The sequence below is a fragment of the Pseudarthrobacter enclensis genome, assembly GCF_001457025.1.
Taxonomy (GTDB): Bacteria; Actinomycetota; Actinomycetes; order Actinomycetales; family Micrococcaceae; genus Arthrobacter; species Arthrobacter enclensis.
The window spans coordinates 509,496-565,184 of sequence record NZ_KQ758599.1 but is presented as its reverse complement, the minus strand read 5'-3'; the positions used below and the strand labels follow the sequence as shown (position 1 = coordinate 565,184).

Here is a 55,689-nt window from a genome sequence, read left to right as displayed (position 1 = left end):
CCCCAGTTGTGGGTGCCGTTGAACCCGTTGACCGGCAGCAGCTCGATGAAATCGACGCCGAGGTCAACCAGGTAGTCCAGTTTGGTGGCTGCCGCGTCCAGTGTCCCTTCGGGGGTGAAGGTTCCCACGTGGAGTTCGTAGATGACCGCGCCTTGGAGTTCCTTGCCCTTCCAGCCGGAGTCCTGCCAGCTGTGGGCTGCGGGGTCGAAGGTGCGGGACAGTTCATGGACCCCGGACGGGAGCCGCCGGGAACGGGGGTCCGGCAGCGGGTGGCTGTCGCCGTCGAGCAGGTAGCCGTAGTCCACCTCCCCGCTGGCCGGCGCACCGGGGGCCGTCCACCAGCCCTCGCTCCCCGGGGCGGTCTCCTTTTGCTCCATCGGGTACTGGCGGCCGTCCGCCACCAGGATCACCGAGGAAGCTTCAGGCGCCCACACATCGAAGCGTTCGGGTCCGTTGTTGACCAGGGTCATGAGTTTCCTCCATCCGCCGGGACGAGCAGGGCCACCGGGTAGGTACCCAGGAGGTCGGACACCAAAACGCTGCCGGGCCCGTGGGCGGCGCCGGTGAGTTCGTCGCGCATGGCGGCGGGAAGGACGACGGCGGTATCGCGCCAGCCGCCGTCGGCTTCCAGTCCGGCGGGGAGCCGGGTGGCCAGGGTGAGGGCTCCCGGGGTGCCGTCGGCGACGCCGCGGGAGAAGGCAAGCAGGTGCCCTGCCGCCGCACCAGTGGCGGTGACCGGGATGTAGCCCCGGAACAGCTCAGGGCGGTCCCGGCGCAACCGCAGGGCGCGGGACGCGGCAAGGAGCTTGCTGGCCTCGGTGCCCGCGGCGGGCAACGTCCCGGCGTCGATCTTTGCCAGCTCCGCCTCCCGGGCCGCGAAGTCCACGGGACGACGGTTGTCCGGATCCGTCAGGGACCGTTCCCAGAATTCGCTGCCCTGGTACACGTCGGGCACGCCGGGCATGGTCAGCTGGACGAGCTTGGCGGACAGGGAGTTGGACGCCGCGAACGCATCGATCCGGGCCACGAAGTCTTCCACTACCCGCGCGACGCCGGCGTCGTCGAACACGGCATCCACGGCGGCCTTGACCTTGGACTCGAAGTCCTCGTCCGGGTCCGTCCACTTGGTGGAGTTCCCGGCTTCCCGCGCCGCCTTTTCCGCATAGCCCTGCAGCCGTTCCCGGCTGGCCGGCCAGGCGCCGATGATGGCCTGCCAGAGCAGGTTCTCGTAGGGGCCGTCCGGGATGGGGGCCAGCTTCCGGAGGGTGTCCAGGGTGGCGGCCCACTCCCCCGGCACTTCGGCTATCACGGAGATGCGTGCCCGGGCGTCCTCGCTGCGCTTGGTGTCGTGGGTGGACATGGTGGTCATGGACAGCGGCAGTTCATCCTGGCGCCGGCGCATCCGCCGGTGGAACTCCTCCGGGGACACGGCGAACTCGGTGGGTTCGGCGCCTACCTCCGTCAGCGTGCCCAGCCGGGTGTACCGGTAGAACGCGGTGTCCTCCACACCCTTGGCCATGACCATGCCGGAGGTCTGCTGGAACCGGACTGCAATCGGGTTGGCGGGATCCAGCAGCAGGGGCAGCAGCGTGCCCACGGCTACGGCCAGGTCCGGCCGGTGTTCGGCGGCGGACTCGCAGGCCTCCTTGAGGACATCGGCACCGGTGGGCAGGTAGGTCCGGTAGACGGGGAAGGACGCGATGATTTCGGCAACAGCATCGGCCGCCTGTTCCAGCTCCAGCCCGTGGGACTCCGGCACCAGGCGGGCCAGGCGAAGGACCTCCGAGCGCAGGATGCCGTCCGCAATCATGCGTTTGGTCCCGCGGATCATCTCCGCGTAATCAGCCGGCTGGGGCGTCCCGCGCAGGTCGGCGTCCAGCGCATCCAGGCCCGCCTGGCCGGCGGGGTCCACGAACGCCCGGTCCACGTCCGCGAGCGCGTCGTATCCGGTGGTGCCTTCGCAGGCGAAGTCGCCGGGGAGCACCTCCCCTGGTTCCAGGATTTTTTCCACCAGGACGTAGGCGCCGCCCGTGAGGTCCTTGAGCCAGCGCAGGTAGCCGGCGGGGTCTGCCAGACCGTCCGGATGGTCCACGCGCAGGCCGTCCACCAGGCCGTCGGTGAACCAGCGGCCAACCTCGGCGTGCGCCTCTTCGAAGACCTGGGGATCTTCCACCCGGATGCCGGCCAGGGTGGTCACCGCGAAGAAACGCCGGTAGTTCAGTTCGGCGTCAGCCCGCCGCCAGTCCATCAACTGGTAGTGCTGGCGGCTGTGGACCTCCTGCGGTGAATCGCCGTCGGACCAGGTGCCGTCGGCCACCGGGAAGCGGTGGTCGTAGTAGCGGAGTTCGCCGTCCTTGAGTTCCAGTTTGTCCAGGTCGGCGTCGGAGCCGAGCATCGGGAGCCGGACCTTGCCGCCGCCCAGGTCCCAGTCGACGTCGAACGCGTCAGCGTACGGGGACTGGCGGCCTTCCTTGAGCAGGGACCACCACCACGGGTTCTGCACCGGGGTGGCGACGCCCACGTGGTTGGGGACAATGTCCACCAGCACACCCATGCCATGGTCGCGGGCCGCCTTGGACAGGGCGAGCAGCCCTTCGGGTCCGCCACGTTCGGGGTCGACGGCAGAGGGGTCGGTCACGTCGTAGCCGTGGTCCGAGCCCTGCTCAGCGGTCAGGATGGGCGAGAGGTAAACCCAGTCGACGCCCAGGGACTTCAGGTACGGGACTGTGTCCGCGGCGTCGAACAGGGTGAAACCCTTGCGGATCTGCAGGCGGTACGTGGAGGCCGGGGTCCTCATTCCGCGGCGTCCTTCCCGGCGGGCTCCTTGCCGGCGGACGTTCCGTCGGCGGATTCCTTGTCGGCGCCGGTTGCTTTCGCCTCGCTCTCGGCAGCCGCCTGGGTCTGGGCTTCCACCATCTCCTCCTGGGCTTCTTCATGCTCCGCCATGGACGCCAATGACGCCGCTGCGGAGAGGTCCACCTCGGTCTCGGGGCCGGAGTAAGCGCGCAGGACCACCATGGACTTGGCCTCGAGGGTCAGGGTGGCGCCTGCCTTCAGCGGCTCGTAAGCGTCTGCCTGGGCGGCGGTGTCGATCAGGACTTCCCAGTACTGGGAGTATTCGTCGGTGGGCAGCAGGAAGTCCACGTCGTCGTCGTGGGCGTTGAAGGCCATCAGGAAGCTGTCGTCGGTGATCCGGCGGCCGCGCGAGTCCTGTTCCTGGATACCGTCGCCGTTGTAGAAGACGCCGATGGTCCGGCCGAAGCCGCTTCCCCAGTCCTCGGGCAGCATTTCGGTGCCGTCGGTCTTGAGCCAGACGATGTCCGGCAGCTTTTCGCCCTCGCCGCGGCGCACCGGGCGGCCGTCGAAGAAGCGGCTACGGCGGAAGGTGGGGTGGTCGTGCCGGAGCTTGCTGACGAAGGCGGTGAATTCGATCAGCGGCTGGTCCATGGCTTCCCAGTGGATCCAGCTGAGCTCGGAGTCCTGGCAGTAGGTGTTGTTGTTGCCCTGCTGGGTGCGGCCCAGTTCGTCGCCGTGCAGCACCATGGGCACGCCCTGGGACAGGAGCAGCGTGGCGAGGAAGTTCCGCTGCTGGCGGGCACGCAGCACCAGTACCTTTTCGTCGTCGGTATCACCTTCGACCCCGCAGTTCCAGGACCGGTTGTGGGATTCGCCGTCGTTGTTGCCTTCGCCGTTGGCCTCGTTGTGCTTCTCGTTGTAGGACACCAGGTCCCGCATGGTGAAGCCATCGTGGGCGGTGACGAAGTTGATCGATGCCACCGGGCGGCGCGCCGAGCTTTCGTAGAGGTCCGCGGAACCGGTCAGGCGCGAGGCGAACTCGCCCAGGGTGGAGGGCTCGCCCCGCCAGAAGTCACGGACGGTGTCGCGGTACTTGCCGTTCCATTCGGTCCACTGCGGCGGGAAGTTGCCCACCTGGTAGCCGCCGGGGCCAACGTCCCAGGGTTCGGCGATCAGCTTCACCTGGGACACGATCGGGTCCTGCTGGATGAGTTCGAAGAAGGTGGAGAGCTTGTCCACATCGTAGAACTCGCGGGCCAGGGTGGAGGCGAGGTCGAAGCGGAAACCGTCCACGTGCATCTCGGTGACCCAGTAGCGCAGGGAGTCCATCAGCAGCTGCAGGGAGTGCGGGTGGCGGACGTTCAGCGAGTTGCCGGTGCCGGTGTAGTCCATGTAGTGCTTCAGGTCGCCGTCCACCAGCCGGTAGTAGGCCTGGTTGTCGATGCCCTTGAAGGACAGGGTGGGCCCCAGGTGGTTGCCTTCGGCGGTGTGGTTGTAGACGACATCGAGGATGACCTCGATGCCTGCCCGGTGCAGGTCCCGGACCATCGCCTTGAACTCCTGGACCTGCTGGCCCGTCTCGCCGGTGGAGCTGTAGGTGTTCTGCGGGGCGAAGAACCCGATGGTGTTGTAGCCCCAGTAGTTGTTGAGGCCCTTCTCCTGCAGGGTTCCGTCATTGACGAACTGGTGGACCGGCATGAGCTCGATGGCGGTGACGCCGAGCTTCTTGAGGTGCTCGATGACGGCGGGGTGGGCCACGCCGGCGTAGGTGCCGCGCTGCTCTTCGGGGATTTCCGGGTGCAGCTCGGTCAGGCCCTTGACGTGGGCTTCGTAGATGACCGACTGGTGGTACGGGATCCGGAGTTGGCGGTCGCCGTCCCATTCGAAGAACGGGTTGATGACCACGCCGTGCATGGTGTGGGCGGCGGAATCGGCGTCGTTGCGGGACTCGGGGTCGCCGAACTCGTAGGAGAAGAGCGCGGGGTCCCAGTCGATTTCACCCTGGATCGCCTTGGCGTAGGGGTCCATCAGGAGTTTGTTGGCGTTGAAGCGGCTGCCGTTGTTCGGCTCGTAAGGGCCGTGGACGCGGTAGCCGTACTTCTGGCCGGGCTGGATCTGCGGCAGGTAGCAGTGCCAGACGTAGCCGTCCACTTCGGTGAGTTCGATCCGTGTTTCTGTCAGGTCGTCAGCCAGGAGGCAGAGTTCGACCCGTTCGGCCTGTTCGCTGAACAGTGCGAAATTGGTGCCGGTGCCGTCAAAGGTAGCTCCCAGCGGGTAGGCAGTTCCAGGCCAGACTTCCATCGTGCTCCTCATTGTTGGTCAGCAGCAGAGGGCATCGGAACGCCCCTACTGCCGGTGCGAACTAATGCCTACCGTAATGGTTGGCTGTGACTATTACGTTTCGACGCTCCAGAGTTACTAAGCATGCTGACTTTACCCCAGGTTTGCGGTATGGCGTCGGCAATGGCGCCCGCGGTGACAGGGCCGCCGGACCGCGCGTCCGAGGCAGCCGTGCCGGCGAGGCCGTGCAGCGAGGCTCCCAGCGCGGCCAGCACAGTCCAGTGCCCGCCGCCGCTGATCCCAAGGGAGCGGGAAAGCCAGACGCCGGGACCCGCCTGGGCGAGCAGCGCACCGATGACGCCGGCCAGCACGTCGCCGCTGCCGGCAGTGGCGAGCCAGGGGGTGCCGTCCGCCTGGCTGAAGACCGTGCCTTCGGGTGCGGCCACCAGCGTTGCGGGTCCCTTGAGCAGGACCGTTGCCCCGGTCAGGGTGGCGGCTTTGCGGGCAGCGTCAAGGGTGGCGGCTTCCACGGCATCACGGTCTCCAAAGCGTGCGTCGTCCCGCCCTTCCAGGCGTGTGAGCAGGGCGGCGAGTTCGCCGGCGTGCGGTGTGAGCACCACGTGGGGGTCGAGACGGGAGGGCAATGCGGGCAGCGCACCGGCGTCGGCCACCACCGGGAGTCCCGAGGCGATGGCGTCGGCGGCCCGGGCCAGTTGTTCGTGGTCCCCGGGACCCATGCCGGAGCCGACGAGCCATGCCTGGACGCGGTTGTCAGCCACGGTTCCGTCGCTGCAGACCACCTCGGGGCAGGCCTGGCGCACCAGGTCAGCGACGGCCGGCGGGCCAAGGTACCGGACCATGCCGACGCCGGCGGCCAGGGCGCCGCGGCAGGCAAGCACGGCAGCGCCCGGGTATTGCGTGGAACCCGCGACGATGCCCAGTACGCCGCGTGAATACTTGTGTGCCCGCCGTGCCGGGTGCGGCAGGATTCGGCCAAGGTCTGTTGGTTCCAGCCGCCGCAGGGCAGGGCCGGGAAGGTGCTCTTCGATGCCGATGGGAACCACGGCGACTCGGCCGGCGTAGTCGGCGCCGGGGTCAGCCAGCAGGCCCGCCTTGGCGGCGCCGAACGTCACCGTCAGATCGGCGCGCAGCACCGGTTCGGCAGCCTCGCCGGTATCGGCGTTGACGCCGCTGGGCAGGTCGCAGGCCACCACGAATCCGCCCCGGTCAGCGCCCGCCAGGTCCCGGCTTACAGCCTCCACGAGCCCTGCGGCGTCCCCCCTCAGCCCGCCGGTGGCGCCAGTGCCCAGGATGGCGTCGATGACGACGTCGGCGCGCGCGGCTTCCGCGGCCAGCCCGTCCTGCGCCGCCCCGTCAAGTTTCTCGGCCCGGCCGCCCGCCCGCCGGAAAGCAGCCAGTGCCGCCGGGTGCGCCGCGCCGCCGGTGAGTACCGCCGTCGTCCGCATCCCGCGGGCGGCGAGGAACGCCCCGGCGTACAGGCCGTCCCCGCCGTTGTTGCCCTTGCCGGCCAGCACGACCACGCGGCTGCCGTACAGGCGGTGGCCGCGGGCCCGCAGTTCAGTGATGACGGCGTTGGCCAGGCCGTGGGCGGCGCGCTGCATCAGGACGTCACCCAGCCCGGCAGCGAGGAGCGGCTGTTCCGCTTCCCGTACCTGGGTTCCGGTGTAGGCGCTGATCATGGGTGTCGGGTCCCTGGGCGGCGGGCCGGGTCAGCCCTCGGCCAGGACCGTTGCGGTGGCGATCCCGCCGTCGTGGCTGATGGAGAGGTGCCAGCGCTTGACGCCCTTGGCCTCTGCCACGGCCAGGACGGTGCCTTTGACCTGGACGGTGGGTCCGTTCTGGTCCAGGCCGATCCAGCAGTCCTGCCAGTTCATGCCGGCCGGTGCGCCGAGCACCTTGGCCACGGCTTCCTTGGCCGCGAACCGGGCGGCCAGGGACCGCGTGTTCAGCTCCCGCTCGGCCGGTACGAACAGCCTGTCCCGAAGGCCCGGCGTCCGTTCCAGCTGGCGGCCAAACCGTTCGATGTCTACTACGTCTACCCCAATGCCAACGATCATGGCACTACTCTACGGTGACGCCTATCGTGCGGAGGACGTTGCAGGCCGGTCATGAGTGTTATCCGCCATCAGCGCAAAGTCTGGACTTAAAGCGGAAACCCCGGGCCGTTGGGCCCGGGGTTTCCGCTGTCAGGGACGCTATTCGACGGTGACGCTCTTGGCGAGGTTGCGGGGCTGGTCCACGTCGTAGCCCTTCGCGGCGGCGAGTTCGGCGGCGAAGATCTGCAGCGGGACGGTGGTCAGCAGCGGCATGAGCAGGGTGGGGGTTTCCGGGACGTAGAAGACGTGTTCGGCGTAGGCCTGGACGGCTTCGTCGCCTTCTTCGGCGATGACCAGGGTCCGGGCGCCGCGGGCACGGATTTCCTGGATGTTGGAGACCACCTTGGCGTGCAGCGAGTCGCGGCCGCGCGGGGACGGGACCACCACGAACACCGGCTGGCCCTCATCGATCAGCGCGATCGGGCCGTGCTTGAGCTCGCCGGCGGCGAAGCCCTCGGCGTGGATGTACGCGATCTCCTTGAGCTTCAGCGCACCCTCGAGTGCCACCGGGTAGCCCACGTGCCGGCCCAGGAACAGCACGGACTTCTCGTCCGCCATGGACCGTGCCAGTTCACGCAGCGGCCCGGCGTTATCCAGGATGGCCTGGATCTTCGCCGGGATCTTGTTCAGGTCCGCCAGGACGTCCGCGATCTGGCCGGAGAAGATGTTCCCGCGCAGCTGCGCCAGGTACAGGCCCAGCAGGTACGCGGCGGTGATCTGGGCCAGGAACGCCTTCGTGGAGGCGACGGCGATTTCCGGGCCGGCATGCGTGTACAGCACGGCGTCGGACTCACGCGGGATGGTCGATCCGTTGGTGTTGCAGATCGAGATGGTCTTCGCGCCCTGTTCCCGGGCGTACCGGACAGCCATCAGGGTGTCCATGGTCTCGCCGGACTGGGAGATGGATACCACCAGGGTGTTCTCGTCCAGGATCGGGTCCCGGTAGCGGAACTCGTGCGCGAGCTCCACCTCGGTGGGGATCCGGCACCAGTTCTCAATCGCGTACTTCGCCACCGTGCCCGCGTACGCGGCGGTGCCGCAGGCCAGGACGATGATCTTGTTGACCTTCTTAAGCAGCTCCGGATCAATCCGCAGCTCACTGAGCGTCAGCTTGCCCTCGAGGTCGGAGCGGCCCAGCAGGGTCTGCGCCACGGCGTCGGGCTGGTCATGGATTTCCTTCTCCATGAACGAGGAGAAGCCGCCCTTCTTCGCCGAGGCCGGGTCCCAGTCCACGTGGTATTCCTTGCCGGCGGCCGGGTTCCCAAAGAAGTCGGTGATCTCCACCGTGTCCGCGGTGATGGTGACGATCTGGTCCTGGCCCAGCTCCACCGCCCGGCGGGTGTAATCAATGAACCCCGACACGTCAGAGCCCAGGAAGTTCTCCCCCTCGCCCAGGCCCACCACCAGCGGTGAGTTGCGGCGGGCAGCGACGACGACGTCGGGCTGGTCCGCGTGGACGGCCAGCAGCGTGAACGCACCCTCGAGGCGCTGGCAGGCCAGCTCCATGGCGCGGGTCAGGCCGCCGTTGGAGACGTCCCCGCCGAGCTGGTTCCGGAAGATGTCCGCCAGCAGCGCGGCAGCAACCTCGGTGTCCGTCTCGGACAGGAACTTCACGCCCTTGTCGATCAGTTCAAGCTTGAGCTCGGCAAAGTTCTCGATAATGCCGTTGTGGATCACCGCGAGCCTGCCCTCATCGGCCAGGTGCGGGTGCGCGTTGCGGTCCGTGGGGCCGCCGTGCGTGGCCCACCGCGTGTGGCCGATGCCCGTCAGGGTTTCCGGCAGCGGACGCTCCTCCAGCTCAGCCAGCAGGTTGCTCAGCTTCCCGGACTTCTTCCGCGCCTCAATGGCGCCCTCGGACACCACGGCAACACCGGCAGAGTCATAACCGCGGTACTCCAGCCGGCGCAAACCCTCAAGGACAACGTCCAAGGCGCTGTGACCATCAACCGCACCGTTCACAGAACGGCCTACATAACCCACGATTCCACACATAGAGTCAAGGGTATCGGGTGCAGGCTGGTTGCTAGAAACCCGGAATCCGATTCTTGAGCCGTTCTTGCAGGTGGCGCCGCGCCCCGGCCCTGCTCCATTTCGCTATGCGCGGAGCGCGGGGCAGAATCTCTAACGTGACTTTGCAACGCAACGAGGCGAATGGAGAGGGTGCCTCTCCGTTCGTGGAGCTGGACCGGCAGACCTGGTCCAGGCTGGCCGCCCAGATGGAACAACCCCTGAACGAAGAGGACATTGTCCGTCTGCGTGGCCTTGGCGATCCCCTGGACATGAAGGAAATCCGCGAGGTGTACCTTCCGCTGTCCCGGCTTCTGCACCTGTACGTTGAGGCGGCCGGGCAGCTGCATGCCGCAACCACCACCTTCCTGGGCGAGCAGACCCAGCGGACGCCGTTCGTGATCGGCGTGGCCGGCTCGGTGGCGGTGGGCAAGTCCACCATTGCGCGCGTGCTGCGCGAGATGCTGCGCCGCTGGCCCGGCACCCCCAACGTGGAGCTGATCACCACGGACGGCTTCCTCTACCCGCTGGCCGAGTTGAAGCGCCGGCAGCTGCTGGACCGCAAAGGCTTCCCGGAGTCCTATGACCGGCGGGCGCTGCTGCGGTTCGTCAGCGAGATCAAGGGTGGGGCCGAGGAAGTCCGCGCGCCTTGGTATTCGCACGTCACGTACGACATCGTTCCGGACAAGGAAGTGGTGGTGCGGCGCCCTGACGTCCTGATCGTCGAGGGCCTGAACGTGCTGGCCCCGGCACGCCCGCGGCATGACGGCCGGCAGGGGCTGGCACTGAGCGACTTCTTCGACTTCTCCATTTACGTGGACGCCAAGACCTCCTACATCGAGGAGTGGTACGTGGACCGGTTCCGGAAGCTGCGGAGCACCGCGTTCGCGCAGCCGGAGTCCTACTTCCACCGGTACGCGAGCCTGTCCGATGACGAGGCTGAAAGCACGGCCAGGGACATCTGGAAGCGGATCAACGAGCCCAACCTGGAGGAGAACGTGCTGCCCACCCGCGGCCGGGCGCAGCTGGTGCTCACCAAAGAGGCGGACCACACTATCCGCCGCATGCTCCTGAGGAAGGTCTAGCACAGGTGTGCTACGACTGTGATGCGGCTTCCGGAACGGCGGGCACCACGCGGCGCAGCTTTGCCCGCTTCCTCGCCGTGGGGGCCGGACTGACTGTCCTGACCGCTTGCACGCCGGAGGCACCCCAGGCCGTCCCGTCGTCGTCCGCGCCTGTGCCTGCTTCCCCTGTACCTTCGCCGACGCCGGTCCCCTCCACCGCGGCACCCGCTCCGGAGGCCGCCACCGTGGGTGAAACACCTCCGTCAGCCACCGCTGCACCGTCACCCTCGGCAGCGCTCCCCCGCCAGTTCTCGCTGACGGATCCGGCAAGCCCGTGGGTGGTAGTCAACAAGCATCGCCCGCTGGTACCGGCGGCGTATGCGCCGGCGGACTTGGCGGGGCCCGCCGTCAGGACGTCCGCAACCGGCGAGTCCGCACTGCTGAACAGCACGACGGCGGCAGCGGCCGAGGCGATGTTCGCAGCGGCGGCGCGGGACGGCGTCGTCATGGTCCTGGCGAGCGGGTACCGCTCCTACGCGACCCAGGTGACCACCTATAACGGTTACGTGGCGTCCCGCGGCCAGGCGGATGCGGATACGGCGAGCGCCCGGCCAGGCTATTCCGAGCACCAGACGGGGTGGTCGTTCGACATTGCGGACGGCGGCGGTGCGTGCGCCTTCCAGCCGTGTTTCGCGGACCAGCCGGCGGCTGTGTGGGCGAAAGCCAACGGGCACCGGTTCGGGTTTGTGGTGCGGTATCCGTGGATGTTCCACGAGATCACCGGGTACTACTACGAGCCGTGGCATTTGCGCTATATCGGCGTGGAGGCGGCCACGGATATGGTGAACCGCGGAATCAACACGCTGGAGGAGTACTTCGGGGTGGGAGCGGCGCCTGGGTATCCCTAGGGCCGGGTGTCCACAACGGTCCACGGACGTCCGGGGTTCCCAACACGGGCCCACAAAGGGGGCCCAGGTTCACGCAGGGTTAATAGAACTCGGCTAGCTTGGAATCCATGTTGACTGGATTCAAGAACTTCATCATGAAGGGCAACGTCGTTGACCTTGCCGTCGCGGTGGTGATGGGTGCCGCGTTCGGCGCCGTTGTCACCTCCATCGTGGAAGGCCTGCTCACCCCGCTGATCGGGCGCCTGTTCAGCGCCAAGGGCATTGAAGACATGCAGTGGGAGGGCTTCCTGTATGGCCGGGTCATTTCCTCGGTCATCTCGTTCGTGCTGATCGCCGCCGCCATCTATTTTGTGGTGGTCCTGCCGATGAACATGATGATCGAGCGGCGCAACCGCCGGCTCGGCATCAACCAGGACGTTAAGGAAGAATCTGCCGAAGACCCGCAGATCGCCCTGCTGACCGAAATCCGTGACGAGCTCAGGAGCAGGGCTTCCTAGCACGTCGTTCTTAACGGCAGAGGCCCGCTTCCTTTTCAGGAAGCGGGCCTCTGTTTTTGTCTGGGTTACTCGCTGACGAGCTCCAGCGCGAGTTCGGTGCGGACCACCTGTGCAAGGTGCTCGGCGATGGACTGGGCCGTCTCCTCGTCCGCAGCCTCCACCATGACGCGGACCACGGGTTCGGTGCCGGAAGGGCGGAGCAGGACGCGGCCGGTCTCGCCCAGGGCGGCTTCGGCGGCGGCAACGGCCTGGGCCAGGACGTCGCTGCTCTTGACCCGGGTGCGGTCCACGCCCTTGACGTTGATCAGCACCTGCGGAAGCTTGGTCATTACGGCGGCGAGGTCCTTGAGGGACTTTCCGGTCAGGGCCACCTGGGCGGCCAGCTGCAGGCCAGTCAGGAGCCCATCTCCGGTGGTGGCGTGGTCGGAGAAGATCACATGGCCGGACTGCTCTCCGCCCAGGTTGAAGCCGCCTTCGCGCATGGTTTCCAGGACGTAGCGGTCCCCCACGGCGGTTTCACGGATGCTGATGCCGGCGTCGCGGAGGGCGATTTTGAGGCCAAGGTTGCTCATGACGGTGGCCACCAGCACGTCGTCATTGAGCTTGCCGGCTTCCTTGAGCGCCAGGGCGAGGACTGCCATGATCTGGTCGCCGTCCACCTCGTTGCCCTCGTGGTCAACGGCCAGGCAGCGGTCGGCGTCTCCGTCGTGGGCGATGCCCAGGTCGGCGCCGTACTGCAGGACGGCTTCCTTGAGCGGGCCAAGGTGGGTGGAGCCGACGCCGTCGTTGATATTGAGCCCGTCAGGGTCGGCGCCGATGACAATGACGTCCGCGCCGGCGTCCTTGAAGACCTGCGGGGAGCAGCCGCTGGCGGCACCGTGGGCGCAGTCCAGGACCACGGTCAGGCCCTCAAGGCGGTGCGGGAGGGTGCTGAGGAGGTGGACGATGTAGCGGTCTTCGGCGTCGGAAAAGCGCTGGATGCGGCCAACGTCGGCACCGGTGGGACGGACCGCCTCGTTCTGCATCTGCGCCTCGATGGCGTCTTCAACCTCGTCGGGGAGCTTCTGGCCCCCGCGGGCAAAGAACTTGATGCCGTTATCCGGGGCCGGGTTGTGGGATGCGGAGATCATGACGCCGAAATCCGCCTCAAGGTCCGCCACCAGGTAGGCCGCCGCCGGCGTCGGCAGGACTCCGGCGTCGTAAACATCGATCCCCGAGCTGGACAGGCCAGCCTCCACCGCGGCGGCGATGAACTCGCCGCTGGCGCGTGGGTCGCGGGCCACCACGGCGCGCGGCCGGGAACCGTTGGAGTTGCGGTCGTGGCCAAGTACGACGGCGGCCGCCTGGGCCAGCTGCAAGGCCAGCTCCGCTGTCAGCAGGCCGTTGGCCAACCCCCGGACACCATCAGTTCCAAATAATCTAGACACCGCTCAAGTGTATGGGATGGGGGTGGCGCAGCCCGCGTAGGCGGCCGATCAGGGGCCGAATCTACTTGTTGTGTACCTGCGCCGGAGAAGGGCTGAATACTCGGACTACTTGGATCGGATGGCAGTTACCTGTCTTCGTCGAAAACCCTCGCCACGCCTATTTGGCGGCCCCTACGATCCATGCATGACACCTAGCTATGGGGGCTTGGCGCTCGAAATTGTAGTACCGGTCTACAACGAAGAAGCGGTACTCGAAAGCAGCATCACAAGGCTCGCCGAATACTTGACGAACGAAATGCCGTCGACGTGGAAGATCACCATCGCCGACAATGCAAGCACCGACCGGACGCCGGTGATTGCCGCTCGACTCAGCGAGCACCTGGAGAACGTCGCTTACAGCCGGCTTGAGGCCAAGGGCCGCGGCTTGGCACTGAGGGACGCATGGAGCGCGTCCGATGCGAAAGTCCTGGCCTACCTGGACGTTGATTTGTCTACCGACCTTGCGGCGCTGCCGCCGTTGGTGGCGCCGTTGCTGTCCGGGCATTCGGACATTTCCATCGGCACGCGGCTGGGGCAGAGCTCCCGGGTCAGCCGTGGTCCGAAGCGCGAGTTCATTTCCCGCTCCTACAACTTCCTGCTGCGGCGCACCATGCAGGTGCGGTTCTCGGATGCACAGTGTGGCTTCAAAGCGATCCGTGCAGATGTTGCCAGGCGCCTGCTGCCCCATGTCGAGGACAACGGATGGTTCTTCGACACAGAGCTGCTGATCATCGCCGAGCGTTCCGGGCTCCGCATCCACGAAATTCCCGTTGATTGGGTGGACGACCCGGACAGCCGCGTGGACATCAAGCAGACTGCCCTTGACGATCTGCGGGGGATGGTGCGGGTTGCCGGCTCCCTCGTCCGGGGAGTCATTCCCGTCCAGGCCATCTATGCGGAACTTGGACGCCGCCCCATCGTGCCGGCTGGCCGGCCGAGCTTCTTCGGGCAGGTTCTCCGTTTCGGGCTGGTGGGTGTCGCATCAACCCTTGCCTTCGCGTTGCTCTACCTTATGCTGCAGGGTCCCTTCGGTGCACAGGAAGCCAACTTTCTCGCACTCCTGATGACGGCGGTCGGCAACACGGCTGCCAACAGGCGTTTTACCTTCGGGATCACCGGACCTGCGAAGATCTTCACGCAACAGGTCCAAGGCCTGGTGGTCTTCCTGCTGGCCTGGAGCATTACGTCTTCTTCGCTGTTGGTGCTCCACTTGCTCCATCCTGATGCTGCCCCAAATGTGGAGCTGCTGGTCCTAACGGCCGCCAACGTGTTGGCCACCCTGATGCGCTTTGTCCTCCTGCGGCTTTGGGTATTCCGCGAGCGCCGCACCGGTCGCAGCGCGAGGTTGTTGACACTGCCCGTCACAGGAAGCCCCGTCCGGTGACTACCAGTTACGCCGACGCTAACCCGGCGATTGAATCTCCCAGCGCCCGAGTGAAGTCTTGGCCATGGGAAAGAATTGGTTTAGCACTTCTGCTCCTCGGAACGGCTGTTTCCTTCCTCTGGGGACTGGACCGAAACGGCTGGGCCAACCCCTATTACTCGGCGGCAGCACAGGCTGGTTCCCAGGACTGGAAGGCGTTCTTTTTCGGTTCCCTGGACGCCGGGAACCTCATCACAATCGATAAGCCACCCCTCAGTATCTGGATCATGGCCCTCTCAGTCCGTCTCTTCGGACTGAACTCTTGGGCTATCCTCGTACCGCAAGCCCTTATGGGCATTGCAACAACCTGGCTCATCTACAAGATCATCCGCCGAAGCTACCCGGCCGCGCCGGCACTGCTCGGCGGCCTTATCTACGCCACCACCCCCGTCGTCGTTCTCATGTCCCGCTACAACAACCCCGAACCGCTCATGGGACTCCTGACCGTTTCCGCCGTGTACTTTATCGTCAGGGCAATCGAAGACAACCGCTGGACCTGGTACCTCTTCAGCGGCACCGCCCTTGGCCTGGCATTTATGGCCAAACAAATCCAGGCCTTCCTACCCGTCCCTGCTATGGTCGTCGCCGTCCTGCTTCTCGGCGCCGGAACAATCGGATCCCGCCTCATTCGCCTCCTCGGTTCCCTAGTCTCCCTCATCCTCAGCGGTGGATGGTGGATAGCGATCGTCGAGCTCACACCGAAAACAAACCGCCCCTACATCGGCGGATCAGCAACAAATAGCATTCTTGAACTCTCCCTCGACTACAACGGTATTGCGAGATTTATCCAAGTTCCTACCAAAATAAGCGGGGGACGCGCACTGCCAAATGATGACCTTGCTCCATACAACGGAGGTTTTACCAGAATATTCGATGGAAACTTTGCCCCAGAAATCGCGTGGCTCACATTTACGGCAATAATGTTGACCATTGTTATGATCATCCTCAATCGCAGTTTGCAATTTACCCAGTCCCAGAAAGTACTAGCTGTCATTTCGACAGCCTGGTTTTCAACAACTTTCTTATTGTTGTGCTTCATGGGATCCATGATTCACACCTACTACACGTACTCGCTGGCAGCGCCAATGGCTGTGGTGGCAGCCGTGGGGCTCGCCGCCCTGTGGCGAGGTCGCGACAGGCTAATTGTTCGTCTGATTGGCGGACTCATTGTGGGGTCTTCCACCTACATGTGCCTCCGCGTAATGAACTACAGTGACGAATGGCCCACGATTTTTAAGCTATTGACTATCACCGTCGGCGTCGCCGCCGTAATCGGTTGGATGTTCAATAGGGGTGTCAAACAGTCACGCCTAGCCGCCGTGACTGTAGCCGTTGCTCTCGTCCTAGCGCCCACGGGCGCTAACTTCTACACCCTATCCACACCTCAAAATGGCACCAACCCGCAGTCAGGGCCTGTTGCAAACGATCCCATGGCCATGTCGCGTCTGCTGCGCGCTGCAAAGTCCGGCTCACCGGCCTGGGCTCAACAGATCGCTTTCGGCACGCCGCCGCTTGCGGAGGTAACGGAAAAGCTTCGGCACACAAAGAACAGCTCAGTATGGGCGGCGGCGACCTTTTCAGCGCAGAACGCCGCCCTGTATCAGCTCGAGTCCGGTCAGCCAGTCATTGCGCTTGGAGGCTGGCTTGGAACCGACCCCGCGCCAGATCTCAATCAGTTCAAGACGCTGGTTGCGGAGGGCAACCTTAGGTACTTTATCTGGCAGCAAGATCTCCTAGACCGAGGCGAGTTGAGCTTGGCCACCATTGAAATTTCGCAATGGGTGCAAGAACACTTTGCTGAGCAGATGGTGGGTAACGTCAAAATTTACGATTTAGCTAATGAACCCAGTTAGCCTACGTCGGGCGACAACCTATTCGTCCTGTCAAGACCTAACAGGAAGGGACACGAAGCGTCGCCAAGAACCTCAGGGTGGACCTACGGGTCACATCCCTCATGCAACTAGGTGTACTCAGTCAATAGGTTGTTTGGACCTGCTGATGGGTGGTTTGCCTCCGAGGCTGCCGCGGGGCCGGTGGTTGTTGTAGAAGTCTAGCCATGGCTGCAGGGCGTCTATCCGGGCCTGGTTGGAGGTGACAGGGTTGGCGGTAAGCCCAGCTTTCCTGGAGGGTGCGGTTGAAGCGTTCTGCTTTGCCGTTCTGCCATGGGTGGCGGGGTTTGATCAGGATGTGTTTAGCCCCGAGTCGCGCCAAGGCGTTGTGGAAGTCGCGCGGGAGAGCCGGTAGGCGAAGGCGTTGTCGGTCATGACTCTTTTGACGGGTGCACCGGCAGCTGCCATGGCGGCCGCGGCGCGGGTGAGAAACGCCGCGCAGGTCGGGCCTTTCTCATCGGGCAGGACCTCGGCGTAAGCCAGGCGGGAATGGTCATCAACGACCACGTGAACGTAGTCAAAACCGACCCGTGTGCGGCTTGCTGCATGGTTGCGGGCGGACTGGTTCGGGTCGGCCCGCCACCCGCCGTCCGGGATCCCGCCGAGTTTCTTCACGTCGATGTGGATCATGTCTCCGGGGCGTCGCGCTCATACCTGCGGTCGGTAGCCCGGGAGGCCCGTATCCGTGCCCCGGTCATCGGGTCCAGATCCCACAACCTGGGCATGCCGGCACGGGCAAGGATCCGGGAAACCGTCCTGGGACTGACCCCGCAGCGGACCGCCAGATTGGCCGGGCCGTCCCGGTGCTCCACCCGCCGGGCCAGGACTTCGGATACGACCGTTGCCGGGGTGGCGTGCGGGCAGGACTTTGGCCTTGAGCTGCGGTCCTCAAAGACCGGTCCAGCCGTCGCCGCGGTACCGGGTGTCCCAGCGGTGCGCACACGTCCGCGAGACGCCCATTTCCTTGGCCACATGGGCTACCGGACGGCCGGCCAGGACTCGCTCGATGAGGGTCCGCCTACCGTGCGGAGTCAGGCGGGCATTACGGTGGGACATGAGGACCTCTTAGTCATTGGCTGTGTGTGGTGACCACCAACCTAAGAGGTCCTCACCCATTCACGATGTAAACAACGTCCTGACCCAGTACGCCTAGGTTCGAGGGGTAGCGGCTGTTCGGTGGGTGACTTTGGGTTTCAGTACACGGGGAAATCAGTGAGTGTCGGAATACCGACTGTCATGGAGTCGCGATGCTTTGGGCACGCGCAAGGCCTCAAAGGCATTGCTGGACGCCAGGTCGCTCCAGGATGACTAGAAAGTACTGACACAGAAGCCCGCCCCGCCAAACGGCGGAACGGGCTTCTGCACAAGCGGATTTAGCGCTTGGAGTACTGCTGGGCCTTGCGGGCCTTCTTGAGACCGGCCTTCTTACGCTCAATGACACGGGCGTCGCGGGACAGGTAACCGGCCTTCTTCAGGGTGGCGCGGTTGTTCTCAACGTCGATCTCGTTCAACGAACGGGCGATTCCGAGGCGCAGGGCACCGGCCTGGCCGGAGATACCGCCGCCGTGGATGCGGGCGATGACGTCGTAGGCGCCTTCGAGATCAAGGATCTTGAAGGGCTCGTTGACGTCCTGCTGGTGCAGCTTGTTGGGGAAGTAGTTCGCCAGCTCGCGGCCGTTGATGGTCCACTTGCCGGTGCCGGGAACAACGCGGACGCGTGCAACGGCTTCCTTGCGGCGGCCAACAGCTGCGCCGGCAACGGTCAGTGCCGGGCGCTCCTTCTTGGGAGCGGCTTCTGCAGCAGAGCTCTCAGAGGTGTAGCTGGTCAGGTTTTCCTCGGCCTCGACGGCCTCGGTGGTCAGTTCTTCGTTCTGAGCCACGATTCTCCTTGTATAAGTAAGTTGGTTGGTGGCCAGGACTACTGGGCGACCTGGGTGATTTCGAAAGTCTTGGGCTGCTGGGCGGCGTGCGGGTGCTCAGCACCGCGGTACACCTTCAGCTTGCTCAGCTGCTGGGCAGCAAGCGAGTTCTTGGGGAGCATGCCCTTGATGGCCTTCTCCACGGCGCGGACCGGGTTGGATTCCAGCAGTTCCGCGTAGTTGACGGAGGTCAGGCCGCCGGGGTAGCCGGAGTGGCGGTAAGCGCGCTTCTGGTCCAGCTTGGAACCGGTCAGCGCGACCTTCTCGGCGTTGATGATGATGACGAAGTCGCCCATGTCCATGTGGGACGCATAGGTGGCCTTGTGCTTGCCGCGCAGCAGGATTGCGGTCTGGCTTGCAAGACGGCCAAGGACAACGTCGGTGGCGTCAATGACGTGCCACTGGCGGTTGATATCGCCGGGCTTCGGGGTGTACGTACGCACGGTGTTTGCCTCGTTCTTGTTCTGGCGTTCTTGTTTAGGTGTCACTAGCTCGTGCACCTACTGTCTGCGCGCTACCGGAACAGAGGTGAGGGCTCTATGTAACCAGTCATCCTGAGGTTCCGAATGTGCACGCCTGAGTAGCTATCCTGCAACCGGATTCTCAAGCGGGCACGCACCATCGGAATAGGACACGCACAACGACTTACAAGATTAGCGCGTTGGGCGGTTCAGGGTCAAAATGAGGTAGCCGGAAGCCGCTGGGGCACCGCCGGCTCATCTACACAGGGGGATGCGGTGTTGTCAGCGGAGAACTCAGACTCCATCAGTGTGCTCCTGGTTCTGACCACCGCACTCCTGGGGGTCGCCCTCTCCCCCATCGCAGAGGTGCTGATCGCCAAACTGCTTCCGAGGCTCGGCAGCGTGCCGCGCCTGCAGGTAAGAATTATGACGGCGGTCCTTACCGCTATCGCCTGCGCCGTCTTTGCGCTGCGATTTGGAACGGCGACGATACTGCCGGCTTTTATTCTGCTGGCCGTCCTAGGAGTGCAGTTGGCCAGGATTGATTTCTCGCTTCACCTATTACCAAACCCCCTCGTACTACTGCTCCTGGCCAGCGGGATCATCCTCCTGTTAATCGCATCACTATTTGGTCAGCATGCTGACAATATGCTTAGAGCGCTGTTTAGCATGATGATTTTGTTCGCTGCGTACTTAATTTTGGGGCTGATTTCACCCGGAGCCATGGGAATGGGCGACGTCAAACTCGCGGCACCCATCGGTCTCTACCTAGGGTACTTAGGTTGGACGCAGCTTCTCTACGGTGGCCTCCTGGGCTTCATCCTCAACGGAGTCGTCACTGTTCTCACAGTTGCGCGAAAAGGCCGCAAAAACACGGCAGAGGTTGCCCATGGCCCCTCGATGTTGGCGGCCACACTGGCAGTTGCCGTTCTCCTTCCCTAGTGGATCAACCTGCCCTGCTACCAGACCTATATGCGGAACCTGAGAACCAATCCAAGTGGTCGGTATCTTTCTCGATTGTGGTCTTGAGTACTGCCGACGGCAACTGAGTACAGCATTTTCGCCCGAGCCTAAAAAGTCGAGTACCACTACGCGTTGTTGCCTTATACCCCCCAGTGACAATCTCTTCTTAGCGAAGTCCAGCCGCTAAAGATTTATGGGGGCAGCTGGAAATTCGTTGAAATCAACTAAATTCCATTTCACCGAATTAAGGAAATAAAAATGACTTCTCTCATGGTCTCGATGATGGCTTTCGTCGCCGGCGTCAAGGATCGTTTCTCCTCCGAAAAGGGTGCAACGGCGACAGAGTACTCACTGCTTGTGGGCCTCATCGCTCTGGTAATCGTCGCCGGCGTGACCCTCTTCGGCAAGAACCTCAACACGTTCTTCAGCGATCTCGCAGTTACGGTTGGGACCTGGTAGTCCCCACGCGTGTGGTGTGCCGTGCCTGATTTCTTCAGGCGCGGCACACTCTATCTCTTTCCAAGCTGCAACTGTCCAGGGGGACCACTTGAAACGCAGCCCCAAACACAAGCGGGACACGGAACGAGGTGCTGTCGCCGTCGAGTTCGCTTTGGTGGCACCAATCCTCATTGCATTGATCGTCGCGATCGTTGAGTTCTCCAATGCTTACAACGTCCAGGTCTCGGTGACGCAAGCTTCCCGTGAAGCCGCTCGCACAATGGCGATTACCAAAAACACGACGAAGGCAACCGCTGCCGGCAAGGCCGGGGCCCCATCAATCAATGCCGGGCTACTGAGCTTCGACTACTCGGCTGCGACGTGTCCCGCAGCAACTCCTAGCCCGAACGCCACCGTAACTGTCACCTACACAGGCAGCTCGCTAACGGGGTTCTTTGGTTCTTCACTAGTGATCAAAGGTAAAGGGTCCATGCAATGTGGCGGTTAATTAGGAACCGAAAAAAGGCAGGCTCAAATGAGAAGGGTGCAGCCGGCGTCACCGTCGCCGTGATGATGCTGGTCCTCATCGGAGCCGGTGCTCTGGCAGTTGACGTCGGCCAAATTTACGCCGAGCGTGCACAGCTTCAGAACGGTGCAGATGCCGGAGCTTTGGCCGTTGCCCTTAGCTGTAAGAACGGAGCCTGCAACTCGGCCCTGGCGGATAACCTAGCGAATTCGAACTCAAATGACTCCGCAAGTAAGGCATCAGTCGACTACAGCGTGCCGGGGCAGGTTACCGTCAGAACTTCGACTAAGAATGGGTCCTCAAGCTTTCTGACGAATTTGTTTTCAAATGCGATCAACTCGGGTCCAGTTACTGTCGGGGCTCGAGCCACTGCTGGCGCTCACTTCCCAGGCAGCGGATCCGGGTTTCCGCTCGCCCTCTCGGACGATTGCTTCAACCTGACTACTGCATCCGCAACAGGGGTCGTCCAAAAGATTTCCTACAAACCCGGCATGACCTGCACCGGTCCTTCGGGGACGCAGATTCCCGGCGGCTGGGGCTGGCTCGATGAGTCTTCACCCTGCAACGCAACCACCATCACGGGCACAAACGGAATGGCCGGCGATCCTGGCAATAATCCGCCCAGCGGCTGCGCCGACATCCTGTCGGGTTGGAAGACCACGATCGAGGCCGGAGGGGAGGTCAAAGTCTTGTTCCCGGTTTTCGACACAGCAACGGGAACGGGAAATACAGGAGTCTTCAACATCGCAGGTTATGCCACATTCAAAATCTGGGGGTGGAAGTTCGGAAACAACCATGAGTACGAGTTCCGCAACACTGCCGGCGATCCAGGCATGACGAGCGCTCTCGCCTGCAACGGGGGGCAGGAACGCTGCATTATCGGCCAGTTCATCAAGTTCAACACCATCGGGTCCGGTAGCGCGACTACCGGTGGGACGGACTGGGGAACTTCAGAAATCCGTCTCATCAAATAGTTAGCTCTAAGGGGAAAGAAATGAAAGCACGCCTACTGGGAGGCATCGCCGCGCTGGTTGTAGCGGTTATAGGCACCGTCCTCCTCTTCAACTACGTACAAGGCGCCGACCGCCGCGCGCTTGCAAACACTGAGACTGAGGACATCCTGGTCGTCAAACAGAGTGTGCCCGCCGGAACGCCTGCCCGAGAACTCAACCAGTATCTGACCACCAAAGCCGTCCCGAGGGCAGCAGTGGCGGAGGACGCCATCGAGGACCTCAGCGCGATTGAATCGAAGGTGACCGCTGTTGGTCTGGTTCCCGGTGAGCAACTGCTGAGCAGCCGTTTGGTTGAGGCCAGCACGTTCATCGGACCCGCAAGGGTGGAGGTCCCTGCCGGGCTTCAGGAAATTACCGTTCGGCTCGACATCGACCGTGTGGTGGGCGGGACGATACAGGCAGGCGACACCGTCGGTGTCTTCATTTCTCTTGGTGACTCAACTGCCGGTGGTGGGAACGGAACGCAACTGACTTTCCACAAGGTTTTGGTTACGGCGGTCCAGTTCAGTTCAGGACAATCAGTCCAGACTCAGGGCGAGGCCACCCAGGCCAGCTCTACGGGTGCTCTCAAGGCGGAGGGCAATAAGCAGGCGGCCGGCGACTCTTATCTGATCACCCTTGCTCGGGACGCCGTAGATGCAGAAAAGCTGGTCTACGCGGCTGAGTTTGGAAAAATTTACCTCTCCAAGGAGCCCGCCGGCGCCACGGAAGGCACCAGCGGAGTAGTGAATCAGACCAAGGTATTCCGATGAGCCGCTTCATTCTCATTACCCCCTCACCCGACTACGAACGCTCCGTTCGAGCCTCAGTAGCTCCGCTGAGCGGCTCCTTGCAGTCCTTCCAGGCAAATTACCTGCCGGAGTCGCCTGACGACATTCTTCGCCAACAGGTTGGCGAACCTCCGGAAGTACTGATCTTGGGACCGGGATTACCCCGCGAAGATGCGCTCAAATTCGCAGCAGTACTGGACCTTCAATACCCCGAGATCAGCATTGTCCTTGTGGCCGAAGACAACGGTGAGCTGGCGCTGCAGGCTATGCGTTCCGGCATCCGGGACATTCTTCCGCCGACTGCAGACATGGAGCAGATCCGCGCACTGGTCGAAAGGGCAAGCTTGGCGGCAGCGGGCCGCCGGCGGGGCTTGGCTCCGAACGCAGCCGAGAGGCCAACAGCCGAGGGTGGCCGCGTGGTTGCGGTGATGTCACCAAAGGGAGGCGTAGGCAAGACAACGGTGGCAAGTAACTTAGCCATCGGGCTCGGGCAGGTGGCGCCGATGAGCGTGGTCCTCGTAGATCTGGATCTTCAATTCGGGGACATTGCCAGCGGCCTGATGATTGAACCCGAGTACACCATTTCGGATGCCGTCGTAGGGGCTGCCAGCCAGGATGCCATGGTTCTGAAGACCTACCTGTCACTTCATCCAGCCAACATCTATGCGCTTTGTGCCCCACGGAACCCCATTGACATGGACAAGATTTCCGGCGGACATATCAGTAACCTGCTCCGCCAGCTTCGGACAGAGTTCCAATATGTGGTTGTGGACACGGCTCCCGGTCTTGGCGAGCATGTCTTGGCAACTTTGGAGCAAGCAACTGATGCGGTATGGGTTTGCGGCATGGACGTCCCCAGCATTCGCGGACTGCGAACCGGGTTCCAGATACTTTCTGAACTCGACTTGCTGCCAGACAACAGGCACGTCGTGCTGAATATGGCAGACCGGAGGACTGGACTGACAGTCCAGGACGTCGAAGCCACGATCGGCGCGCCTGTCGACGTAGTCCTCCCAAGGTCTCGCGCCGTTCCCTTTTCGACGAATAAGGGGGTTCCCCTGCTGCAGGACGGCAGTCGAGATGCCGCTGCCAAGGGACTTCGGCAGCTGGTGGATCGCTTTAAACCCAACTGGGAAGGCCCCCGCAAGAAGCTCCACAGAAGGGCGGTAGTGCAGTGAATCTCTCTAATCGGTTTGCAAAGTTGCGGGGCGAAGAGCCTGCAGGGGACTCCCTCGAGGCTTTGGCATCGACGCCGGCGACCTTAGGTGCTATCCAACAAGCACAAGCTGCCGAGCAGGCGCATGCCCCTGTAACAGTTGACGTGACAGTCGGCAGCGCAAGCGAGGCTCTTAACGGGCTGAAAGAGCGGGCGAGTCAGGCCCTGTATGAACGCCTTGGTTCTCGAATCACTGACTCGTCACTGGACGAATCCGAGCTGCACCAGTTCGTGAAGGACGAGCTGAAAGCCGTCGTGGACGAAGAGCAGGTTCCTTTGTCACAGGGTGAGCGGCAGCGTCTTACCCGCGAAATCATTGACGACGTCCTGGGGCACGGTCCCCTGCAACGCTATCTTGATGATCCCTCCGTCACTGAGATCATGGTGAACCGCGCGGATCAGATCTATGTGGAACGCGGCGGACGTCTCTTCCTTACGGACACCAAGTTCGCCAACGAAGATGCTTTGCGGAGAGTTATCGAACGAATAGTTACCCGCATCGGTCGGCGGATCGACGAATCATCCCCCTTGGTAGATGCCCGGCTTGCAGACGGGTCACGCGTCAACGCGATCATCCCGCCGCTGGCGGTAAACGGTGCATCCTTGACCATCCGGAAGTTTGGCCGGGAAGCCCTGACCGTGCAGAAACTGATTGAGTTTGGAAGCTTGTCTCCGGAGATGGCCGAGCTCCTGCAGGCGTGTGTTTTGGCCCGTATGAACATCATCGTCTCGGGCGGCACAGGCACAGGCAAGACAACCATGCTGAACGTGTTGTCCTCGTTCATTCCCGTCACAGACCGCATCGTGACTATCGAGGATGCTGTGGAATTGCAGCTCCAACAGGATCACGTCGTTCGGTTGGAGAGCCGCCCCGCCAACATCGAGGGGAAGGGAGAAGTTTCTATTCGCGACCTGGTTCGCAACTCCCTGCGAATGCGGCCGGACCGAATCGTTGTAGGCGAGGTCCGCGGCGGTGAATCCCTGGACATGCTGCAGGCAATGAACACAGGTCACGACGGGTCGATCTCAACCGTCCACGCCAATTCCCCCAGGGATGCAGTCGCCCGCTTGGAGACCCTGGTGCTGATGGCCGGAATGGACCTGCCGTTGCGCGCCATCCGTGAGCAGATTGCCTCCGCCGTAAACCTCATCGTCCACATCTCACGGCTCCGCGACGGATCCCGCCGCGTAACGCACATTACCGAAGTGCAGGGTATGGAAGGTGACATCGTCACACTTCAGGACGCTTTCGTCTTCGACTACTCAGCAGGAATTGATGCAAACGGCAGGTTCCTTGGCAAACCTGTCCCCACGGGCGTCCGTCCCCGGTTTACGGATCGTTTCGAGGAACTCGGCATCAGGATCTCGCCAGCAGTTTTCGGCGCACACGCAGTCAGGGGCCGGTGATGGAAGCAGAAGTACCCGTGACCCTTGCCGTCTTAGGTGTGGCCTCCATCTTCGCGGCGTTCCTCCTGCTCTTTATGGTCGTCTTGAAGCCGGGAAACACCATCCCGTTGTCCCGCCGGCGTCCTGATGTCCCGGTTGCCACCTCAAAGCTGACAGTACTCACCGATTCTGCGGTGGGCGTTATCAACAAACAGCTACGAGGCAGGGACGATTTCCTCATCAGCAGGGAAAAACTGGAGCGTGCCGGCCTCAAGACCCAGCCAGCCAACTTCCTGCTCATGATGGGCGCGGGAGCCTTGGCCGGAAGTGTATTTGGTTTCCTGTTGGGCGGACTCTTCTTCGGCATCCTCATGCTCGGCGTTGTGCCGGCAGGCATGTTTGCCTATCTGTCCGCATTGGCAGCCAGGCGGAGAAGCAAATTTGACGAGCAGCTACCGGACACACTGCAGATGCTGACCGGCAGCATGCGGGCGGGCCACTCCCTGCTGAGGGCTGTCGACGCTTCGGCACGGGAAACCGATGCTCCGATGTCAGAAGAGTTGGCACGCATCGTCAACGAGACACGGATCGGCCGGGATCTTAGTGAGTCGATGACCGACGTGGCTGCACGTACCAGGAGCGAAGACTTCGCTTGGATCTCACAAGCAATCGAGATTCACAGGGAAGTCGGCGGCGACCTGGCTGAAGTTCTCGATCACGTGGGTGAGACCATCCGCGACCGCAACCAGATTCGGCGCCAGGTGAAGGCCCTCAGCGCTGAAGGCAAGATGTCTGCAGCCGTTCTCATGGGGCTTCCCGTAGTTCTGTTCTTCGCCCTGATTTTTATCAATCCCCAGTACGCGAAGACGTTCATGAGCACTGTCCCCGGATACCTGATGCTCGGGGCGGCTGCGGTCATGCTTACCGCCGGCGGTTTCTGGCTTAGCCGACTCATAAAGCCGAAGTTTTAGGAGGCCCGACATGTCACCACTGGCTTTGGGAGCGATACTCGCAATTGTCGTCCCTATCACCTATCTGGTTTGGTCTGTCGTCGCGACCGACAGGGTTGCGATCCGCAATATCCAAGCAAATCTGGGGCAGCGGGCCAGGAACGCCGCCCCGCAAAACCTGTCAGCCGAGTTCTCGGCAATGGCACGAAAGATCACACCTGTGGGCTACGTTGCCTGGCTGGACAAGCAACTTGCGGCCATGGGAAGGCCAAAGGAGTGGCCGCTGGAGCGCCTTTTGGTGGTCAAGCCACTGCTGGCTCTCGGAGCAGGACTTCTCGGCCTGTTCTACTTTCTCGTGCATCCCGAACCTTTCCGGTTCGCCATCTTCCTGGGGGCTGCCGCCTTTGGATACTTCGCTCCGGACCTGCTTGTACGCAGTACCGCCGAGAAAAGAAGGGCGAGAATTCGCCAGGAACTGCCCAACACGCTTGACCAGATGCTGATCTCAGTCCAAGCAGGACTTGGCTTCGAGGCCGCCATGGCCCGCACTGCCCAGAATGGCAGCGGTCCGCTGGCCGACGAGATGACCCGGACGCTGCAGGACATGCAAGTAGGCCGTTCCAGGAAGGAGGCCTATCTGGCCATGTCCGACCGTGTTGACGTCCCTGACTTACGCTCATTCATCCGAGCGATCGTGCAGGCGGACGCCTACGGCATTGCCATCGCCAAGGTGTTAAAGATCCAGGCTCACGAGATGCGGCTGAAGCGGCGCCAAAGGGCTGAAGAGCACGCAATGAAGATCCCGGTAAAAATCCTGTTTCCTTTGATCTTCTTCATCTTCCCCACCCTGTTCATCATCCTGCTGGGTCCGGCAGTCATGAACATCATCGCGGCGTTTTCGTAGGAGGAACCATGGATACTCTCATTCGATTTGCTGTCTCCCTCGGACGTATGGCCGGCCGCGTCCGGAACGAAGAGCGGGGAGCGACCGCCACCGAGTACGGAATCTCCGTCGGCTTCATCGCCATAGTCATTGTCGCTGGAGTGGGCGCCTTGGGGCTCGCCCTGAACGATTCGTTCAATGACCTGACCACAGGGATCAAGACGGCCCTGGGCATTCCGTAGCCGCCAGACCACCCCAACCGCGCCCACGGCGCCCGAAAGACCGGACCCCCTCGGCACCCAGAACCGAGGGGGTCCTTTCTGTGCCCACCGATGAGGGAAACCCAGCTTCAGCCCAGTGGCAGCACAGCATCCGCGAAGGCAAAGTGCACCTCGTCAAGGCTTTGCGCAGGATGCTGCAAGATCCGGTCAAGCCGCCGATTCCCGTTGCTAACTTCGACTCAGCGCTGGTGAAGGGCCAGCCATCCGTCTCGCACAGGAGCCAACAAATGCTTTCTCTGTACACCAACCTCATGATTCGCCTGCGCAGCGAAGAGAAGGGTGCCACGGCCGTCGAATACGGCATCATGGTCGCCCTCATTGCCGTCGTCATCATCGTCGCCGTTTCACTTCTCGGCAACAACTTGCTGGGACTTTTCAACAACGTGGCGGGTAAGGTAACCGTTCCCACGGTGCCCCCCACTACTCCCGCCGGTTAGCCAGCACCTGTAGTTCGGTTCCGGACCCCATATCGGAACCGCATAACCCAACGCAGGGAACGAACCAGTCACCCAGGAGGAGGTGCAGCAGGTGTCGAACAATTCGGAACGCGGGGCAGCCGCCGTCGAATTCGCGATACTGTTGCCCCTCCTCCTGATGCTGGTGCTCGGGACCATCGAATTCGGCCGCGCGTACAACACCCAGATCACCCTTACCAATGCCGCACGCGACGGCGTCAGGGTGATGGCCATCAACAACGATCCCACGGGGGCCAGGACAGCTGTCAGGAACGCAGCCTCTTCCGTCAGCAGCACCATCCCCGACTCGAGCATCACCATCAGCCCCGCTGCCTGCACCACTGACAAACAGGTGACCATCACCATCAACTACAACCTTGCCACCATCACCGGCATCGCAGGACCGTTTCCGATGAAGGGCAAAGGGGTCATGCTGTGCGGCGGTTAGGCGCGGATGGCAGGGAAAGGGGCGCCGTCTCGGTCATCGTTGCCATTCTGCTGGTCACGCTCCTGGGCTTTGTCGCCATAGCCGTCGACGTCGGAAACATCCACTCCGAACACGCACAACTTCAAAGCGGCGCCGATTCGGCCGCCATCGCAGTGGCCCAGAAATGCGCCAAGGACACCTCCGCTGCCGACTGTTCGACGACGTCGGCACTTGCCGGGAGCCTCGCCAACCAGAACGCGCTGGACGGGATGAGCAAGGTCTACGGCATCCAGCTCGACAAGGCAGCCCGCACCGTCTCTGTCACCACCAGCGCCAAGGAACCGGGCGCACCCGAAAACTCCGTCTCCCTGTTTTTCGCCAGGGCACTCGGTATTCCCGGCAAGGAAGTCGGTGCACGGGCATCGGCCACGTGGGGAACCCCGTCCAAGGGCCCAGCCATCCTGCCGCTGGCCATTGCCCACTGCAAGCTGAACATTCCAGCGGGCGGCGCCCAAGGCGCCGAGCAAGTGCTGGAACAGTCGGTGAACGGATGCGGCGGTATCCCCGGGGGTTTCGGCTGGATGCAGACCACGTCGTCCAAGTGCGCCATCACTGCCACGGCGGGAGCGTCCAGCAACTCCGGGATTTGGTTCGCCAGCGACACGGGCGCCAGCGTTCCCTCCACCTGCACGGCCGCGGACTTCAGCCAGTTGAACAACCAGACCGTCCTCCTTCCGCTGTACGACCTGGCAACGGGGACAGGTTCCGGCGGCAAGTACTACATCAAGGGCTTCGCGGCGTTCCACGTCACCGGCTACCAGTTCGCAAGCATTGGCTGGACGTCCGGGGCAAAGGTCGCCAACAAAACCATCAGGGGGTACTTCGTGAAGTTCGTATCCCTGGCCCAAGGCTTTGAGCTGGGCAGCACACCCAACTACGGCGCCACCATCGCCCGCCTCACCCTCTGACCACGACACCACGGAGTAAAAAGTGAAGTCTCGCCTGCTCGCCGGAACGGCTGCCGTTGCCCTGGCGCTCGTGGGAGCCCTGATCATGCTCGTCTACGCCAACGGTGCGGACCAGAGGGCCATGGCAAGCACCAACCCGCGCAAGGTCCTCGTTGTAGAGAAGGCGATTCCTGCCGGAACCCCGGTCCACGACATGGCAGCCTCCCTGGTCATCCAGGACGTCCCGGCCACGGCCATCGCCGCCACGGCCGTCACCTCGCTGGACGGCAAGGCCGGCACCGTTGCCGCGGTGGACCTGGTGCCGGGAGAGCAACTTCTCGCCGAACGGCTCATCGCTCCGGAAGACGTCAAGGCCAAAAGCGGTGTGGAGATCCCGGCCGGGCTGCAGGAGGTCACCTTCGAACTGGAACCCAAGCGGGTGGTAGGTGGCCGCCTCGAAGCCGGCGACCACATCGGTATTGCGCTGAACTACAAAGAAGGCGCTGACAAGGGCAAAGTGGACGCCGAGACCAGCCAGCTGACGCTCCGCAAAGTCCTCGTCACGGCGGTCCAGCGCGCCCCCCAGTCGTCCGGTACCGAGAAACCCGCTGACGGCAGCAACCCCCAAGACACCACCCTCCCGCAGGGATCCTTCATGGTGACCGTCGCCGTCAACGACATCGACGCGAGCAAAATCATCTTCACCTCGATCAACGGGGAGCTCTGGCTCACCAAGGAACCCCTCGACGCCAAGGACAACGGCGGGTTCATCGCCAGGAAGGACACGGTGTACAAGTGAGCCGCTTCGTCCTCCTCTCCCCCAGCGGCGACTTCGACCAGAAGCTGCGCGCCGCCGTCGCCCACGGCCTCCGCGGCACCGTCCAGACCATCGCGAGTGACATCCTCCCGGCCGGCCCGGCGGAACTGTTCTCCCTCCTGAACCAGGAACAGCCTGAAGTCCTCATCATCGGCCCGGACGTGCCGTTCGAAGAGGCTTTGCGGTTCGCCAAGGTGTTCGACGTCCAGGTCCCCGGCCTCAGCCTGGTCCTGGTCAGCGATGTGGAGCCTGAGTTCCTGCTGCACGCCATGCGCGCCGGCATCCGCGACATCGTCAGTCCCCAGGCTGATCCCGCCGAGATCCGGGTGCTGCTGGAACGCGCCTGCCAGTCCTTCGCCACCCGCCACCGCGGCCCCGAGCCGCAGCAGGCCGGCAACGGCAAGGGCCTGGTGATCGGCGTTTTCTCGCCCAAGGGCGGCGTCGGCAAGACCACCCTGGCAACCAACATCGCCATCGGCCTGGGCCAGATCGCACCGATGGGCGTGGTGATCGTGGACCTGGACCTGCAGTTCGGGGACGTCGCCTCCGGCCTGTACCTCAACCCCGAACACACCGTCACGGACGCCGTCACCCCCGCCGCCGCCCAGGACCCGCTGGTCCTGAAGGCCTACCTCACGGTGCACCCCGCAGGCATCTATGCCCTCTGCGCCCCGCCGAACCCGGTGGACGCGGACCATATCACCCCGGACCAGGTCAGCCGGCTGCTGGAGCAACTGGCCCAGGAGTTCCAATACGTCGTCCTGGACACCGCGCCCGGCATGCCGGAGATCGGGATCGCCGCGATGGAACAGTGCACGGATGTTGTGTGGGTCAGCGCCATGGACATCCCCAGCATCCGCGGCCTCCGCTCCGGCCTGGAAGTCCTCCGCCAGCTCGACATCACGCCCGAATCCCGCCACGTCGTCCTGAACATGGCCGACGCCAAGGCAGGGCTGAACGTCCAGGACGTCGAATCGACCATCGGCGCCCCGGTGGATGTCAGCGTTCCCCGCTCCCGCGCCATCGCGCTCTCCACCAACCGCGGCATCCCCGTGCTGCAGGAATCCAGGAAAGACCCGGCCGTCAAGAGCCTCCGCCAGCTGGTGGAGCGGTTCAACCCCGCCTGGCGCGCGCAGGCCCAGCGCAAGCTTCACCGAAGGGTGGTCATCTGATGAAACTCTCCGAACGCATCAACGCCGTCCAGGCCCGCGGCCAGGCCGGCGCCGGTACGGCCGTCCTGGAACCGCCCGCCGCCGTCGAACCCGTCCCCGCAGCCAATCCGACGGCGGATGCGCACCTTCCCCCGCGCGCCGCCGTCGTGCATCCAGCGCACGACGCCGACCCGCAGCAGGTGCCCAAGGCACCGGGCGTGGATGTCTTCGCCGCCATGAAGCTTCGGGCGGCCAACGCCCTGTTCGAAAAGATGGGCACCCGGTTCAACGACGCGGCCGTCACCGAGCAGGAACTGCGGAGCACCGCCAAGGAGGAACTCACCCGCATCGTCGATGCCGAGCAGGTTCCGCTGACGCCGGAGGAACGCAGCCGCCTGGTCCGGGACGTGGCCGATGACGTGCTGGGCTACGGCCCGCTGCAGCGCCTCCTGGATGATCCCGCCGTCACCGAAATCATGGTCAACCGGATGGACCAGATCTACGTCGAACGCCGCGGCAAGCTCACCCTCACCGACTACCGGTTCAGCTCCGAAGACCACCTGCGCAAGGTCATTGAACGGATCGTGTCCCGGGTGGGCCGCAGGATCGACGAATCCTCGCCCCTGGTGGACGCCCGCCTGGAGGACGGCTCCCGCGTGAACGCGGTCATCCCGCCGCTGGCCGTGGGGGGTTCCTCACTGACCATCCGAAAGTTCAGCAAGACCCCTCTGACTGTCCGGAACCTGATCGACTTCGGCACCCTGACCCCGGAAATGGCTGAGCTCCTCAACGCCTGCGTCAAAGCCAAACTCAACATCATCGTCTCCGGCGGCACCGGCACCGGGAAGACGACACTGCTCAATGTCCTCTCCTCGTTCCTCCCGCATGACGAGCGGATCGTCACCATTGAGGACGCCGTGGAACTGCAGATCCAGCAGGACCACGTGGTCCGGCTGGAGAGCCGCCCGCCAAACACCGAGGGCAAGGGCGAAGTGACCATCCGTGAACTCCTCCGCAACTCCCTCCGCATGCGTCCGGACCGGATTGTGGTGGGCGAGGTCCGCGGCGGAGAGTCGCTGGACATGCTGCAGGCCATGAACACCGGCCACGACGGATCCCTTTCCACCGTGCACTCCAACTCCCCCCGCGACGCGGTGGCCCGCCTGGAAACCCTGGTGCTGATGGCCGGCATGGACCTGCCCCTGAGGGCCATCCGTGAGCAGATCGCCTCCGCCGTGAACCTGATAGTCCAGATCTCCCGGCTGCGCGACGGCTCCAGGCGCATCACCCACGTCACCGAAGTCCAGGGCATGGAAGGGGACATCGTCACCCTCCAGGACGCCTTCGTGTTCAACTACTCGGCCGGTGTGGACGCGCAGGGCCGCTTCCTGGGCAGGCCCGTGGCCACGGGGATCCGCCCCCGGTTCATCGACCGCTTCGAGGACCTGGGCATCCACGTGTCCCCCGCCGTGTTCGCCTCACCGCTGGGCGGCGCCGCGCCGCAGGCAACCCACCAGGGGCGGCACTGATGATCCTCGCCATAGGAGCGGCCATCCTGCTGGCTGCCGTTTGCCTCCTGGGTGTGGCCGTGCTCCTGCCCAGTGCGCCCACGGTCCCCCTGGACCGCCGCCGTCCGTTCGAGCCGGAACCGCCGTCCTCCCTGTCACGGTTCGCGCTGTCCGCCGTCCGCTCCTTCGAACGGCTCCTGGCCGGCCGGAACATCACGCTGTTCTCCCGCCCGCAGCTTGAGAACGCGGGCCTCAAACTGACCCAGGCGGAGTTCGTCCTGCTGGTGGGCATCGGCGCCGGCGTCGGCATGCTGGTGGGGACGGTAACGGTCAACCCTCTGGTGGGTCTGCTCCTGGCCGCCCTTGCACCCTTCATGGGAAAGCTGGTCCTCGGGTTCCTGGCCGGGAAGCGCCGGGCGGCCTTCGACGGGCAGCTCGGCGACACCCTGCAGCTGCTCTCCGGCGGCCTGCGCGCCGGGCACAGCATCCTGCGTGCCATCGACGCCGCGGCCGCCGAGTCCCAAAAACCGACGTCGGAGGAAATGCGCCGGGTGATCACCGAAACCAGCCTGGGCAGGGACCTCCTCGCGGCCCTGAATGACACGGCTGACCGGATGAAGAACGAGGATTTCGTCTGGATCTCCCAGGCCATCCAGATCAACCGGGAAGTAGGCGGCAACCTGGCCGACGTCCTGGACCAGGTCAATGAGACCATCCGCGAGCGCGCAGAGATCAAAGGCCACATCAAGGCCCTCGCGGCGGAAGGAAAATTCTCCGCGTACATCCTGATCGCCATGCCGTTCGGCATTGTGGCGATGCTCTTGGCCGTAAGCCCCACGTACATGAACTCGATGTTCACCCATCCCCTGGGCTGGTTGATGATCGGTGCTTCCTTTGTCCTCATGACCATCGGCGCGCTGTGGATGCGCAAGATCATCGACCTGAAGTTCTGAAGCCCCATGAACCTGACAATGCTCCTTGCCATCGTGCTGGTCTGCGTACCGGTGGGCGCCATCGCCTGGTCCGCCCTGACTGCGGACCGGCAAGGCCGTACTGCCGTCGCCAACCTCCTGGCACGCGGCGCCGCACCTGCCGCTGCTCCAGCCGGGTACCGGCCCGGGCTCCTGGAAGCCGTGGGGAAGCGTCTCACTCCTCCCACCTACGTGGCCTTCCTGGACCGCCTGCTGGCGCTGGCAGGGCGGCCGGCGTCGATGCCGCTGGGCAAAGTCCTCGGGTCCAAGCTGGCCATCGGACTGGCTGGGGCGGGCGCGGGCATCTACCTGACGGCGATCGGCAGCACCCCGCTCATGAAGCTGGCCGGTCTGTTTGTCCTGGCCCTAGGCTACTTCATCCCGGACCTGCTCCTGTACAGCAAGGGGCTGGAGCGGCAGAAAACCATGCAGCTGGAACTGGCCAACACCCTGGACCAGATGCTCATCTCCGTGGAGGCCGGCCTCGGCTTCGAGGGTGCCATGGCCCGGGCCGGCGACAACGGCAAGGGACCCCTGGCGGAGGAACTGGTGCGGACCCTGCAGGACATGCAGGTGGGCCGCAGCCGGCGTGAGTCCTACACTGCGCTGGCGGCCCGGACCAACATTCCCGAATTGCGCAGCTTTGTGCAGGCGGTGGTGCAGGCCGACACCTACGGCATTGCGATCAGCCGGGTACTGCGCGTGCAGGCCAAGGTGATGCGGGTCAAAAGGCGCCAGCGCGCCGAGGAAAAGGCCATGAAGCTGCCGGTGATGATCCTTTTCCCGTTGCTTTTCTTCATCTTTCCGGTCCTTTTCATCGCGATCCTGGGCCCTGCTGTCATCAATACGATCGTCACTTTCAGCGGGCAGTAGCTATCCGGCACGCAGCTGAAGGATGGCGCAAGGTTTACACAGGATCACCTGAAATAGGACAACGAAAGAATTCCAGGAAGTAGCCTTGAACAATGCACAGTCAAGATTCCGGCTCGAGCGCAGGGGGCCCGGCACCGGGTCATCCGGCCGTCGGGATCACTCCGGACGCGGCATATGCCGGCGGGGTCGCGGCCCCGGCCGGCAGGCCTGCGGGACCGCCGGCTACGCAGCACGAGGCGGTGGGGCTGTTGCCTCTTGTTGATGCCGCAGTGCTTGAGGAACTGGAAGAGGAGCTTGCCGGGACGGGCCTCGCCCAGCGCTTCGCCCGGGATTACGCCGCCATGTGGGACCAGCGCTACACGCGGCTGGCCGCCGCAGTGGAAGAGCACGACGGCGACTCCGCCCTTGACGCCGCCATCAGCCTGAAGATCAGTTCAGCCATGGTGGGCGGCACCCGGCTGGCCAGGCTCGCGGAACTGCTCGAAGCCATGATCCGCCGGGGTGACTTCGCGCAGGCGCAAGAGCTGATGCGGCAGGTGGCCCGGGAGGGCGGCCTGACCATCACGGAACTCCGAAGCAGCTACATTTTTGACACCGGCCGGGGACCTGCCGGGCAGGGCCCGGCCACCCAGGGCCCGGCAAACTAGGCGCCAGCGGACCGCCGCGCCGGAGCCAGCCGGTATCCCACGCCCCGGACCGTCTGCAGCCACCTTGGTGACAGCTGGTCCTCCTTGAGCTTGCGCCGGAGATTGCCCACGTGGACCTCGACGGCCCGCTCGTCCGCTTCACTGATGTAGGTGTCCTGGCCGTAGAAGTCCCCCCGGACGGCACGGACCAGGTCCGGGCGGGTGCAAACCGCGCCGCCGCCTTTGAGGAGCACATGGAGAAGGTCGAACTCGCTGCGGGTCAGCGCCAGCGGCTCGCCGTCCACCTCCACCGTGCGGGTTCGGTGGTTCAATACGAGTCCGTTGTGGTGCAGCACGCCAAGCTCGTGCGGGTGCCCTGCGTCATCGTTCCGGGGCAGGACCGGCCCGGAACCCGCTGAGACCCGGGCTGCCGCAGCCATGCCGGGGTCTCCTGCCTCATGCCGGGGCCTGCGCATCATCGCGGACACCCTGGCCCGCAGTTCCCTGGGCCGGAACGGTTTGGCGATGTAGTCGTCCGCGCCCGCGTTCAGGGCGGACAGCAGGTCCGGTTCCTCTGTCCTGCCGGTCAGCATCACCACGTACGCGTTGCTGAAGTGCCGGATCCGCCGGAGCACCTCGAAGCCGTCAATGTCCGGCAATCCAATGTCCAGGGTGACCACGCTGGCCTGCTTGCTGCGGACCACCTCGACCCCGGCACGCCCGTCGTTCGCCGTATGCACCTCAAAGCCCGCCTGGCTGAGGACCCCCTCCAGAAGGTTCCTCACGTCGGCGTCGTCTTCAATTACTACGGCCACACCAAGTTCGTCGTCCATAACTGCCCCTGAGCCAGGCGGAAATGGCCCCCCATTGGCCCAGCGCCAATGCCACACCCGCTCCAACCATTTATACGCTACAAGTAAGCGTGCCTGATGACTTCTTTTTCAATAGTCGTATCTGAAAGTCAATTATTATGACAAGAGGTGTGCAATAGTGGGAAAGGACGTGGGCAAACAGTGGCTGGAAGAAATACGGCGCAGGCGGCTGCCCTGTCCCGCAGCCTGATCCAGAGGAGTCCGGGCATCGTTTATGGCTGATTCCCTCTTCCAGCGCGGACCTGCGCGCTTCTTCCGGGGATTGGGGACCCGTTCACAGGTGGCACTGTGCCAACTGCCGCTGACTCTGCTGGTGGCAGTCCTGGCTGCCGCCACACCATTTGCCTGGCCCACGTTGCTGCACAGCCCGCCGTACCTGGCAGGAATCGTCCTGCACGCGGTCCTCTTCCTGGCCTGCTTCCTGGTCCCGTGGGAGCGTTTGGAGCACCGCCCGTACCTGCTGATCCCCGTACTGGACTTTGCCGCGATCGGGCTGCTCCGCAACGGCGCGGCGCCCCTCCTGCCGGGGCTCGCGGTCCTGGTGGTCTTCCCGGTGATCTGGCTGTCCGCCTCCGGGATGCTGGCCCGCAGCAGCCTGGTGCTCAGCTTTGTCGGCCCGCTGTTCATCATGCTCCCCTCCGCTGCGGGACGGTTCCCGCACCTGACAGCGGCGGACGTGACCACGGTTTTCCTGTTTCCCCTGATGATGCTGGCCGTGTCCCTGGCCATCCGGTTTGCCAGCGTCAACCTCCGCGTGCAGCAGCGCGAACTGGCCCGCAAGGACACGGAACTGCGGAGCCTGCTGCGCCAGAGCCGGGAACGGGAAAGGCTGCTGCAGACGGTGCTGGACGCCACGGACGTCGGAATTGCCGCCGTCGACCGTTCCGGGCATTTCCTGGTGTCCAACAGCCGGCAACGAAACTTCCGCCGCGCCACGGGCGCGGACGATGCCCTCCCCGGGCAGGGCAACCAGCTGATCTTCGGGCAGGACAGGACCACCCTGCTCCCGCCGGACCGGCGACCCATCAGCCGGGCCATGGCCGGCGAATCCTTCTCCGACTACCTGGTCTGGGCCGGGGAAGGCCCGGAACAACGGGCGGTGTCCACAGCGGCACGGCCGCTTCGCAGCGAGGACGGGCGCCTCACCGGCGCCGTGGTGGTGTACAGCGACGTCACCGGCTGGGTGGAGGCACTGGCGGCCCACCAGGAACTGGTGTCCAACGTGTCCCACGAATTCAAATCCCCGCTGAATTCCATCATCGGCAACATCGACCTGGTGCTGGACGACGTCGCTGCCCTGCCGCCGCACGCCACGCAACGGCTGGAGGTGGTGCAGCGCAACTCGGAACGCCTGTTGGCCCTGGTATCCGATCTTTCCGCCACCGCGTCCGCGGCCCTGAACGTCCACCCCAAACGGACGGACCTCGCCAGCCTGGTGGAAACCAGCCTCGGGTCGGCCCAGGCACTGGCGGGCCAGGCAAACATCGAACTGGCGGCGGAAGTGCCCTCGCCGCTCTGGGCCTACGCGGATCCGCTGCGCATCGGCCAGGCGCTGGACAACCTGGTATCCAACGCCATCAAATACTCCCCGGGCGGCGGCAGGGTCACCGTCCGCGCCCTCCCCGGCAACCGGTGGGTGCAGTTGAGCGTCACCGATACCGGCATGGGCATGAGCGAGGCTGAGTCCTCCCGCGTCTTCCAGCGGTTCTTCCGCACCGACGCCGCGCGCAGTGCCTCGATTGCCGGCGCGGGGCTGGGCCTGTCCATCACCCGGATGATCGTCGAAGGGCACGGCGGGACCATCACCTGCGAAAGCGCTAAGGGGCGGGGAAGCACCTTTACCCTTACCCTGCCGGCCGACGGGCCGCCGTCGTCATTCCAGGTTTAGGCCGCCCCCGCAACTACTCGCGGACGGCCCTGGTCTGTTCCGCCCGTGCCGGCAGTTCACCGTCGGACGGGTAGGCCACCTCTTCCAGGACCAGCGGATGCGGGGCGGCCAGGACCGACTTGGCGTCACGTTTCTGCGCGAGCAGGCGCTCGTGCAGCCACCCCGGCTCGACGGTCCCTTCCCCCACGTACAGGGCGGAGCCGATGAGGGCACGGACCATGTTGTGGCAGAATGCGTCGGCCTGCACGGTGGACACGATAGCGCCATCCTCGGCACGGCGGAACTCGAAGCGCTGCAGCTCGCGGATGGTGGTGGCTCCTTCACGCGGCTTGCAAAAGGACAGAAAGTTCTGCAGGCCAAGCAGCCGCGCCGCCCCCTGGTTCAACAGGTCAACGTCCAACGGGTTCTTGTGCCAGAGGGTGAAATGGCGCTCCAGCGGATCCCACAGTGCCGGGCCGTCCGCGATCCGGTAGCTGTAGCGCCGCCAAAGCGCCGAGAAGCGCGCGTCGAAGCCCTCCGGAGCCACGGCGGCGCGGTGGATTTCCACCGCACCGGGAATGCCCTCCAGGACGCGGTTCAGGGCGCCGCGGAGCCTGCGCAGCATGGCGACGGCGGGATCCACCTCGTGCCCGCGCGCCATTCCCAGCCACTCGGCGTCGGCGAGGTCCAGGTGCACCACCTGGCCGCGGGCGTGCACGCCCGCGTCGGTCCGTCCGGCCACAGTGACGCGCACGGGGCGGCGGACCAGGAGTTCAAGGGCTTCCTCCAGGGCTCCCTGTACCGTCCGCAGGCCCGGTTGGACGGCCCACCCGCTGAACGGGCCGCCGTCGTACGAAAGATCAAGCCGGATACGCAAAAACCCGCCGCCCCCTGGAACGGGGGCCGCGGGTTTTTGGTGGTTCACAGACCTAAGTCTATGCGAAGGGAGTCAGCGAATTACTTCGCGTCCTTCTCCTCGGCTGCGGGAGCTTCGGCAGCTTCCTCAGCGTCAGCAGAAACTTCAGCAGCCTCTTCGGTTGCAGCTTCCTCAGCGGCAGGTGCCTCTTCGGTTGCAGCGGCTTCTTCAGCGGCCGGAGCCTCTTCGGCGGGAGCTTCCTCGGCGGCCGGAGCAGCCTTGGCGGCAGCCTGGGTAGCCTCGGCTACCACGGCCTGCTTGGCGGAAACCGGCTCAAGGACCAGTTCGATGACAGCCATGGGAGCGTTGTCGCCCTTGCGGTTGCCGATCTTGGTGATGCGGGTGTAGCCGCCTTCGCGGTTCTCCACAGCCTGGGCGATGTCGGTGAACAGCTCGTGGACGATGCCCTTGTTGCTGATCAGGCCGAGAACGCGGCGGCGGGACGCGAGGTCACCGCGCTTGGCGAAGGTCACCAGGCGCTCTGCGTAAGGCTTCAGGCGCTTGGCCTTGGTCACCGTGGTGGTGATCCGCTTGTGCTCGAACAGGGATGAGGCCAGGTTCGCGAGCATGAGACGCTCGTGAGCCGGACCGCCGCCGAGGCGCGGACCCTTAGTGGGGGTAGGCATAATTGTTTCTCCTCATGTGGAAGCCGGGGGCGGCACACCATGGTGCAGCCCGGCCGGCCAAGGTCTGGTTTAGAGTTCGTCGTCGCCGAAGGCGGCGTCGTCCTCTTCGATTGCTGCGGCGCGTGCTGCGAGGTCAAAACCGGGAGGCGAGTCCTTCAGGGACAGGCCCAGTTCAACCAGCTTTGCCTTGACCTCGTCAATGGACTTGGCACCGAAGTTGCGGATGTCCATCAGGTCAGCCTCGGAGCGTGCAACGAGTTCACCCACGGTGTGGATGCCCTCACGCTTGAGGCAGTTGTAGGAACGGACGGTGAGGTCCAGATCCTCGATCGGCAGTGCCATGTCGGCTGCCAGGGCAGCGTCGGTGGGCGACGGGCCGATCTCGATACCTTCAGCTGCGGTGTTCAGCTCACGGGCCAGACCGAACAGTTCCACCAGGGTGGTGCCTGCGGAAGCGACGGCATCGCGCGGGGCGATGGCCTGCTTGGTCTCGACGTCGACAATCAGCTTGTCGAAGTCGGTGCGCTGCTCAACACGGGTTGCTTCCACGCGGAAAGTAACCTTTAGCACCGGCGAGTAGATGGAGTCGACCGGGATACGGCCGATCTCTGCGTCGCCGGACTTGTTCTGAGCTGCCGAAACGTAGCCGCGGCCGCGCTCGATGGTCAGTTCGAGTTCGAACTTACCCTTCGAGTTCAGCGTGGCGATGTGCAGATCCGGGTTGTGGAATTCGACGCCGGCCGGCGGAGCGATGTCCGCGGCGGTGACGACTCCGGGGCCCTGCTTGCGCAGGTAGGCCACCACGGGCTCGTCGTGCTCGGAGGAAACCGACAGGTTCTTGATGTTCAGGATGATCTCGGTGACATCTTCCTTGACACCCGGAACCGTGGTGAACTCGTGCAGCACGCCATCGATCCGGATGCTGGTAACAGCGGCACCGGGGATGGAGGAGAGCAGGGTACGGCGGAGGGAGTTACCGAGGGTGTAGCCGAAGCCCGGTTCCAGCGGTTCGATGACGAACCGCGAACGGTTTTCGGAGACTACCTCTTCGGAGAGGGTGGGGCGCTGTGCAATGAGCACTTAGGTTTCCTTTCGGCGAGCATCCGCTATATGACGCAACACAGGTGGTGGAAATTCGGTCTGAAGACTTAACGCGCGGGGGCTTGCCCGGACCATTGCTGGTCCAGGCAAGCTCTGCGGCGGAAAGTCCTTAGACGCGGCGGCGCTTCGGCGGGCGGCAGCCGTTGTGCGCTGCGGGGGTGACGTCCTGGATGGAGCCAACCTCGAGGCCTGCGGCCTGCAGCGAACGGATCGCGGTCTCGCGTCCGGAGCCCGGTCCCTTGACGAAAACGTCTACCTTGCGCATGCCGTGCTCCTGCGCACGCTTTGCGGCGGCTTCGGCAGCCATCTGGGCAGCGAACGGGGTGGACTTACGCGAGCCCTTGAAGCCAACCTCTCCGGAGGAAGCCCAGGAAATAACGGCACCGGTCGGGTCCGTGATGGACACGATGGTGTTGTTAAAGGTGCTCTTGATGTGCGCCTGGCCCAGCGCGATATTCTTCTTGTCCTTCTTACGCGGCTTGCGGACGGCGCCACGGGTCTTTGGGGGCATTTCTTCTCCTACAGAAAGTTATTGGGGAAAGCTCCGTTAATCCCGGCGGGGATTTTAACGGGCCTTCTTCTTGCCGGCGACGGTACGCTTCGGGCCCTTGCGGGTACGGGCGTTGGTCTTCGTACGCTGACCGCGTACGGGCAGGCCCTTGCGGTGGCGCAGGCCTTCGTAGCTGCCGATTTCAACCTTGCGGCGGATATCTGCTGCCACTTCGCGGCGAAGGTCACCCTCAACCTTGTAGTTGCCTTCAATGTAGTCACGCAGCTCAACCAGCTGGGCGTCAGTCAGGTCCTTGACGCGGACGTCAGCGCTGATGCCAGTGGCGGCCAGGGTTTCGTGTGCACGGGTCTTGCCCACGCCGTAGATGTAAGTAAGCGCAATTTCCAGCCGCTTTTCGCGGGGAATGTCTACGCCAGCGAGACGAGCCATAGTGGCGGTACTCCTTGAATAAACCGGAGGTCGTAGGCAGTACACCCGCACGTTCCGTACGGCCCCAGCCTCCGACCGGGGGTTAGCTGTCCGGACTCGTTAGAGCTCAATGTTCCAGATCAGCTTGTGCTGCCTTTATTTACTTGCGTGGGTTAGCAACCCAGGGTTTCCTTCAGGGAAGGAAATTAGCCCTGGCGCTGCTTGTGGCGCGGGTTCTCGCAGATCACCATGACCCGGCCGTTACGGCGGATCACTTTGCACTTTTCGCAGATCTGCTTGACGCTCGGCTTGACCTTCATGGCATTCCTTTGCGTGTGGCAGTGGTCAACTGGAGCAGCATCAGCTCGCGCTGAAGCCGCCCAGCAATTTACTTGTAGCGGTAGACGATACGACCACGGGTGAGGTCGTACGGGCTCAGCTCCACCACTACGCGGTCCTCCGGGAGGATCCTGATGTAGTGCTGACGCATCTTTCCAGAGATGTGTGCCAGAACGATGTGCTTGTTGGTGAGCTCAACGCGAAACATCGCGTTAGGCAGCGCCTCGGTCACAACGCCTTCGATCTCAATGACCCCGTCCTTCTTGGCCATACCCTCCGCTAACTGTTGTTGCCGCAGCCCCGCCGGATTGCACCGGGCATGGCCACGAACGTTTTTGTTGGATCGATTGCCTTCAGCGGGCCCAAAAGGGCGCGGCAGTCCAGACAACCAACAAGCAACACTACGCCATTTGGCAGCGAAAGTTAAATCCAGCCATGCTAGCGCATCTGCCCGCCGTACGCACCATAGTCGCCGGCCGGAGTGCTGACCGGCCCGGCGCTGGCCACGCCGTCCAGGATGGCCAGGCGCACGACGTCGGCTGCCGCACTTTGCAGCGTGATGAGGCCCAGTTGCCGCGCGGCTTCGTCCGAACGGTCGAGAGCCACAGTCCCCGTTGCGAGGCAGAAGACGGTGTCCCCATCGGCGAGCGTATGGCTCGGATTCAGTGCCCGGGCAATCCCGGCATGGGAAGCGGAGGCCGTCCTTTTGCACTCAGCCACGTCGAGAACGGCGTTGGTGGCCACGACGACAAGCGTGGTGTTGAGCGGCTCGCCGTGGCTGGCTTCCGACCCACCAGCCGAAGCCCTCGGCGCGCTCGCTCGTTCCTCGCTTAGACGCACGCTGCCGGGCTCCGCCAGCTGGGCCGTCGTGCCAAGCGGGAGTCCGAGTGCGTTGACGATGGCCAGCGCTCCGACCACCACCCCGTTGTCCAGCGTGACCGAGGCGGTGCCGACGCCGCCTTTGAACTGTCCCCTGCCGATGAGCGCTCCGGTGCCGGCGCCCACGTTGCCGCGGCCGACGGCGTGCCCGTCCTTCTCCGCCGCAGCGGCGGCCGTTGCCGCGTAGCCCATGTCCGGCGTCGGGCGCTTGGAAAAGTCACCGCCCCTGCCCAGGTCGAAGATCGCGGCGGCCGGAATAATGGGGACCACTCCCCCGGGAACAGAGAATCCGCGGCCGTTTTCCTCGCACCATCGCTGCGCCCCGGCCGCGGACGCCAGGCCGAAGGCGCTGCCGCCCGCCAGCACCACGGCGTCCACCTGGCGCACGAGCGTGGTGGGATCCAAAGCATCTGTTTCATGGGTGGCAGGACCGCCGCCCTGGACGTCCACCGAGCCCACCGTTCCGGGCGGGGGCAGGACCACCGTCACCCCGGTGAGCCAGCCGTCGCCTGTTTCCTGGACATGGCCCACCCGGATGCCGGGGACGTCGGTGATGCTTCCCATCCCCCTATTGTCCCCTCTGTTGGCGCGCCCCTGCCGCAATGGCGATCTTTGTGCGAGACTGCTCTCAACACAGCGTTAACGGGCGACGAAGCCTTGGATAACAGTCCCCTGACAAGGGCATATGCGGGTTTCAGCCCCCTGACGGTCTGGTGTAGTAGTCCCTAGATCAAGCCAGGGCCGGCCACGAGCAGGCTCCCCGACCCCGGGAGAGACACGCATGACCCGTCAACTCGCCCCGCAACCCCCGGCCAAAACCAACCGGTCTCCGGGACAATCCGGCAAAGTACCAAGGCGCCGATGGACTGCAAGGTCCCGCCGCGACTTCTTCGTGTTCCTCGCCATGGCGCTGCCCAACCTGGTGCTGATCGCCGTCTTCACCTATCGTCCGCTGTTCAGCAATGTCTACTACTCGACGCTGGACTGGACCCTGGGGTCGCCCACGGCCACGGTGGTGGGCCTCGGTAACTACGTCACCTTTTTCAGCAGCAATGATGCGCCCAAGGTCCTGGGCACCACTGCCGTGTTCACCGTGGTGACGGTGGGCGGCTCCATGCTGCTCGGTTTGCTGGTGGCTTTGGCGCTGAACGCCAAAGTGCGCGGCACCACGTTCGCCCGCTCAGCGGTGTTCGCCCCCTACGTGCTGTCCGGCGTCGGCGTAGGCCTGGTGTGGCTGTTCATCTTCGACCCCGGCTACGGCGTCCTGGCCTGGCTGCTCCGGGGCATCGGGCATCAAAGCCCGCAGTGGATCAACGATCCCCAGCTCTCGCTGGTCATGGTCATCCTGGTCTACGTCTGGAAAAACCTGGGCTACTGCGCCGTGGTCTACCTGGCGGGCCTGCAGTCCCTTCCGCAGGAAGTCATGGAGGCCGCATCCCTGGACGGCGCCAATGGATTCCGCCGCTTCACCAGCATCTCGTTGCCGCTGCTCTCCCCCACCACATTCTTCCTCCTGATCACCACCCTGCTCAGCTCCCTGCAGGCGTTCGACCTCATCCGCATCATGACGCCGCTGGGCACCGGCACCAGCACCCTGATCTATGAGGCATACCTGCAGGCCTTCGGCGCCTACAACAGGGCCGGATACTCGGCAGCCATTTCCGTAGTGCTGTTCGCCATCCTCCTGGTCATCACCGTGCTCCAGCTGCGGTTCGTGGAACGAAAGGTGCACTACTCGTGACCTCCCTCTCACCCGTCAGCCCTGATCCGTCCACACCGGCTGCCACTCCCCCGGAAAGCGCCCCCGTCCGCGACCGCCCGCTGTCGCGGCGCAACCTGGCCAAGACCGTGGCGGGAGGCTACCTGCCGCTGCTCATCGCAACGCTCGTGGTCTTCCTGCCCCTGCTGTGGATGGTGCTGAGTTCCTTTAAGCAGGCAGGCGAAATCGTCACCACGGACCTGAAGATCTTTCCGGAAAGCCTGAACCTGGAGAACTACCGGACCGCCATGACGACTGTCCCGTTTGGGCAGTTCTTCCTGAACAGCACCATCGTCACCCTGGCAGGGGCCACCATCAAGGTGATCCTGGCGATCCTGACGGCGTACGCGCTGGTCTTTGTGCGGTTCCCGTTCCGGAACTTCATCTTCCTGCTGATCCTGGTTGCCCTCATGGTTCCCCCGCAGGTGTCAATCCTGCCCAACTTCATCCTGATCGCCGGGATGGGCGGCAAGAACACCCTCTGGGGAATCATCCTTCCCGGGCTCGGCACGGCCTTCGGGACCTTCCTGCTTCGCCAGCACTTCCGTACCCTGCCGGGTTCCATCCTTGAGTCGGCAGAGATGGACGGCGCGGGCCACTGGCGGCGCCTGTGGCAGATCGTTGTCCCCGTCTCGGTTCCGTCGATCGCCACCGTGGCACTGGTGACCATCGTGACCGAGTGGAACGACTACATCTGGCCGCTCATCATCACCGACCGGCCCGAAACCATGACGCTCCCCGTGGGACTGACGCTGCTGCAGAACAGCGAGAGCAACGCGGCCGGGTGGGGCGTCCTTATGGCGGGCGCGGTCCTGGTCATCGTCCCGATCCTGATCGTTTTCGCGGCCCTGCAGCGCTACATCGTGGCAGGCCTCACCCAGGGAAGCGTCACCGGCTAAGCTGCCGGCCGCCGTCGTGCCCTCCACCCCGACCTTCACCTTCCACAGGCAACAACCGAAAGGAACCGTCATGACACTTCACCTGGACCGGAGGCATTTCCTGGGCCTGGCAGGCGTCACCGCCTCTGCCGCCGCCCTTGCAGCATGCGGCGGACCCTCAACAACGGGCGGCGGCCAGGCCACTTCCCAGGCGGCCGACATCGACTTCAACGGCGTGAAGCCGGCGGCCAAGATCGATTTCTGGTCCAGCCATCCCGGCCAGTCGCAGGACGTTGAGAAGAGCCTGATCGAAAAGTTCCAGGCGAAGAACCCGGGCATTAGCGTCAACCTGGTGACGGCGGGCGCCAACTACGAGGAAATCGCCCAGAAGTTCCAGACGGCGCAGGCTGCAAAGTCCGGACTTCCGGCCGTCGTGGTCCTCTCGGATGTGTGGTGGTTCCGCTACTACACCAACGGCAGCATCATTCCCGTGGACAGCCTCACCAAGCAGCTGGACATGAAGATGGACGACTTCCAGCAGTCGCTGATCAACGACTACGAGTACGACGGCAAACAGTGGGCCGTGCCCTATGGCCGCTCAACCCCGTTGTTCTACTACAACAAGGACCACTTCGCCGCAGCCGGACTGCCGGACCGTGCACCCAAGACCTGGGATGAGTTCGGGCAGTGGGCGCCGAAGCTGAAGGCAGCGTCGGGCGCCCAGTACGCCTACATCTACCCGGCCCTGGCAGGATATGCGGGCTGGACGCTGCAGAACATGCTGTGGGGCTGGGGCGGTGGCTGGTCCAAGGAATGGGACATTATCTGCGACTCCACCGAATCCGTGGCAGCACTGCAGTGGGCCCAGGACTCGATCTACAAGGACAAGTGGGCCGGCGTCTCCTCCAAGGAAGCCGCGGACGACTTCTCCGCCGGATTGACCTCCGCCACCATCGCCTCCACGGGTTCGCTGCTCGGAATCCTGAAGTCGGCCAAGTTCAACGTGGGCGTTGGATTCCTGCCGGGCGGCCCCAAGGCGGCCACCAACGTCTGCCCCACGGGCGGCGCAGGCCTGGGAATCCCCAGCGGGATCAGCAAGGAGGAACAACTTGCCGCAGGAATGTTCCTCGACTTCGTCACCCAGCCGGAAAGCACTGCCGAGTTCTCGGCCGCTACCGGCTACATGCCCACCCGGAAGTCCGCCGACATGAAGGCCGTCCTGGCGAAGACGCCCCAGATCCAGACCGCCGTGGACCAGCTCGCCGTGACCAAGGTGCAGGACAACGCCCGCGTGTTCCTGCCCGGGGCGGACCAGGAGATGGCCAAGGCTGCCGCGAAGATCCTCACCCAGCAGGGCGACGTGAAGTCCACGATGACGGAGCTCAAGGCAACCCTGGAAGGCATCTACACCAAGGACGTGAAGCCCAAGCTGAAGGCCTAGGACTTCCGCCGCTGATGGGGCCATAGGCGGCGGCACTGGCTTAACCTATCGATAAACAATAGGATCTTCCTGATATTCGATATTAGGAGATTCCCGTGGGAAAACTGACAGTCCTCGCGCTGCGCATCGTCATAGCGCTGGTCCTTGCCGGCTCACTGTTCGTGCAGGTGTGGATGGTGCCGCTGCTGTCCGCGGACCTGCAGGGAGCCGGCGCCCCTGACGGTCCGCGGATCACCCTGCTCGCCATCACGGTGCTCGGAATCGCCTGCGTGCAGGTCACTGCCCTCTGCGTGTGGCGGCTGCTGACCATGGTGCGCCGCGGAACAGTGTTCTCCAACGCGGCGTTCCGCTTCGTGGACATCATCTTCGGGGCAATCTCCGCGGCGGCCCTCCTGGTGTTCGGCATCGCCGTGCTGCTGGCGCCGGGCGACGTGGCGCCCGGCGTGGTCCTGCTGATCTGCGGCGCAGCACTCATGACCGGCGGCGTGGCCCTGCTGGTCCTGGTGCTGCGCACGCTGCTGGCCCAGGCCGTGGCCCGGGACGCCGAGGCAAGGGACTTGCGCTCAGAACTCGACGAGGTGATCTGATGGCCATCGTCGTGGACATCGACGTGATGCTGGCCAAACGGAAGATGCCGGTGGGCGCGCTGGCGGAGCGCATCGGGATCTCCCCCGCCAACCTGGCCGTGCTGAAGAACGGCCGGGCCAAAGCGGTGCGGTTCACCACCCTTGAGGCACTCTGCGAGGTTCTGGAGTGCCAGCCGGGAGACCTGCTGCGATGGGAACCGGACACTCCCCCAACCAAATAGCAGTAAGTGCCGTTTTGAGGGGTCAAAACGGCACTTACTGCTACGTGGACGGGCTACGGGATCGGCACCGGGGTGACGCCGAGCGGCACTAGGTGCTCCGCACCGCCGTCGGGCGCGGACAGTACCCAGATGCCCTTCTCGTGGACCGCCACCGAGTGTTCCCACTGGCAGGAGCGCTTGCCGTCCGTGGTTACCACGGTCCAGTCATCCTCCAGCACGGCCGTGTCGATGCCGCCGCGGACCAGCATGGGCTCAATGGCCAGGCACAGGCCGGGCTTGATCTTCGGCCCGCGATGGTTGGTCCGGTAGTTCAGGACGTCCGGCGCCATGTGCATCTCAGAACCGATGCCGTGCCCCACGTAGTCCTCAAGGATGCCCAGCGGTTTGCCCGGGACGGAGGAGACGTAGTCGTCGATGGCGGCACCGATGTCCCCCACATGGCTGCCCGTGGCCAGGGCCGCGATGCCCCGCCACATGGCTTCCCTGGTGACGTCCGACAGGCGCTGGTCCTCCGGGTCCGCCGTGCCCACAATGACCGTCCGCGCGGAGTCGGAGTGCCAGCCTTTGACGATCGCGCCGCCGTCGATGGAGATGATGTCCCCGTCCTGCAGGACCCGGCCGCCGGGGATGCCGTGGACCACTTCCTCGTTGACGGAGGTGCAGATGGTGGCGGGAAAGCCGTGGTAGCCAAGGAAGTTGGACTTGGCGCCCGCCTCGCTCAGCACGGCCGCGAACACGTCGTCCAGGTGCTTGGTGGTCACGCCCGGCGCGGCTGCGGCCACGGCGGCGTCCAATGCACGGCTCAGCACGAGGCCGGCCTCATGCATGGTGCGCATCTGGGCGTTGTTCTTGAATTCGATGCGGGGCTGGCCGAAGGCCATGGCACTTCCTTTCACATGGCTGAGGCTCCTCCCGTGTTCCGGGAGGAGCCTCGAATAACCGGTGGGCCGGACTAGGCCGCCTGCGCGGCCTTGATGGCCTGCATGACGCGGTCAGTCACTTCGTCGATCGGGCCGATGCCGTCGACCTGGGTGAGGATGCCGCGCTCTGCGTACTTCGCCACCACGGCTTCGGTCTGCTCGTGGTAGAGGTCAAGGCGGTGGCGGATGACGGCTTCGTTGTCGTCGCTCCGGCCCGTTTCCTTGGCCCGGCCCAGGAGGCGGTGCACCAGTTCCTCGTCGTCAGCGGTGAGCTGCAGGACGACGTCGAGCTTTTCCTCGTTCTTGGCGAGGATCTCGTCAAGGTAGTCCACCTGGGCGGTGGTGCGGGGGTAGCCGTCCAGCAGGAAGCCGGATTCGACGTCGGACTCGCTGAGGCGGTCGCGGACCATTTTGTTGGTCACGCTGTCCGGCACGAAATCCCCATTGTCCATGTACTTCTTGGCCTCGATGCCAAGCGGCGTTTCGCCCTTTACGTTGGCACGGAAGATGTCGCCGGTGGAGATTGCCACAACGCCGAGGCGTTCTGAAATCCGCTCAGCCTGCGTTCCTTTTCCGGAACCGGGAGGTCCAATAATCAGCATTCTCGTCATCGCAAAAGCCCTTCGTAGTGACGTTGTTGTAGCTGCGCATCAATCTGCTTAACGGTCTCCAAGCCAACGCCCACCATGATCAGGATCGAGGTGCCACCGAACGGGAAGTTCTGGTTTGCGTTGATCAGCACCAGTGCCACCAGCGGGATCAGCGCCACGAAGCCCAGGTAGAGGGCGCCGGGGAGCGTGATCCTCGACAGCACGTACTGCAGGTAGTCCGCGGTCGGTTTGCCCGCGCGGATACCTGGAATGAAGCCGCCGTACTTCTTCATGTTGTCCGACACTTCTTCAGGGTTGAAGGTGATGGCTACGTAGAAGTAGGTAAAGAACACGATCAGGGCGAAGTAGATCGCCATGTAGATCGGGTGGTCGCCGCGGGTCAGGTTGTTGTTGATCCACTCAACCCAGGCTGGAATGGGCTCACCGTTCCGCGGCTGGTTGAACTGCGAGATCAGGCCGGGCAGGTAGAGCATGGAGGAAGCGAAGATCACCGGGATGACACCGGCCATGTTCACCTTGATGGGAATGTAGGTGCTGGTGCCGCCCACGGTCCGCCGGCCGATCATCCGCTTGGCGTACTGCACCGGCACACGGCGCTGGGACTGTTCGACGAAGACCACCAGGGCCACCGTCAGCAGGCCGACGGCGAGGACGATGAAGAACGTTCCGGGGCCCTGCGAGGTCCAGATGGCGCCCAGGGAGGTGGGGAACGTGGCTGCGATGGAGGTGAAGATGAGCAGCGACATGCCGTTGCCCACGCCCTTTTCCGTGACCAGCTCACCCATCCACATGATCAGGCCGGTGCCGGCCGTCAGGGTGATGATGATCAGGATGGTGGTGATGATGCTGTCATCGGGGATGATCGGCAATGCACAGCCCGGCAGCAGCTGGCCGGAGCGGGCCAGGGACACCAGGGTGGTGGCGTTCAGCAGGCCCAGGGCGATGGTGAGGTAACGCGTGTACTGGGTCAGTTTGGACTGGCCCGAGGCGCCCTCCTCGTAGAGCTGCTGGAACCGGGGAATGACCACCCGGAGCAGCTGCACGATGATGCTGGCCGTGATGTACGGCATGATGCCGAGGGCAAAGATGGACACCTGGAGCAACGCGCCGCCGCTGAAGAGATTGACGAGCTGGTACAGCCCGCCGGCGGTCTGTCCGTTCTGCAAGCATTGCTGGACATTCTGGTAGTCCACACCTGGCGAGGGAATGAAAGCACCCAAGCGGAAGATGGTGATGATTCCCAGCGTGAACAACAACTTGCGTCGCAGATCAGGCGTGCGGAAGGCCCGGCCAAATGCGCTAAGCAAGCGTCCTCCTGTGGTGTAAAGAAGAATGGAGTGATGGGGATCTATAAATCCCAACAACCGAGTCTAACGGTTGATTGCGCCATGCGAACAATCCGCAGCAACGGCCGTGCGCCGGATGGCGGCGAAAAAACGCCCGGCGGATGGAAAAAACTCCCGGTGGCCGGGGCCTGGGGCCCCGGTCACCGGGAGTTCAGCAACGGGCTTTCGCCCCACCGTCCTAGAGGGCGGTGGTGCTTCCGCCTGCAGCAGCGATCTTTTCCGCGGCGCTGGCCGAGAATGCGTGGGCGGTGACGTCAACCTTGACGGTGATGTCGCCGGTGCCCAGCACCTTGACGGGCTGGTTCTTGCGAACGGCGCCCTTTTCGACCAGGTTCTCGACGGTGACTGCGCCACCTTCCGGGAACAGTTCGTTGAGCTTGTCCAGGTTCACAACCTGGAACTCAACCCGGAACGGGTTCTTGAAGCCGCGCAGCTTGGGCAGGCGCATGTGCAGCGGCAGCTGGCCGCCGGCAAAGCCAGCCTTTACCTGGTAGCGGGCCTTCGTACCCTTGGTACCGCGACCGGCGGTCTTACCCTTGGATGCTTCACCACGGCCCACACGGGTCTTGGCGGTCTTTGCACCCTGGGCGGGACGCAGGTGGTGGACCTTCAGGGCGTTCTGCTTCTCAGCAGACTGTGCCTCAGTCTTCTCTGCCATTACTTCGCCTCCTCAACATTCACGAGGTGCGGAACCGTGTTGAGCATGCCCACGGTCACGGCGTCGGCGGTACGGACAACGGTGTGTCCGATGCGCTTCAGGCCGAGGGACCGCAGGGTCTCGCGCTGGTTCTGCTTGGCGCCAATGACGCCCTTGATCTGGGTGATTTCCAACTTAGCGTCGGAGGGAACCAGGTTCTTAGCCATGACTACACACCTGCCTTCGGAGCCAGGAGGGCCTTCACCAGTGCCTGCGGAGCAACTTCGTCCAGCGGCAGGTTGCGGCGTGCAGCCACGGATGCCGGCTCTTCGAGGCGCTTCAGGGCGTCAACAGTCGCGTGAACGATGTTGATGGCGTTGGAGGAACCGAGCGACTTGGAGAGGATGTCGTGGATGCCCACGCACTCCAGTACTGCACGGACCGGACCACCGGCGATAACACCGGTACCGGCGGAAGCCGGACGCAGCATGACGACGCCGGCAGCGGCCTCGCCCTGCACGCGGTGCGGGATGGTGTTGCCAACGCGGGGAACGCGGAAGAAGGACTTCTTGGCCTCTTCAACGCCCTTGGCGATAGCAGCGGGAACTTCCTTGGCCTTGCCGTAGCCGACGCCGACCATGCCGTTACCGTCACCCACGACGACGAGTGCGGTGAAGCTGAAGCGACGACCACCCTTGACGACCTTGGAAACACGGTTGATGGTGACAACGCGCTCTACGAACTGGTTCTTCTCGGCGTCACGGCCGCCATCGCGGCCGCCACGGCCACCGCGGTCGCCGCGGCCCTGGCCACGGTCGCCACGCTCACCGCGACGGGCGCCACCACGGCGATCGTCGGTGGCGGGGGCAGTGGTCTCAGCAGCTGCGGCTTCGGGTGCCTTCTGATCTGCAGACACAGTGTCCTTTTCCTTGTTTGCTTCGGTCACAGTGACAGCCCACCTTCGCGTGCACCGTCGGCGACGGCGGCAATGCGGCCGTGGTACTTGTTGCCACCACGGTCGAACACGACAGCCTCAACACCGGCAGCCTTGGCACGCTCGGCAACGAGTTCACCAACGCGCTTGGCCTTGGCGGTCTTGTCACCATCGAATGCACGAAGGTCAGCTTCCAGAGTGGATGCGCTTGCTACGGTCTGGCCAATGCTGTCATCGACAACCTGGACAAATACGTGGCGTGCGGAGCGGTTGACCACCAGGCGGGGGCGGGCAGCCGTACCGGCAATGCGCTTGCGGATACGAAGCTGGCGACGGCTGCGGGCAGCTGCCTTGCTCTTGTTCGTACGCTTCTTGTTAATGGCGATGGCCATGGTTACTTACCAGCCTTTCCGACCTTGCGGCGGATAACTTCGCCGGCGTAACGGATGCCCTTGCCCTTGTACGGGTCAGGCTTCCGCAGCTTGCGGATGTTGGCAGCAACCTCGCCGACCTGCTGCTTGTTGATGCCAGAGACAGAGAGCTTGGTCGGTCCCTCTACTGCAAAGGTGATGCCGTCCGGAGCCGTGACGCTGACCGGGTGGCTGAAGCCGAGAGCGAACTCAAGGTCAGACCCCTTGGCCTGGACACGGTAACCGGTGCCAACGATTTCGAGCTTCTTCTCGTAGCCGGCGGTGACGCCCTGGATCATGTTGGCGATCAGGGTGCGGGTCAGGCCGTGCAGCGAACGGGAGTTGCGCTCGTCGTTCGGGCGGGAGACGGTCAGGGTGTTCTCTTCAAGGGCAACCTCGATCGGGCTGGCCACAGTGTGGCTCAGCTCGCCCTTGGAACCCTTGACGCTGACGACGGAGCCGTCAACCTTGACCTCAACGCCGGCGGGAACGGTGATGGGGAGACGTCCAATACGTGACATTATTCTCTTCCTTTCCCGTTACCAGACGTACGCGAGGACTTCGCCGCCCACGCCCTTCTTGCCGGCCTGCTTGTCAGTCAGGAGGCCGGAAGAGGTGGACAGGATTGCGATACCCAGGCCACCCAGCACGTGCGGCAGGTTGGTGGACTTCGCGTAAACGCGGAGACCCGGCTTGGAGATGCGGCGGACGCCAGCGATGGAACGCTCGCGGTTCGGACCGAACTTCAGCTCGAGGGTCAGCTTCTTGCCGACCTCAGCGTCTTCTTCCTTCCAGCCGGCGATGAAACCTTCGGCCTTGAGGATGTCGGCAACGCGTGCCTTGAGCTTGCTGTAAGGCATAGACACGGTGTCGTGGTATGCCGAGTTTGCGTTACGCAGGCGCGTAAGCATGTCTGCGACAGGATCTGTCATTGTCATGGTGGGCTCATGCCCTTCCTCGTAACGGTTTCCGCCGTCCGCTTCCAGGAAGCAGTACGGCCGGACCTTTTACGTAGTTAGTTAAGCTTCGGTCTTGAACGGGAAACCAAGCGCCTTGAGCAGCGCGCGGCCTTCGTCGTCGGTCTTGGCGGTGGTGACGACCGTGATGTCCATACCGCGAACGCGGTCGATCTTGTCCTGGTCGATCTCGTGGAACATAACCTGCTCGGTCAGACCGAAGGTGTAGTTGCCGTTGCCGTCGAACTGCTTGCCGTTGAGGCCGCGGAAGTCGCGGATACGGGGCAGGGCCAGGGTGACCAGGCGGTCCACGAATTCCCACATGCGGTCGCCACGCAGGGTTGCGTGTGCACCGATGGGCATGCCTTCGCGCAGCTTGAACTGAGCGATGGACTTGCGGGCCTTGGTGACCTGGGGCTTCTGGCCGGTGATCTGGGTGAGGTCGCGGACAGCGCCGTCGATCAGCTTGGAGTCCTTGGCGGCATCTCCAACACCCATGTTCACAACGACCTTAACCAGGCGGGGCACCTGGTTGACGTTGGCGTACTTGAACTCATCCTGGAGCTGGCCCTTGATGGTTTCGGCGTACTTGGTCTTCAGACGAGGAACGATCTTCGTTGCCGGAGTCTCGAGAGTCTCAGTCATTAGATGTCCTTCCCGGTGCTCTTGGACACGCGGATGCGGACGGTCTTCTTAACGCCGTCCTTCTCTACGGTGTCGAGGCGGAAGCCCACGCGGGTCGGCTTCTTGGTCGACGGGTCAACCAGTGCCACGTTGGAAACGTGGATCGGGGCCTCAACGACCTCGATGCCGCCGGTCTTGGTGCCGCGCTGCGACTGTCCAACCCGGGTGTGCTTGGTGACGCGGTTGATGCCTTCGACCAGCACGCGGTTGGTGTCGGTGAAGACGCGCAGAACCTTGCCCTGCTTGCCGCGGTCGCCGCCGCGCTCAGCCTTGGCGCCAGTGATGACCTGAACCAGGTCACCCTTCTTGATCTTTGCAGCCATGGACTAGAGCACCTCCGGAGCCAGAGAAACGATCTTCATGAACTTCTTGTCACGCAGTTCACGACCAACCGGTCCAAAGATACGGGTACCGCGGGGGTCACCGTCGTTCTTCAGGATCACAGCTGCGTTCTCGTCAAACTTGATGTAGGAACCATCCGCACGGCGGCGTTCCTTCTTGGTACGAACGATGACAGCCTTGACGACGTCACCCTTCTTTACGTTGCCGCCCGGGATTGCATCCTTGACGGTGGCGACGATGACGTCGCCGATGCCTGCGTAGCGACGGCCGGATCCACCGAGAACGCGAATGGTAAGGATTTCCTTAGCACCCGTGTTGTCGGCGACCTTCAGTCGCGACTCCTGCTGAATCACTATTTACTCCTTGCGTCGCGCCGGTTCTCAGACCGAAAACTTCCCTACGGAATGAGCCTTGCGGAACGGTTGATCGGGGTGTCTCTTGACCTGCCTGGATTTTGCCAGACCAGGCCTAAACGCCCGTGCCAGAAGCAGTTGCTCCCATCCGTTCCGGGAGTAATCCCGGGCGCACAGGGGCACTGTGCTGTGGCACGCTTGTTTACGAGGTTGGTGAACGGCGCGCGAAAGGCGCCATACAAACTCAATATCCTAGCACGTTTTCCGCCGGTTCCCATATCACCACTTCGTCCTGCCCCGCAAGCAAGACAGGGCGGACGACGACGGCGCGTACGGCATGCCGTCGCGGCACCCAGGTGCCGCTCCCCCGCGCGCCCGGTCCGCCGCCGTCGTCGTTGCCGCCTGGCGTCCGGGCAGTTAAACGAGGAGGCCCCCGCTCCCGAAGGAGCAGGGGCCTCAGCTAAGCAGCAGCTGCTACTTGGCCTTCTCGAGGATTTCCACGAGCCGCCAGTTCTTGGTGGCGGACAGCGGACGGGTCTCGGCGATGACAACGAGGTCGCCGATGCCGGCGGTGTTCTCTTCGTCGTGTGCCTTGACCTTGGAGGTGCGGCGGATGACCTTGCCGTACAGTGCGTGCTTCACGCGGTCTTCAACCTCGACAACGATGGTCTTTTCCATCTTGTCGGAGACCACGTAGCCGCGACGGGTCTTGCGGTAACCGCGCTCCCCAGCCTTTGCTGCGGCAGCAGTTTCGGTCACGTTCTGGTCCTTTTCACTCACTTGGCGTCCTCCTCGGTCTCAGCCTTTTCAGCCTTGTCGGCCTTCTTGGTTGAAGCCTTCTTGGACTTCTTCTCTTCCTTGGCTTCCACAACCGGTGCGGCAACCTCGGCACGAATGCCCAGCTCGCGTTCGCGGAGAACGGTGTAGATGCGGGCAATGTCCTTCTTGACTGCACGCAGGCGACCGTGGTTCTCCAGCTGACCGGTGGCGGACTGGAAACGCAGGTTGAACAGCTCTTCCTTGGCCTTGCGGAGTTCTTCAACGAGACGCTCGTTGTCGAAAC

Annotated in this window: 62 protein-coding genes and 1 pseudogene (2 of these 63 running past the window's edge); 30 read left to right on the top strand and 33 right to left on the bottom strand. The window is 63.8% G+C overall.

Features of this window, described 5'->3' with window-relative positions:
- The 6 genes from treZ to glmS form a co-directional block, all read right to left on the bottom strand.
- Window positions 1–470, bottom strand: partial view of a malto-oligosyltrehalose trehalohydrolase gene (treZ, locus tag AS031_RS02605; protein ID WP_058266556.1) — the start only. 1,300 nt of this gene lie to the left of the window's left edge; 470 of the gene's 1,770 nt are visible here — the first part of the coding sequence; the start codon lies at window positions 468–470; the stop codon falls past the left edge of the window.
- Window positions 467–2,797, bottom strand: a complete 2,331-nt coding sequence (gene treY / locus AS031_RS02600; RefSeq protein ID WP_058266555.1) for a malto-oligosyltrehalose synthase — start codon at window positions 2,795–2,797, stop codon at window positions 467–469. The genes treZ and treY overlap by 4 nt, the downstream gene beginning before the upstream one ends.
- Window positions 2,794–5,097: a glycogen debranching protein GlgX gene (gene glgX / locus AS031_RS02595; protein WP_058266554.1), complete on the bottom strand. Its 2,304-nt coding sequence runs from the start codon at window positions 5,095–5,097 to the stop codon at window positions 2,794–2,796. The genes treY and glgX overlap by 4 nt, the downstream gene beginning before the upstream one ends.
- Before the next feature lie 68 nt (window positions 5,098–5,165).
- Window positions 5,166–6,776, bottom strand: coding sequence for an NAD(P)H-hydrate epimerase (locus AS031_RS02590; RefSeq protein WP_058266553.1), 1,611 nt, complete (start codon window positions 6,774–6,776; stop codon window positions 5,166–5,168).
- 30 nt (window positions 6,777–6,806) lie between these two features.
- Complete coding sequence (locus AS031_RS02585) at window positions 6,807–7,154, bottom strand: holo-ACP synthase (RefSeq protein WP_018760400.1); 348 nt, start codon at window positions 7,152–7,154, stop codon at window positions 6,807–6,809.
- A gap of 138 nt (window positions 7,155–7,292) precedes the next feature.
- Window positions 7,293–9,185, bottom strand: a complete 1,893-nt coding sequence (gene glmS, locus AS031_RS02580; RefSeq protein WP_058266552.1) for a glutamine--fructose-6-phosphate transaminase (isomerizing) — start codon at window positions 9,183–9,185, stop codon at window positions 7,293–7,295.
- A 104-nt stretch (window positions 9,186–9,289) separates the two neighbouring features.
- Here glmS and coaA point away from each other — a divergent pair, with 104 nt between their 5' ends.
- The 3 genes from coaA to mscL all read left to right on the top strand — a co-directional run bounded on the left by coaA (window position 9,290) and on the right by mscL (window position 11,669).
- Window positions 9,290–10,285 (top strand): type I pantothenate kinase, encoded by a 996-nt coding sequence (gene coaA / locus AS031_RS02575; RefSeq protein WP_176716492.1) that lies wholly within the window; start codon window positions 9,290–9,292, stop codon window positions 10,283–10,285.
- Between the two features lie 5 nt (window positions 10,286–10,290).
- Window positions 10,291–11,172: a M15 family metallopeptidase gene (locus tag AS031_RS02570; protein WP_058266550.1), complete on the top strand. Its 882-nt coding sequence runs from the start codon at window positions 10,291–10,293 to the stop codon at window positions 11,170–11,172.
- Between the two features lie 107 nt (window positions 11,173–11,279).
- The gene (mscL, locus tag AS031_RS02565) at window positions 11,280–11,669 is read left to right on the top strand and encodes a large conductance mechanosensitive channel protein MscL (RefSeq protein WP_058266549.1); all 390 of its coding nucleotides are present in this window, start codon (window positions 11,280–11,282) and stop codon (window positions 11,667–11,669) included.
- A gap of 65 nt (window positions 11,670–11,734) precedes the next feature.
- Here the strand turns inward: mscL and glmM are convergent, their stop codons facing one another.
- Window positions 11,735–13,096 carry a phosphoglucosamine mutase gene (gene glmM, locus AS031_RS02560; protein ID WP_058266548.1) on the bottom strand — a complete coding sequence of 454 codons (1,362 nt, stop codon included), beginning with the start codon at window positions 13,094–13,096 and terminating at the stop codon, window positions 11,735–11,737.
- Between the two features lie 184 nt (window positions 13,097–13,280).
- On the opposite strand from glmM, the gene AS031_RS02555 reads away from it, so the two are divergent.
- Window positions 13,281–14,519, top strand: coding sequence for a bifunctional glycosyltransferase family 2/GtrA family protein (locus tag AS031_RS02555; RefSeq protein ID WP_058266547.1), 1,239 nt, complete (start codon window positions 13,281–13,283; stop codon window positions 14,517–14,519).
- Window positions 14,516–16,411: an ArnT family glycosyltransferase gene (locus AS031_RS02550; protein ID WP_058266546.1), complete on the top strand. Its 1,896-nt coding sequence runs from the start codon at window positions 14,516–14,518 to the stop codon at window positions 16,409–16,411. Before AS031_RS02555 ends, AS031_RS02550 begins: the two co-directional genes overlap by 4 nt.
- Window positions 16,412–16,528: 117 nt before the next feature.
- Here AS031_RS02550 and AS031_RS02545 read toward each other — a convergent pair.
- The 3 genes and pseudogenes from AS031_RS02545 to rplM form a co-directional block, all read right to left on the bottom strand.
- Window positions 16,529–17,503, bottom strand: a pseudogene (locus AS031_RS02545) (IS481 family transposase).
- A 317-nt stretch (window positions 17,504–17,820) separates the two neighbouring features.
- Window positions 17,821–18,327: a 30S ribosomal protein S9 gene (gene rpsI / locus AS031_RS02540; protein WP_058266545.1), complete on the bottom strand. Its 507-nt coding sequence runs from the start codon at window positions 18,325–18,327 to the stop codon at window positions 17,821–17,823.
- A 38-nt stretch (window positions 18,328–18,365) separates the two neighbouring features.
- A complete protein-coding gene (gene rplM / locus AS031_RS02535) occupies window positions 18,366–18,809 on the bottom strand; it encodes a 50S ribosomal protein L13 (protein ID WP_058266544.1) in 444 nt (147 codons plus the stop codon).
- Between the two features lie 327 nt (window positions 18,810–19,136).
- Here rplM and AS031_RS02530 point away from each other — a divergent pair, with 327 nt between their 5' ends.
- The 19 genes from AS031_RS02530 (at window position 19,137) to AS031_RS02450 (ending at window position 35,049) form a co-directional block, all read left to right on the top strand.
- The gene (locus AS031_RS02530; RefSeq protein WP_228379549.1) at window positions 19,137–19,769 is read left to right on the top strand and encodes a prepilin peptidase; all 633 of its coding nucleotides are present in this window, start codon (window positions 19,137–19,139) and stop codon (window positions 19,767–19,769) included.
- Between the two features lie 279 nt (window positions 19,770–20,048).
- Window positions 20,049–20,249: a Flp family type IVb pilin gene (locus AS031_RS02525; RefSeq protein ID WP_058266542.1), complete on the top strand. Its 201-nt coding sequence runs from the start codon at window positions 20,049–20,051 to the stop codon at window positions 20,247–20,249.
- 88 nt (window positions 20,250–20,337) lie between these two features.
- Window positions 20,338–20,736 (top strand): TadE family protein, encoded by a 399-nt coding sequence (locus AS031_RS19400; RefSeq protein WP_074446909.1) that lies wholly within the window; start codon window positions 20,338–20,340, stop codon window positions 20,734–20,736.
- Window positions 20,724–21,728 carry a TadE/TadG family type IV pilus assembly protein gene (locus tag AS031_RS02520; protein WP_058266541.1) on the top strand — a complete coding sequence of 335 codons (1,005 nt, stop codon included), beginning with the start codon at window positions 20,724–20,726 and terminating at the stop codon, window positions 21,726–21,728. Before AS031_RS19400 ends, AS031_RS02520 begins: the two co-directional genes overlap by 13 nt.
- 20 nt (window positions 21,729–21,748) lie before the next feature.
- Window positions 21,749–22,519, top strand: coding sequence for a Flp pilus assembly protein CpaB (cpaB, locus tag AS031_RS02515; RefSeq protein WP_058266540.1), 771 nt, complete (start codon window positions 21,749–21,751; stop codon window positions 22,517–22,519).
- Window positions 22,516–23,715 (top strand): CpaE/TadZ family protein, encoded by a 1,200-nt coding sequence (locus tag AS031_RS02510; protein ID WP_058266539.1) that lies wholly within the window; start codon window positions 22,516–22,518, stop codon window positions 23,713–23,715. Before cpaB (AS031_RS02515) ends, AS031_RS02510 begins: the two co-directional genes overlap by 4 nt.
- Entirely contained in the window at window positions 23,712–25,160 is a 1,449-nt protein-coding gene (locus AS031_RS02505) for a TadA family conjugal transfer-associated ATPase (RefSeq protein ID WP_074446908.1), read from the top strand. The genes AS031_RS02510 and AS031_RS02505 overlap by 4 nt, the downstream gene beginning before the upstream one ends.
- A complete protein-coding gene (locus AS031_RS02500; protein ID WP_058266538.1) occupies window positions 25,160–26,110 on the top strand; it encodes a type II secretion system F family protein in 951 nt (316 codons plus the stop codon). Before AS031_RS02505 ends, AS031_RS02500 begins: the two co-directional genes overlap by 1 nt.
- 10 nt (window positions 26,111–26,120) lie before the next feature.
- On the top strand, window positions 26,121–26,993 hold the full coding sequence (locus AS031_RS02495) for a type II secretion system F family protein (protein WP_058266537.1): 873 nt from the start codon (window positions 26,121–26,123) through the stop codon (window positions 26,991–26,993).
- A gap of 8 nt (window positions 26,994–27,001) precedes the next feature.
- Complete coding sequence (locus AS031_RS19395) at window positions 27,002–27,214, top strand: Flp family type IVb pilin (protein WP_074446906.1); 213 nt, start codon at window positions 27,002–27,004, stop codon at window positions 27,212–27,214.
- Between the two features lie 80 nt (window positions 27,215–27,294).
- Complete coding sequence (locus tag AS031_RS20110; protein ID WP_228379548.1) at window positions 27,295–27,690, top strand: Flp family type IVb pilin; 396 nt, start codon at window positions 27,295–27,297, stop codon at window positions 27,688–27,690.
- A 91-nt stretch (window positions 27,691–27,781) separates the two neighbouring features.
- Window positions 27,782–28,156, top strand: coding sequence for a TadE/TadG family type IV pilus assembly protein (locus AS031_RS02485; protein WP_058266952.1), 375 nt, complete (start codon window positions 27,782–27,784; stop codon window positions 28,154–28,156).
- The gene (locus tag AS031_RS02480) at window positions 28,144–29,103 is read left to right on the top strand and encodes a pilus assembly protein TadG-related protein (RefSeq protein WP_058266535.1); all 960 of its coding nucleotides are present in this window, start codon (window positions 28,144–28,146) and stop codon (window positions 29,101–29,103) included. Before AS031_RS02485 ends, AS031_RS02480 begins: the two co-directional genes overlap by 13 nt.
- Before the next feature lie 22 nt (window positions 29,104–29,125).
- Window positions 29,126–29,881 carry a Flp pilus assembly protein CpaB gene (gene cpaB / locus AS031_RS02475; RefSeq protein WP_058266534.1) on the top strand — a complete coding sequence of 252 codons (756 nt, stop codon included), beginning with the start codon at window positions 29,126–29,128 and terminating at the stop codon, window positions 29,879–29,881.
- A complete protein-coding gene (locus tag AS031_RS02470; RefSeq protein WP_058266533.1) occupies window positions 29,878–31,071 on the top strand; it encodes a CpaE/TadZ family protein in 1,194 nt (397 codons plus the stop codon). Before cpaB (AS031_RS02475) ends, AS031_RS02470 begins: the two co-directional genes overlap by 4 nt.
- Window positions 31,071–32,579: a TadA family conjugal transfer-associated ATPase gene (locus AS031_RS02465; RefSeq protein WP_058266532.1), complete on the top strand. Its 1,509-nt coding sequence runs from the start codon at window positions 31,071–31,073 to the stop codon at window positions 32,577–32,579. Before AS031_RS02470 ends, AS031_RS02465 begins: the two co-directional genes overlap by 1 nt.
- The gene (locus AS031_RS02460; RefSeq protein ID WP_058266531.1) at window positions 32,579–33,511 is read left to right on the top strand and encodes a type II secretion system F family protein; all 933 of its coding nucleotides are present in this window, start codon (window positions 32,579–32,581) and stop codon (window positions 33,509–33,511) included. Before AS031_RS02465 ends, AS031_RS02460 begins: the two co-directional genes overlap by 1 nt.
- Before the next feature lie 6 nt (window positions 33,512–33,517).
- Window positions 33,518–34,402, top strand: a complete 885-nt coding sequence (locus AS031_RS02455; RefSeq protein WP_058266530.1) for a type II secretion system F family protein — start codon at window positions 33,518–33,520, stop codon at window positions 34,400–34,402.
- 248 nt (window positions 34,403–34,650) lie between these two features.
- Window positions 34,651–35,049 (top strand): Hpt domain-containing protein, encoded by a 399-nt coding sequence (locus AS031_RS02450; protein WP_228379547.1) that lies wholly within the window; start codon window positions 34,651–34,653, stop codon window positions 35,047–35,049.
- On the opposite strand, the gene AS031_RS02445 is transcribed toward AS031_RS02450, so the two are convergent.
- The gene (locus tag AS031_RS02445; protein WP_058266528.1) at window positions 35,046–35,861 is read right to left on the bottom strand and encodes a response regulator transcription factor; all 816 of its coding nucleotides are present in this window, start codon (window positions 35,859–35,861) and stop codon (window positions 35,046–35,048) included. The genes AS031_RS02450 and AS031_RS02445 overlap by 4 nt on opposite strands.
- Window positions 35,862–36,114: 253 nt before the next feature.
- Here AS031_RS02445 and AS031_RS02440 point away from each other — a divergent pair, with 253 nt between their 5' ends.
- Complete coding sequence (locus AS031_RS02440) at window positions 36,115–37,788, top strand: sensor histidine kinase (RefSeq protein WP_058266527.1); 1,674 nt, start codon at window positions 36,115–36,117, stop codon at window positions 37,786–37,788.
- A 13-nt stretch (window positions 37,789–37,801) separates the two neighbouring features.
- Here AS031_RS02440 and AS031_RS02435 read toward each other — a convergent pair whose 3' ends face one another.
- From AS031_RS02435 to AS031_RS02400, 8 genes are all read right to left on the bottom strand, one after another.
- Window positions 37,802–38,692 (bottom strand): tRNA pseudouridine synthase A, encoded by an 891-nt coding sequence (locus AS031_RS02435; protein WP_058266526.1) that lies wholly within the window; start codon window positions 38,690–38,692, stop codon window positions 37,802–37,804.
- A 32-nt stretch (window positions 38,693–38,724) separates the two neighbouring features.
- Window positions 38,725–39,309, bottom strand: coding sequence for a 50S ribosomal protein L17 (gene rplQ, locus AS031_RS02430; RefSeq protein WP_058266525.1), 585 nt, complete (start codon window positions 39,307–39,309; stop codon window positions 38,725–38,727).
- Window positions 39,310–39,378: 69 nt separating this feature from the next.
- Window positions 39,379–40,389 (bottom strand): DNA-directed RNA polymerase subunit alpha, encoded by a 1,011-nt coding sequence (locus AS031_RS02425; RefSeq protein WP_009358719.1) that lies wholly within the window; start codon window positions 40,387–40,389, stop codon window positions 39,379–39,381.
- Window positions 40,390–40,519: 130 nt separating this feature from the next.
- Window positions 40,520–40,921 (bottom strand): 30S ribosomal protein S11, encoded by a 402-nt coding sequence (gene rpsK / locus AS031_RS02420; protein ID WP_009358720.1) that lies wholly within the window; start codon window positions 40,919–40,921, stop codon window positions 40,520–40,522.
- Between the two features lie 54 nt (window positions 40,922–40,975).
- Window positions 40,976–41,350, bottom strand: a complete 375-nt coding sequence (gene rpsM / locus AS031_RS02415) for a 30S ribosomal protein S13 (protein ID WP_003803743.1) — start codon at window positions 41,348–41,350, stop codon at window positions 40,976–40,978.
- Between the two features lie 185 nt (window positions 41,351–41,535).
- A complete protein-coding gene (rpmJ, locus tag AS031_RS02410) occupies window positions 41,536–41,649 on the bottom strand; it encodes a 50S ribosomal protein L36 (RefSeq protein ID WP_009358722.1) in 114 nt (37 codons plus the stop codon).
- 68 nt (window positions 41,650–41,717) lie between these two features.
- Window positions 41,718–41,939 carry a translation initiation factor IF-1 gene (gene infA / locus AS031_RS02405; RefSeq protein ID WP_009358723.1) on the bottom strand — a complete coding sequence of 74 codons (222 nt, stop codon included), beginning with the start codon at window positions 41,937–41,939 and terminating at the stop codon, window positions 41,718–41,720.
- A 167-nt stretch (window positions 41,940–42,106) separates the two neighbouring features.
- The gene (locus AS031_RS02400) at window positions 42,107–43,111 is read right to left on the bottom strand and encodes a P1 family peptidase (protein ID WP_058266524.1); all 1,005 of its coding nucleotides are present in this window, start codon (window positions 43,109–43,111) and stop codon (window positions 42,107–42,109) included.
- Window positions 43,112–43,328: 217 nt separating this feature from the next.
- Here AS031_RS02400 and AS031_RS02395 point away from each other — a divergent pair, with 217 nt between their 5' ends.
- The 5 genes from AS031_RS02395 (at window position 43,329) to AS031_RS02375 (ending at window position 47,433) form a co-directional block, all read left to right on the top strand.
- Window positions 43,329–44,288: a carbohydrate ABC transporter permease gene (locus tag AS031_RS02395; RefSeq protein ID WP_179945004.1), complete on the top strand. Its 960-nt coding sequence runs from the start codon at window positions 43,329–43,331 to the stop codon at window positions 44,286–44,288.
- Window positions 44,285–45,205: a carbohydrate ABC transporter permease gene (locus AS031_RS02390; protein WP_058266523.1), complete on the top strand. Its 921-nt coding sequence runs from the start codon at window positions 44,285–44,287 to the stop codon at window positions 45,203–45,205. The genes AS031_RS02395 and AS031_RS02390 overlap by 4 nt, the downstream gene beginning before the upstream one ends.
- A gap of 70 nt (window positions 45,206–45,275) precedes the next feature.
- Window positions 45,276–46,625 carry an ABC transporter substrate-binding protein gene (locus AS031_RS02385; protein ID WP_058266522.1) on the top strand — a complete coding sequence of 450 codons (1,350 nt, stop codon included), beginning with the start codon at window positions 45,276–45,278 and terminating at the stop codon, window positions 46,623–46,625.
- Between the two features lie 95 nt (window positions 46,626–46,720).
- Window positions 46,721–47,212: a DUF2975 domain-containing protein gene (locus tag AS031_RS02380; protein WP_058266521.1), complete on the top strand. Its 492-nt coding sequence runs from the start codon at window positions 46,721–46,723 to the stop codon at window positions 47,210–47,212.
- Window positions 47,212–47,433 (top strand): helix-turn-helix domain-containing protein, encoded by a 222-nt coding sequence (locus tag AS031_RS02375; protein WP_058266520.1) that lies wholly within the window; start codon window positions 47,212–47,214, stop codon window positions 47,431–47,433. Before AS031_RS02380 ends, AS031_RS02375 begins: the two co-directional genes overlap by 1 nt.
- Window positions 47,434–47,486: 53 nt before the next feature.
- Here the strand turns inward: AS031_RS02375 and map are convergent, their stop codons facing one another.
- The 14 genes from map to rpmC form a co-directional block, all read right to left on the bottom strand.
- A complete protein-coding gene (map, locus tag AS031_RS02370; protein ID WP_058266519.1) occupies window positions 47,487–48,314 on the bottom strand; it encodes a type I methionyl aminopeptidase in 828 nt (275 codons plus the stop codon).
- Between the two features lie 71 nt (window positions 48,315–48,385).
- Complete coding sequence (locus AS031_RS02365; protein ID WP_171908938.1) at window positions 48,386–48,955, bottom strand: adenylate kinase; 570 nt, start codon at window positions 48,953–48,955, stop codon at window positions 48,386–48,388.
- A 5-nt stretch (window positions 48,956–48,960) separates the two neighbouring features.
- Window positions 48,961–50,271, bottom strand: coding sequence for a preprotein translocase subunit SecY (gene secY / locus AS031_RS02360; protein WP_058266518.1), 1,311 nt, complete (start codon window positions 50,269–50,271; stop codon window positions 48,961–48,963).
- Between the two features lie 217 nt (window positions 50,272–50,488).
- Window positions 50,489–50,968: a 50S ribosomal protein L15 gene (rplO, locus tag AS031_RS02355; protein ID WP_058266517.1), complete on the bottom strand. Its 480-nt coding sequence runs from the start codon at window positions 50,966–50,968 to the stop codon at window positions 50,489–50,491.
- The gene (gene rpmD / locus AS031_RS02350; RefSeq protein WP_058266516.1) at window positions 50,968–51,174 is read right to left on the bottom strand and encodes a 50S ribosomal protein L30; all 207 of its coding nucleotides are present in this window, start codon (window positions 51,172–51,174) and stop codon (window positions 50,968–50,970) included. The genes rplO and rpmD overlap by 1 nt, the downstream gene beginning before the upstream one ends.
- Before the next feature lie 2 nt (window positions 51,175–51,176).
- A complete protein-coding gene (rpsE, locus tag AS031_RS02345; RefSeq protein ID WP_058266515.1) occupies window positions 51,177–51,893 on the bottom strand; it encodes a 30S ribosomal protein S5 in 717 nt (238 codons plus the stop codon).
- Window positions 51,890–52,273, bottom strand: coding sequence for a 50S ribosomal protein L18 (gene rplR, locus AS031_RS02340; protein ID WP_018760446.1), 384 nt, complete (start codon window positions 52,271–52,273; stop codon window positions 51,890–51,892). Before rplR ends, rpsE begins: the two co-directional genes overlap by 4 nt.
- 2 nt (window positions 52,274–52,275) lie before the next feature.
- On the bottom strand, window positions 52,276–52,812 hold the full coding sequence (rplF, locus tag AS031_RS02335; protein WP_058266514.1) for a 50S ribosomal protein L6: 537 nt from the start codon (window positions 52,810–52,812) through the stop codon (window positions 52,276–52,278).
- A gap of 18 nt (window positions 52,813–52,830) precedes the next feature.
- The gene (gene rpsH, locus AS031_RS02330; protein WP_043454616.1) at window positions 52,831–53,229 is read right to left on the bottom strand and encodes a 30S ribosomal protein S8; all 399 of its coding nucleotides are present in this window, start codon (window positions 53,227–53,229) and stop codon (window positions 52,831–52,833) included.
- 81 nt (window positions 53,230–53,310) lie between these two features.
- Entirely contained in the window at window positions 53,311–53,892 is a 582-nt protein-coding gene (gene rplE, locus AS031_RS02325; RefSeq protein ID WP_058266513.1) for a 50S ribosomal protein L5, read from the bottom strand.
- On the bottom strand, window positions 53,892–54,254 hold the full coding sequence (rplX, locus tag AS031_RS02320; RefSeq protein WP_058266512.1) for a 50S ribosomal protein L24: 363 nt from the start codon (window positions 54,252–54,254) through the stop codon (window positions 53,892–53,894). The genes rplE and rplX overlap by 1 nt, the downstream gene beginning before the upstream one ends.
- 3 nt (window positions 54,255–54,257) lie before the next feature.
- Entirely contained in the window at window positions 54,258–54,626 is a 369-nt protein-coding gene (gene rplN, locus AS031_RS02315; RefSeq protein ID WP_003803789.1) for a 50S ribosomal protein L14, read from the bottom strand.
- A gap of 474 nt (window positions 54,627–55,100) precedes the next feature.
- Window positions 55,101–55,406, bottom strand: a complete 306-nt coding sequence (rpsQ, locus tag AS031_RS02310; protein ID WP_058266511.1) for a 30S ribosomal protein S17 — start codon at window positions 55,404–55,406, stop codon at window positions 55,101–55,103.
- Window positions 55,403–55,689 carry the 3' portion of a 50S ribosomal protein L29 gene (gene rpmC / locus AS031_RS20270; protein WP_018769136.1) on the bottom strand. Its footprint extends 43 nt past the window's final position, so the window shows 287 of its 330 coding nt (coding positions 44–330); the start codon falls outside the window, past its right edge — the gene reads right to left on this strand; it ends in the stop codon at window positions 55,403–55,405. Before rpmC ends, rpsQ begins: the two co-directional genes overlap by 4 nt.

What these genes read in the sequence shown, in the direction of transcription:
- AS031_RS02440 (WP_058266527.1), top strand. Translation starts at nt 36,115, where the DNA reads ATGGCTGATTCCCTCTTCCAGCGCGGACCTGCGCGCTTCTTCCGGGGA.
- infA (WP_009358723.1), bottom strand. Translation starts at nt 41,939, where the DNA reads ATGGCCAAGAAGGACGGGGTCATTGAGATCGAAGGCGTTGTGACCGAG.
- glmS (WP_058266552.1), bottom strand. Translation starts at nt 9,185, where the DNA reads ATGTGTGGAATCGTGGGTTATGTAGGCCGTTCTGTGAACGGTGCGGTT.
- AS031_RS02465 (WP_058266532.1), top strand. Translation starts at nt 31,071, where the DNA reads ATGAAACTCTCCGAACGCATCAACGCCGTCCAGGCCCGCGGCCAGGCC.
- rplR (WP_018760446.1), bottom strand. Translation starts at nt 52,273, where the DNA reads ATGGCCATCGCCATTAACAAGAAGCGTACGAACAAGAGCAAGGCAGCT.
- rpsK (WP_009358720.1), bottom strand. Translation starts at nt 40,921, where the DNA reads ATGCCCCCAAAGACCCGTGGCGCCGTCCGCAAGCCGCGTAAGAAGGAC.
- rpmD (WP_058266516.1), bottom strand. Translation starts at nt 51,174, where the DNA reads ATGGCTAAGAACCTGGTTCCCTCCGACGCTAAGTTGGAAATCACCCAG.
- rpsM (WP_003803743.1), bottom strand. Translation starts at nt 41,350, where the DNA reads ATGGCTCGTCTCGCTGGCGTAGACATTCCCCGCGAAAAGCGGCTGGAA.
- AS031_RS02500 (WP_058266538.1), top strand. Translation starts at nt 25,160, where the DNA reads ATGGAAGCAGAAGTACCCGTGACCCTTGCCGTCTTAGGTGTGGCCTCC.
- AS031_RS02590 (WP_058266553.1), bottom strand. Translation starts at nt 6,776, where the DNA reads ATGATCAGCGCCTACACCGGAACCCAGGTACGGGAAGCGGAACAGCCG.
- rplF (WP_058266514.1), bottom strand. Translation starts at nt 52,812, where the DNA reads ATGTCACGTATTGGACGTCTCCCCATCACCGTTCCCGCCGGCGTTGAG.
- coaA (WP_176716492.1), top strand. Translation starts at nt 9,290, where the DNA reads ATGCGCGGAGCGCGGGGCAGAATCTCTAACGTGACTTTGCAACGCAAC.
- AS031_RS02385 (WP_058266522.1), top strand. Translation starts at nt 45,276, where the DNA reads ATGACACTTCACCTGGACCGGAGGCATTTCCTGGGCCTGGCAGGCGTC.
- rplE (WP_058266513.1), bottom strand. Translation starts at nt 53,892, where the DNA reads ATGACTGAGACTCTCGAGACTCCGGCAACGAAGATCGTTCCTCGTCTG.
- rpmJ (WP_009358722.1), bottom strand. Translation starts at nt 41,649, where the DNA reads ATGAAGGTCAAGCCGAGCGTCAAGCAGATCTGCGAAAAGTGCAAAGTG.
- AS031_RS02460 (WP_058266531.1), top strand. Translation starts at nt 32,579, where the DNA reads ATGATCCTCGCCATAGGAGCGGCCATCCTGCTGGCTGCCGTTTGCCTC.
- AS031_RS19395 (WP_074446906.1), top strand. Translation starts at nt 27,002, where the DNA reads ATGGATACTCTCATTCGATTTGCTGTCTCCCTCGGACGTATGGCCGGC.
- mscL (WP_058266549.1), top strand. Translation starts at nt 11,280, where the DNA reads ATGTTGACTGGATTCAAGAACTTCATCATGAAGGGCAACGTCGTTGAC.
- AS031_RS02585 (WP_018760400.1), bottom strand. Translation starts at nt 7,154, where the DNA reads ATGATCGTTGGCATTGGGGTAGACGTAGTAGACATCGAACGGTTTGGC.
- AS031_RS02525 (WP_058266542.1), top strand. Translation starts at nt 20,049, where the DNA reads ATGACTTCTCTCATGGTCTCGATGATGGCTTTCGTCGCCGGCGTCAAG.
- glgX (WP_058266554.1), bottom strand. Translation starts at nt 5,097, where the DNA reads ATGGAAGTCTGGCCTGGAACTGCCTACCCGCTGGGAGCTACCTTTGAC.
- treY (WP_058266555.1), bottom strand. Translation starts at nt 2,797, where the DNA reads ATGAGGACCCCGGCCTCCACGTACCGCCTGCAGATCCGCAAGGGTTTC.
- AS031_RS02375 (WP_058266520.1), top strand. Translation starts at nt 47,212, where the DNA reads ATGGCCATCGTCGTGGACATCGACGTGATGCTGGCCAAACGGAAGATG.
- AS031_RS02445 (WP_058266528.1), bottom strand. Translation starts at nt 35,861, where the DNA reads ATGGACGACGAACTTGGTGTGGCCGTAGTAATTGAAGACGACGCCGAC.
- AS031_RS02495 (WP_058266537.1), top strand. Translation starts at nt 26,121, where the DNA reads ATGTCACCACTGGCTTTGGGAGCGATACTCGCAATTGTCGTCCCTATC.
- AS031_RS02555 (WP_058266547.1), top strand. Translation starts at nt 13,281, where the DNA reads ATGACACCTAGCTATGGGGGCTTGGCGCTCGAAATTGTAGTACCGGTC.
- rplX (WP_058266512.1), bottom strand. Translation starts at nt 54,254, where the DNA reads ATGGCTGCAAAGATCAAGAAGGGTGACCTGGTTCAGGTCATCACTGGC.
- AS031_RS02455 (WP_058266530.1), top strand. Translation starts at nt 33,518, where the DNA reads ATGAACCTGACAATGCTCCTTGCCATCGTGCTGGTCTGCGTACCGGTG.
- AS031_RS02400 (WP_058266524.1), bottom strand. Translation starts at nt 43,111, where the DNA reads ATGGGAAGCATCACCGACGTCCCCGGCATCCGGGTGGGCCATGTCCAG.
- rplQ (WP_058266525.1), bottom strand. Translation starts at nt 39,309, where the DNA reads ATGCCTACCCCCACTAAGGGTCCGCGCCTCGGCGGCGGTCCGGCTCAC.
- AS031_RS02520 (WP_058266541.1), top strand. Translation starts at nt 20,724, where the DNA reads ATGTGGCGGTTAATTAGGAACCGAAAAAAGGCAGGCTCAAATGAGAAG.
- AS031_RS02510 (WP_058266539.1), top strand. Translation starts at nt 22,516, where the DNA reads ATGAGCCGCTTCATTCTCATTACCCCCTCACCCGACTACGAACGCTCC.
- rplO (WP_058266517.1), bottom strand. Translation starts at nt 50,968, where the DNA reads ATGGCAGAGAAGACTGAGGCACAGTCTGCTGAGAAGCAGAACGCCCTG.
- cpaB (WP_058266540.1), top strand. Translation starts at nt 21,749, where the DNA reads ATGAAAGCACGCCTACTGGGAGGCATCGCCGCGCTGGTTGTAGCGGTT.
- AS031_RS02395 (WP_179945004.1), top strand. Translation starts at nt 43,329, where the DNA reads ATGACCCGTCAACTCGCCCCGCAACCCCCGGCCAAAACCAACCGGTCT.
- map (WP_058266519.1), bottom strand. Translation starts at nt 48,314, where the DNA reads ATGGCCTTCGGCCAGCCCCGCATCGAATTCAAGAACAACGCCCAGATG.
- rpsH (WP_043454616.1), bottom strand. Translation starts at nt 53,229, where the DNA reads ATGACAATGACAGATCCTGTCGCAGACATGCTTACGCGCCTGCGTAAC.
- AS031_RS02365 (WP_171908938.1), bottom strand. Translation starts at nt 48,955, where the DNA reads ATGCTGATTATTGGACCTCCCGGTTCCGGAAAAGGAACGCAGGCTGAG.